This is a genomic window from Enterococcus sp. JM9B (genome assembly GCF_009933265.1).
In the GTDB taxonomy this organism is placed as follows: Bacteria; Bacillota; Bacilli; order Lactobacillales; family Enterococcaceae; genus Enterococcus_C; species Enterococcus_C songbeiensis.
The window spans coordinates 1-57671 of the sequence record NZ_MAEK01000029.1; the positions used below are offsets into that span (position 1 = coordinate 1).

Below are 57671 nucleotides of genomic sequence, written 5' to 3' on the forward strand. Positions count from 1 at the left end.
CCTTTAGCCGGCATCGAGAGCTGCGGAAATAGCTCAGTGGTAGAGCACCACCTTGCCAAGGTGGGGGTCGCGGGTTCGAACCCCGTTTTCCGCTTTCGTGCCACAATATACGCCGGGGTGGCGGAACTGGCAGACGCACAGGACTTAAAATCCTGCGGTGAGTGATCACCGTACCGGTTCGATTCCGGTCCTCGGCATTGCATACATTGCGCCCATAGCTCAACTGGATAGAGTGTTTGACTACGGATCAAAAGGTTAGGGGTTCGACTCCTCTTGGGCGCGTAGTCTTTTTACTGCATTAAGACTAATTTTATTATCGGGAAGTAGCTCAGCTTGGTAGAGCACTTGGTTTGGGACCAAGGGGTCGCAGGTTCGAATCCTGTCTTCCCGATTTTGCTTTATTTATTTTTTACTTTACGGTATACTAAGGATAAGATTGATTAATTAAATATTATGCGCCCATAGCTCAACTGGATAGAGTGTTTGACTACGGATCAAAAGGTTAGGGGTTCGACTCCTCTTGGGCGCGTTAGAACGAAATCATAATGGTTTCGTTTTTTTATTTATCTAAGTTTTGTTTATCTTGAGCACCTGTTTCTTTGATTATTGGCTAAAATTGGGTATAATTAAGGTCAGTATTAGTCAAGGGAGGAATGAAGCATGGCTCATCATAATACTTCCGATTTGATTGAAGCCTATTTGAAAAAAATACTTGAAGATAGTGAAATAATCGAGATCAGAAGAGCTGAAATGGCAGATCTTTTTAATTGTGTTCCCTCTCAGATCAACTATGTCATCAATACCCGCTTTACAATTCAACGAGGATACGCGGTGGAAAGTAAACGTGGTGGTGGCGGTTATATCCGCATCGAAAAAGTAAAGATTTCAGATAAACATCATTTTTTGGAACAGGTCAATCAATTATTTGAAAAAAAACTCAGTGAAAAGGACGCATTCGCAATTATTCAGAAGCTTTATGAAGAAGCAGTTTTAACGAGAAATGAGGGGAATTTGCTTTTAGCAGCGGTGGCAAAGAGTACGCTGGCAGATTTTCCAGATGAAGCCGCGATTCGTGCGGGGATATTGCATGCGGTCTTGGAACGATTAAGCTATGAAGATAGGAAGTGATTTTCCATGGATGAATTATTTACAGAACGGGCAAAAGCGGTTTTGACTATTGCTCAAGAAGAAGCAAAAACATTCAAACATCAATCTGTTGGTTCAGAGCATTTGTTGCTGGCATTGGTCATGGAACAAAATGGGATCGCAGGCAAAACATTGCGGGAGCTACATGCAGATGAAACGGATATTCGTGAAGAAATCGAACATTTGACCGGATATGGAACTGTCAAAAATTATCCGGAAGGGGTTTATCTTCCTTATTCGCCACGGGCAAAACAAATTTTTGCTTATGCGGGGGATGAAGCGAAGCGCTTAGGAGCACCCCAAATTGGTACGGAACATTTGCTGTTGGGCTTATTACGGGATGAAGAGATTTTAGCATCTCGAATCATGTCAAATCTTGGATTAAGTTTGCCTAAAATGCGGCAGCTATTAAAACAAAAATTAGGATTAAATGATGTCAAGATGCAAGCGGGAAATCGTCGTCGGCAAACCAAGGCACCGCAAAGCCAAGGAACACCAACGTTGGATAATTTGGCACGGGATTTAACCAAATTGGCACGGGAAAATCGATTGGATCCAGTGGTTGGCCGCGCTAAGGAAGTGAAGCGACTGATCCAAATTTTGAGTCGGCGGACAAAAAACAATCCGGTCCTTGTTGGGGAGCCGGGAGTTGGTAAGACAGCGATTGCGGAAGGTTTAGCGCAACGAATCATTAAAGGGGAAGTTCCTGAGGATATGCAGGATAAGCGTTTAATGATGTTGGATATGGGTGCGTTGGTCGCCGGTACAAAATACCGTGGAGAATTTGAAGACCGTATGAAAAAAGTGATCGACGAAATCTATCAAGACGGTCAGATTATTTTGTTTATCGATGAATTGCATACGTTGATTGGTGCGGGGGGAGCAGAAGGAGCTATCGATGCTTCTAATATTTTGAAACCTGCATTAGCTCGAGGGGAATTGCAAACGATTGGTGCCACTACTTTGGATGAATACCAAAAATACATTGAAAAAGATTCGGCATTGGAACGGCGTTTTGCCCGGGTTCAAGTTGATGAACCAACACCGGAAGAAGCGGAAGAAATTCTGAAGGGGCTGCGTCCACGCTATGAAAAGCATCACGGTGTAGAAATTTCGGATGATGCGTTGCATGCGGCAGTTCAACTTTCCGTTCGGTATATCAATTCACGGCAGCTGCCGGATAAGGCGATTGACTTGATGGATGAATCTTCGGCAAAAGTGCGTTTGGATAAGGCAGACGAGCCTTCTGAACTGGCAAATTTGCGGGAAGAAATCGCGAAATTGATGCGGGACAAAGAAGCGGCTATTCAAAAGCAGGATTTTGAAACGGCGGCTCGCTTACGGACACGGGAGAAAAAAGTCGGGCAACGGTTGGCTGAACTTTCTTTTGCTGAAACAAAAGGTGCTTCCGGTTTTGCAGATCGAGTGACGGCGGAGGATGTTGCGACAGTAGTTTCCCAATGGACCGGTGTTCCTTTGCAACAGATGGAGAAAAAAGAAAGCGAACGTTTGTTGGAATTGGAAGCTATTCTGCATCAACGGGTAGTTGGTCAGGATGAAGCGGTCAAGGCGGTGGCGCGGGCAATTCGTCGGGCCCGCAGTGGGTTGAAAGATCCGGATCGTCCAATCGGCTCCTTCATGTTCTTAGGCCCAACCGGTGTCGGTAAAACGGAATTGGCGAAAGCGTTGGCTGAAGCGATGTTTGGCAGCGAAGATGCACTGATTCGAGTGGATATGTCCGAGTACATGGAAAAATACAGCACCAGTCGATTGATTGGTTCACCTCCAGGTTATGTGGGCTATGAAGAAGGCGGACAACTGACGGAAAAAATCCGTTCAAAACCTTATTCGGTCATTTTACTGGATGAAGTGGAAAAGGCACATCCAGATGTCTTCAATATTTTGCTGCAGGTTTTGGATGATGGACATTTGACGGATTCAAAAGGACGAAAAGTTGATTTCCGTAATACGATTTTGATTATGACATCGAATATTGGTGCTACACAAATTCGTGAGGAAAAAAGTGTTGGCTTCAATGTGACAGATATCAGCAAAGATTATCGTGCCATGCAAAAGCGGATCTTAGAAGAATTGAAAAAAGCATTTCGTCCGGAATTTCTGAATCGGATCGATGAAACGGTGGTTTTCCGTTCTTTGGGAGAAACAGAGATTCATGAAATCGTGAAAATCATGAGCAAGGCAGTGGTTAAACGATTGGACGAGCAGGAAGTCCATTTGAAAATCACGCCGGCAGCCATTGACGTAATCGGCAAAGCGGGATTTGATCCAGAATATGGTGCTCGACCTATTCGACGAGCATTACAAAAAGAAGTGGAAGACCGTTTGAGTGAAGCGTTATTGTCAGGAGCCATCCATCTAGGGGATCATGTGACAATTGGTGCAAAAAAAGGCAAAATCACGTTGACAGTCAAGGAACCAAAAACAGTCAAAAAACTACAAAACGTTTAATGAAAAAGGTCTATCATTTCGATGGTAGGCTTTTTTTGCTGAAAAAAATCGTTAAACCTTCCTTTCCTATCTTTGTCTATTGGAAAGTGGAAAATCCTGTGATACTATTATTTGAGCTATAGTCCCACTTGTATTTTGTGGAATAAGCAAGGAGGTACATGATGAGTGAATTAATTGCAACTGTCGATTCCCTGGAGCAAGCGCAGGCGTTGTTGGCAGTTGGTGTCGATACGATTGTTTTTGGAGAAGAACAATTCGGGTTGCGGCTGCCCCATTCTTTTAGTCGTGAAGAACAAAAAACGTTGGTTCAATTGGCCCATGAGGCGGGGAAAAAAGCCTCAGTTGCTGTCAATGGAATCATGCATCCGGAAAAAATGACACTGATTCCAGAATATTTGGCTTTTTTAGCAGAGATTCAAGCAGATCAGATTCTGGTGGGAGATCCCGGGGTTGTTTACGTGCTAAAAAAACATCCGGAATGGCAGCTTCCCTATATCTATGACGGAGAAACACTGGTAACCAGTGCCCGTCAAATCAATTTCTGGGGAAAAAAGGGAGCAATCGGTGCGGTATTGGCACGGGAAGTTCCTTTTGGTGAAATGCAGATTATGGGTAAAGAGTTGCAGATTCCGGCGGAGGTTTTGGTGTATGGTCCAACCTGTATCCATCAATCCAAACGACCGTTACTGCAAAATTATTATAACTATACTCAGCAAACAGAAGAAACGGATCGTAGTCGAGGGTTGTTTTTATCTGAACCTAAGAAGCCAGAAACGCATTATTCTATTTATGAAGATAGCCACGGGACCCACGTGTTCGCCACGAATGATGTGGATTTGATGAAGGAATTGGGAGAATTGGCTACCGAGAATTTTTCTACTTGGAAATTGGATGGTCTTTTTTGTCCCGGTGAAGCTTTTGTGGCGATTGCGAAGGCTTTCCAACAAGCTCGGCAAGCGATTGATGCTGGGACATGGTCCTTGGAACTGGCAGAAAAACTGAATCAGCAGGTGATTCAGCAGCATCCGCAGCTGCGGGGCTTGGATACCGGTTTTTACTATATTGATCCAGATGAGATTAAATAAGAAGGTGGATACACATGAAACAACCATTAAAGCGTCCTGAGGTATTAGCACCGGCAGGAACGTTAGAAAAATTAAAAACAGCGATCCGTTACGGAGCCGATGCCGTTTATATTGGCGGAAATGCTTACGGATTGCGCAGTCGGGCAGGGAATTTCAGCTACGAGGAAATGGCAGAAGGCGTGGCATTTGCCAAAGCTCATCAGGCAAAGGTCTATGTAGCAGCAAACATGGTCACTCATGAAGGCAATCAAGAAGGCGCCGGAGATTTTTTCCGAGAATTACGGGACGTCGGCATTTCAGCAGTAATCGTTTCTGATCCGGCATTGATTGAAATTTGTGCCACAGAAGCTCCGGGACTACCGATTCATTTATCCACCCAAGCTTCAGCTACAAATTTTGAAACATTGGAATTTTGGAAAGAAGAAGGTTTGGAACGGGTGGTATTAGCGCGGGAAGTGTCGATGGCAGAAGTTGCTGCGATCCGGGAGAATACGGATATCGAGATTGAAGCGTTTATTCATGGGGCAATGTGCATTTCTTATTCCGGCCGTTGTACGTTATCGAATCACATGTCGATGCGTGACGCCAATCGTGGGGGCTGTTCACAATCCTGCCGCTGGAAATATGATTTATTCGATTTACCATTTGGAACGGAACAACACCAAAGTCTAACGGATAAAGGTGCTGTTAATGAAGAATTTTCCATGAGTGCAGTTGATATGTCCATGATTGAACATATTCCCGATTTAATTCAAAATGGGGTGGATAGTTTTAAAATCGAAGGGCGCATGAAGTCCATCCACTATGTTTCAACCGTAGCGAATGTGTACAAAGCAGCTGTGGATAGCTATATGGAAGATCCGGAAAATTATGTCTGCAAGCAAGAATGGATCGATGAATTGTGGAAAGTGGCACAACGAGAATTAGCCACCGGGTTTTATTATGGGACACCTACCGAAAATGAACAATTATTCGGGGCACGGCGGAAAATTCCGCAATATAAATTTATCGGTGAAGTACTGGCTTATGATGAAGCAACCAAGCTGGCAACGATTCGCCAACGTAATCATTTTTCAGTCGCCGATGAGATTGAATTTTACGGTCCTGGGTTCCAACATTTTGACCAAACCATTACTGAAATGTGGAACGAAGAAGGAGAAATGATTGATCGTGCACCCAATCCAATGATGGTGGTAACGATGCCGGTGGTTCAACCGGTGACGCCTGGGGATATGATTCGAAAACGAAAATAGAACTAAAAGAGGGTGACCCCGAGTGGTGCCCTCTTTCATTAAATGGAGGAAAAACAGATGAAGCACTATGATTATATCGTTGTTGGCGGCGGCAGCGGCGGGATCGCTTCGGCTAATCGTGCCGGGATGTATGGCAAAAAAGTTTTATTGATTGAAGGTAATCAGTTGGGAGGAACCTGTGTCAATGTAGGGTGTGTTCCCAAAAAAGTGATGTGGCAAGCCAGTGAAATGATCGAGATGATTCAACGAGATGCTGGAAGCTATGGTATTGATGCAACAATCACCAACTTTGATTTTGCTGAATTAGTGGCTCGGCGGGAAAAATATATTGCCTTCCTGCACAAAGCCTACCAAAGAGGACTGGACAGCAATCAGGTAGAGGTGATTCGGGGATATGGCAAGTTTATCGATAATCATACGATTGCAGTTGGAGAAGAACAATTCACCGCTCCCCATATTTTGATCGCAACTGGCGGACATCCTGGAGAATTGAGAATTCCTGGTGGTGAGTATGTCAAAAGCTCCAACGATTTTTTTCAATTGACGGAAAAACCAAAAAGAATGATCGTGTTAGGGGCTGGGTACATTGCCGTGGAATTTGCCGGCATGGTGCGACAATTCGGCGTAGAGGTCGCTTGGGCCTATCGAAATGAACGACCATTGCGGGCCTTTGATGACATGCTGAGTGATAATTTGGTGGAGATGTATAAAGAAGCCGGGATTGAAGTGTATCCTCAATACGTCGCCTCTCGGATTGAAAAACAGGGGAACGAGTATACCGTTCATTTTGAAAACGGCTCTTCGCTGACAGCAGATTATGTCTTATTTGCCGGGGGACGCTTGCCGAATACCCAGCAGATTGGTTTGGAAAATACAACGGTGCAAGTAGATGAACGAGGTTTTGTTCAGGTGGATCGCTACCAAAATACGACGGCTGAAGGAGTCTATGCTGTTGGAGATGTTATTGGCAAAATTGATTTGACACCAGTTGCCATCGCTGCCGGACGCCGCTTATCGGAACGTTTATTCAATGGCAAGGATCTTTATTTGGATTATAATCTGATTCCTACGGTGATCTTTACCCATCCGCCGATTGCTACAATCGGACTTTCAGAGGCAAAAGCGATCGCCGAATATGGGGAAGAACAAATCAAGGTATATCGTTCTCGTTTTACACCGATGTATTTTGCACTAAATGACTACCGGCAAAAATGCGAACTGAAACTGGTTTGTTTAGGAAAAGAAGAAAAAATCATTGGGCTGCATGGAATCGGGATCGGGGTGGATGAAATGCTGCAGGGCTTTGCAGTTGCTATCAAAATGGGGGCCACCAAAGCGGATTTCGATAATACCGTTGCCATCCATCCGACCGGTGCAGAAGAATTTGTGACGATGCGATAAATTAGTTTGAGAAATTTTTATGAAAAAACGACACCATATAAAAAAGCCAAAGACTGTCCCTTTTTGACAGACAATCTTTGGCTTTTTTATATTTAGTGAACGCTTATTTTTACTTATCCTCCATCGAAGATACTGAAAAGACTAAATGGGGCATAGTCACTCCGCGATAATGTTTTACAAACGTGTCCTTCACCTTCATGCCATTTCTAATCGCTACTTGTTGGGAAGCGAAATTGGTATCTCTGATTATCGAAAATACTTCATTGGCTTTTAACGTTTGAAAAGCGTACTCTTTGCAGGCTTTTGCTGCTTCTGTTGCATAGCCGTTACCCCAGAATTCTTTTTTCAATAAGTACCCGATCTCAAGAACCTGTCGATCTTTATATTCTTGCAGGGTGAGGCCACATTGCCCAATCATTTCATTGGTATCTTTTAAAACCAGTGCCCATAGTCCAAATCCATTGCGGTGGTACCGTGCCTTCTGATTATCCAGCCACTGTTGTACTTCTTCGTCTGAAAAAGGTCCTTCGTAGGCATACATCACAGCTTTATCCTGTAGTATTTTAGAAAGATCCAGATAGTCATCTTGATTCATTTCTCGTAATAATACTCTTGTGGTTTCGATTTTCATTCTTTTCTCCTAACCTTTTTGACGTTTACTAATCAAGGGCAAATTCATTGTAATAGTGCCTATTCGCTTAACTATAATCAACGTAGACAGTAGGTTGCACCAGTAAAAAAAGCAATCCGCCAGAAAAATCTATCAGATTCTCCCGGTTGGTTGCTTTTTGAATTTAATTGGTTCGTTTCAAGATAATCTTGGTGATTTCTTCAAGGGTTTCTTTGGTTTTTTGTGGCGTATCCGGTAATTGACGAATGCTTTTTAGGGCTTTGTTGGTATATTTTTCAGCTAATTGCTGGGCTTTGGTTACGCCTTGGAAGTGTTGTACGTAGCGATAGACCTCTTGAGTATCCTCGTCGGTCATGTCGGAGCGTTTTTCCAGCAAAGGGGTGAGTTGTTGCCGTCCTTTTTGCAATGCATAGAGCAGCGGTAGGGAGTAAACCCCTTGCCGAACATCTTCAAGAACGGGTTTGCCGATTTGGGCTTCCGGTTGGCTATAATCCAAAATATCATCGATGATTTGAAAAGCTAAACCGATATTCAGACCAATAGCTGCTGCGCTTTTAGCAAATTTTTCACTTGTGCCGCTTTCAAAGGCACCAACTGAACAGCTTAATGCGAACAATTCAGCTGTTTTACCGGAAATATTTTCAATGTACTGGTCAATGGTCATATCCAAAGAATAGCGATCGTCCATTTGTCCTAATTCGCCAGTTAAAATTTTATCCATACTGCGGGAATTAATTTGCAGACTGCGCATAGAACCGGCATAATCAGCCATTAATTTAAAACAGCAGACGAAGAGATAATCGCCGGCATAGACTGCCACATCGTTACCGAAGCTAGCTGCAATCGTTGGCAGGTTGCGGCGAAGGTCTGCTTGATCGACGATATCATCATGGATCAAGGTGGCGTTGTGGAGCATCTCGATTGATGCTGCTAATGCGATGGCTTTTTTTCGATCCTGTTCAGGACCAAATTGGGCAAAAAGCAGTTGATACGCCGGTCGCAACAATTTGCCACCAGAGTGGATCATGGCTAAAATCGCTTGTTCCACGGGTTTATTTTTTAATTTGACCGCAGTTTCCATCAATTGCAGCGTGTCGGTCAATTCGTTTCGTAAAGTTGGGTAATCGTTCCAAATGGGATGAAGTTTCATGGTGACTCCTTTTCAAAAGCTACTGCCAATATTGCTTGGTTTCACGTTCACGTTCTGTTTGAAATTTGCGCAGGGTTTGCACACGATGCAGTAAAAAGTTGGCGGCGATCCCGATGGCGATTCCGGATAAAATCCCGAAAAAAGACAGGATCGGCAGATAAAGCAGCACGCTCCAGGATTGCGCAATCCAAGAAGCGGTCACTAGTTGTCCTACGTTGTGCATAAAACCGCCAGTGGCACTGATGCCGATAATGCTGACACGTTTGGGTCCTAAAGCCTTAACCAAAAGCATGCCAAAATAACTCAGCAAAGCACCGCTCATACTATAAAGAAAGGTTGAAATCGTGCCGCCTAACAGGGTTGTCAAAATCAACCGCAACCAGACCAGCAAAAAGCTGTCTTTTTTCGGCAGGGTAAACAGGGCGATGATGGTGATTAGATTTGCCAGTCCCAATTTTGCTCCCGGCGCAAAGGCGAAGGGGTATGGAATCATGTTTTCCACCAGACCGATGACTACTCCTTGTGCAACCAGCAAGGAGATAAAAATAAGTTTTTGCAAACGACTCATACTTGGTGACGATTTGCTCAATAGATCAGATCGTCAGCGTCACCTCCTGCGGCTTTGATTTCAATCACTAATTTATGAGGGAGACAAACGATGGTTTCCCCGTTTTCTGATGCCCAGCCTCGGCGAACACAGATTTGATCGCCGCAATTGGCATCTTTGATTCGAATCTGTTTGCCTTTGACTTCGATCAGATTGTAATCTCCATCGGCATCTTCATAGCGATACGTATAATTTTTTCCTTCTGTAAGGCGAAATGTTTTCTTTTCTACCCCGTCGATCCGTAGCACGGCTTCAGTCGTTGCACTGGGCTGTCGTTGATTGCCAAAAATCAGAAGGGGTGTAAATGAGGCGATGATCAAAAGGAGGATGATAATGATATCCCAAGGTTTCAAACGGCTGTTTTGAATAAATTCTTTTGCTTTCACAAGGCCGCTCCTTTCTACATTGACCTTCTTATTTTAGCATAGGTCAAAAGAAAGTCCTAGGTTCTTCAACCTAGGACACGTTATTGGTTTTATTTTTCTCCATATAAGGATCGCGGCGTTCCGTACCACCACTTGCCTAAGGTACGTTGCAACCATGGAATTACCCAACGGTCTAAACCGACTGCACGGCCTGAACCGTTCATCAAGGCAAAGGCTACTGGGATAAACCAGATATTAATCCAATAGAACATCCCTGACATACAGAAGGTAGCCACTAAAATGATTGTTGTTGCACTGGACAACCAAGTGAATAAACCAGCCATCAATGCTAATGCTAATGCAATTTCAAAGAAGACCATGAATTTTTGGAAGAACATTGCCACATCATTGTTCGGCATGATGAATTGCATGATTTTTGTGAACCAGCCTGGTGATTTTTCAATCACGACCATTGGATCTTCTCCATAGGCATAGCTCAAACCAAAGTGGGCAGCATGGGCTGCGGCTTCACCGCCACTTGCTGCTGCGCCAGAAGCAGCGTCAGCTGAACTTGAAACAGTAGCAGAAGCACCACCGACCGCATCAGCGACAGTAGAAGCAACGGTACTAGAACCGGTAGCGGAAGCACCACCGACTGCATCAGCACTGGAAGCAGTGGTTGCGGCAGCTTCTTTGGCATATTCCCACGTCCAAGGGAACACACTGTTGCCGGTGAACCATGAACCTTCACCAAACCAAGTGCTAGGTTTCAAAACTTCGCCGTTACCGACGATTTTTTTGAAGGCTTCAATGAACCAAACTAATCCGTAGAAAATTCGTAAAGGTACACTCCAAAGAACATTGCCGTAGCGAGAAGAATGTCCCCGTGCCACATTGCGGTCGTCTTTGATGTGGAAAAATTCGTGCATCAAGTATTGGAACATATAGTAACCGGAACGAATGTCAAAGAAATATTTCAAATTGACGATGTGTTTCATGATGATCGCCATAAAACCGCTCAAATGAATTTTACCGAATAATTCGGCAACGCCCCATTTTGATCCGACAGAAACCATAAAGCCTTGATAATTACTCTTGAATTTATGTTTTTCATTGTCGCCTTTTACTTGCGAAACAACATTGGCTGCGGCACAGTGTCCAGTTTGTTCTGCCGCTTGTACGATTTGTGGTGTTGGTGTATTTGGGTGTTCTTCATAATAAACCAAGTCACCGATGATGTAGATATTTTTGTCTTCATAGCCTTTTGCCTGCATGTATTCGTTGGCTACCAGGCGGTTACCGCGGGCAGCTTCCAAACCAAAATCGGCTGCGTCGGTGGTTCCTTTGACGCCGGCGGTCCAAATCAAGGTGTAGGTTGGGATCGTGGACCCATCTTTTAACTTGATATGGTCGTGGTCAACTTCCACGATTGGTGAGTTAAGTACCAATTCGACATTTTTTTTCTTCATAAAGCGTTCTGCTTTTGCCGCATCGTTACGGTTCAGCATATTTAAGATCGTCGGCATTGCTTCCACGACTTTCAACGTGAATTCGCTTGGATCTAATTTGTAGTCTGCTGCTAAGCGGTCTTTCCAATCAACTAGTTCGCCGATCATTTCGATTCCGGTAAAACCAGAACCGCAGACAACAAAGGTCAGCATCGCTTTGCGTTTGGCTGCATCAGGTTCCAATGCGGCTTTGGCAACGGTTGTTTCGATGTGTTCACGAATCCGAATCGAATCTTCAAAAGACCACAATGTGAAACCATGCTCTTTTACCCCAGGTGTTCCGAAATCGTTTGGTTCGCCACCCATACCAATTACTAAATAATCAAATGGATAAGCGCCTGTTTTTGTTTGAACAACTTTTTGTTCCTTGTCGATTCCCGTTACAGTGTCTGTAACCAGCTTCACGTTTTTCTTCCGTGAGAAGAGATGTTGCAAATCGTATTGGATCGCAGTTGGTTCAACACGTCCTCCTGCAACTTCGTGAAGCTCTGTCATCATCGTATGATAAGAATGCCGATCAATTAACGTAATTTCGACATCATTGTCTTTTTTCAGCTTTTTCGCCATAAATTTGGTAGCTGAAACCCCAGCATAACCAGCACCGACAACGACAATATTTTTCTTTGCCATTGGTAATCCGCTCCTTAAAAATAAATAAGATTTGATAATTATTACACAATCTATTACATTATATAGACATTTTTCCCATTTGTCTAACTCATTTCAGAAAAAAGGCCAGTATTTTCAAGCATTTCTGCTGAACATCAACTAGACCATTTTTCCTATAAAGAAAACGGTTGACTTATTATTTTTATAATTTAAAATAAAAGGTGTAGCACAACACAGGAATTTGTGAAAAAAAGTATAAAGGAAAAGGGGAACAAAAAATGAAGTCAAGAAAGTTTATGGCAGGGGTTACAGTATTAGCATTTTCTGCACTATTATTGGGGGCATGCGGTGCAGACAACGCAAGTGATGATTCTTCCGCATCATCAACGACATCACAAGCAGCAAGCTCAACGACTGAAGCATCATCTGCAACTGCTGAATCCGAAGCACCAAAAGTAATTGCCGGAGAAGCAATGCAAGATGGTACTTATACTCTGAAAGAAAAAAATGACAAAAACGGCTACCACGTAGAATTTTCTATTACTGTAGCAGACGGCAAAATTACTGAATCAAACTACGATAACGTAAACGCTGACGGCAAATCAAAGACAGAGGATGCCGAATACAATAAATCCATGAAAGAAAAAGCTGGGATTGCTCCAGAAGAATTTATTCCTAAATTCAACGAAGAATTAGTTGCAGCTCAAAGCCCATCTTCAATGGAAGTTGTTTCAGGCGCAACACATTCTTTTGATTCTTTCCAAAACTATGCGCAACAATTGATCCAAGCTGCACAAGCTGGTAAAACCGATGTGATCGAAATCGATAACGGTGCCGACTTGAAAGACGGTACGTACACATTGAAAGAAAAGAATGACAAAAATGGTTACCACGTAGAATTTGCCATTACTGTTGCCGGTGGTAAAGTAACTGAATCAAATTACGACAATGTGAATGCAGACGGCAAATCTAAAAAAGATGACGCAGAATACGAAGCAAACATGAAAGATAAAAGCGGCATCGGACCAAAAGAATATATCGAACAATTCAACAAAGACTTTGTAGCAGCAATGAACGAAGAAGAAGCATCACCAGCAAACATGGATGTAGTAACTGGGGCAACCCACAGCTTCCATTCTTTCGTTATCTACGCACAACAATTGTTGAACGCAGCTGAAAAAGGCGACACAGCAGTTATCGAAGTAGACAATTTTGTAACGGAATAAACCGTTGCTTGAAACGAGTCCCGGTCCTTGTGATTGGGCTCTTTTTTTTGCTGTTTCTTAGGAAACAATCAGTATTTTTCTCATTTTGAATGGAAAGCTTTCGCAACTATGAGGATTTTTTCACAGAATGAGGGAATATTTTGGCGAGAGACTTTTCAATTTCCTAAAAAGAAGCTATCATAAGGAAGTTAAAAACACAGAGTCGAAAAGGGGAAAGACATGAAGAAACAGCTTGGTTTATTTGCAGCCGTTTTGCTGATGCTGCTGGTGGTTTTAGGTGCCTGTGGCAAAAAAGAAGAACCGAAACTATTGGAAGAACCTTACTATCAGGAAAAATTTTTACTAGGAACTTATACACGTATCCGAATTTACGATGAAGGCAAAGAAGAGGCGTTGAAACCCGCTTTTGCTCGAATCAAAGAATTAGGAGATAAGATTACCATCAATCAAAAAGGCTCAGAGATTGACGAGTTGAATGCTCAGGCCGGAATCAAACCCGTTAAAGTTTCCAAAGATATTTATTACCTATTAAAGGAAGCCTACGATTATACGGAGGAAACAGATGAGGCCTTCAACATGGCGATTGGTGCTGTTACGCAATTGTGGCGAATCGGTTTTGATGATGCCCGCAAACCAGCCCAATCAGAAATCGATGAAGCCTTGAAACACATTGATTATCGAAAAATCCAATTTGATGATCAGAAACAAACGGTCTTTTTGGAAGAAAAAGGCGTGATCGTGGACCTTGGTGCGATCGCCAAAGGCTACATCACCGATGAGGTCGTTAAGGTGTTGGAAAAAAATGGCGTGACTTCGGCTATCGTGGACTTAGGTGGAAATGTGTTTGTTATGGGCCATAGCCCACGTGGGGACAACACTCCTTGGAATATCGGTATCCAAGATCCGAACCAAGCGCGAGGGTCAATTGTCGGCAGCATCAAAGAAAAAGATAAAACGGTCGTGACTTCCGGTATTTATGAACGCTATTTGGAAGTAGACGGCAAGACCTACCATCATATTTTCAACTCCAAAACCGGTTATCCCTATGACAATGATATTGCCGGGGTCTCCATCATTACCGACAAGTCGATTGACGGAGACGGGTTGTCAACCTCCGTCTTTGCGATGGGTGTAAAAAAAGGATTGGAATTCATCGAAGCAATGGAAGATGGAACCAATGCCGTGTTCATTACAAAAGACGATCAGGTATACGTGACCAAAGGCATCCAGAATAATTTTGTGTTAGACAAAGATTCGGGATACACCATGGGAAACCGTAGTGACTTGAAGTAGGAGGCGAAACAATGTCGCTAAAAGTATTTTTAGAGGTCGTTGAAATCAAAACCAAAATCGCCAGCGTATTTCCCTTTCTGATGGGGGTATTGTTCTCCATCAGTTATTTTCATGGGTTTCATTTTCTCAATACACTGCTCTTTTTTATCGGAATGCTGATTTTTGATTTGACGACCACTGCTATCAATAATTATATGGATTTTGAAAAAGCCAAATCAGAAGAATACAAGTACCAGCAAAATGTGATTGGACGGGAAAATGTCGCGCCTAAACTGGTACAGCGGATGATTTTAGGTATGTTGGTCTTCGTGCTGCTGATTGGGATTATTTTAACGATTCGTACCGGCTGGCTGTTGCTGGTCATGGGCTTTGTCTGCTGCTTTATCGGCGTCTTCTACACCTTTGGTCCGATTCCCTTATCGCGGATGCCGCTGGGGGAAGTTTTCAGTGGTGTAACGATGGGATTGGGCATTTTTGCAATGGTGGTCTACGTCAATACGGTCAGTCCGCAGGTTTTTTATCTTGATCTGCAACTAAAGGCGGGAACGTTTGCTTTGACCGGGAACTTTTGGCAAGTTGCCGCTTTGGTGTGGGCTTCTCTGCCATTGATCTTTACCATTGCCAATATCATGTTGGCAAACAATCTGCGGGATTTGGAAACAGACATCAAAAACCACCGCTACACGCTGGTTTACTATATCGGACGGGAACACGGTATTAAGTTGTTTTCTTTGCTGATGTTGAGCTGTTACGCCGTTTTAATTGTCGGCGTTTTCTTGCGAGTATTTGAATGGCCAGTTCTGATTGCGTTGGGAACCTTTCCCAAAGTGCGTCAGCATCTACGGGCACACCGAAAAGAGCTGCCCCAGCCCCACAGCTTTGTTTATTCTTTGAAAAATATGGTACTGTTCAACAGTGCGTATGCCATCGGACTTTTATTGACGATTCTTTGGCAACAGTTGAGCTAAATGAAAAGACCCCTATTTCGTGAAGATGACGAAATAGGGGGCTTTTTCAGTTTTAGTCAATTTTTTGCAGGCTGATCTCGCCGGAAGAAAGAACAAACTGTTTTTCTGGTGTGGAAACCACGAGTTCCCCCTGATCGGTGATGGCTTCGGCAACACCATGATAGGTGATGCCTTGTTGGGTGAAGGTCACATTTTTCCCAAGTACCAATGACTTTTCTCGATAAACCGCCAAATAATCAGTAGCGGGTAAGTGAGCAATCAGCTGGAAAAAGTTGCGCCAAATTTCATGGATCAGTTGATTTCGCAAAACAGCAGGTACCTCATTAGGAAATAACGAGCCGGCTTTTTCCTGTAATTCTTCGGGGAAATCTGCTTGCGGAATCGAAAAATTGATCCCCATGCCGATAATTACATGGGAGATTGTGCCGCTTTCAAAGTCGCTGATGGCTTCAGATAAAATACCGCAAACTTTCTTGCCCTCCAGATAGATATCGTTGACCCATTTAATTTGACTCTTTTTTTCTGTCAGCCGATCGATGGCTTGGCTGGCAGCAACGGCCGCTAGTAACGTGTACTGAGGCAATTCCGCAAATGCTTTGTTGGGACTAAGGAGCAGGCTCATGTAAATTTGACCGGTTGGGGCAAAAAAAGGACGACCAAAGCGACCGTGAGCACCGGTTTGGGTATCGGCGACAAATAAGCGGGGGGCCGCCTCTTTTTGCATGGCGGCCAGTTTTGCATCCTTCATGGTGGATTCCGAAGCACTCAAAATCTCGACAGCTAAAAAATCCAATTCCTCTTTTTTGATTTCCTCGGCAGCTAAAACATCTGAGGGCAAATAGCGATAGCCGCTGGCAGCATGTTCAAAGCGATAGCCTTCTTTTTCCAGTTCCCGAACAGCCTTCCAAATCGCTGTACGGGAAACCGCCAGCGATTGAGCCAGTTTTTCACCGGAAAGAATCTCGTCGCTTTGTTTTAATAGGTGCAGTAATTTTTTTTTGGTCGTCATTCAGTCCGCCTCGTCTGTCGTTTTTCTTTAGTGTACCAAATTATTTCTTCGTTGGCACTGACCGGATAAAAACGATAGAGAATTTTTTAAAAAAGGAGATAGCCGTTTGAAAATAATTTTCAGAAATTTTCTTGACAGAATAACTTTTCTATCATATAATAATTAATTGCAAAAACTATCTGACAAACAAGAAAGTAGAAACGAAATATTGTCCGTTTCGGCTTACATACACAAAGCAAAAGTAGAAGGTCCCACAAAAATGAACGTTCTATTTTTGGTTTTTTTTATGCCCAAAAGCCGCAAAAAATACTTTTTGTTACGAAAAATTAATATTTGTCATCTTTTTGTAACGAAAATCGGATAGCCTTTTTGAAAAGAATTTTAGAGGGGTGAAGAGCTTGGCTGGACACGTAGTAAAATACGGAAAGCATCGCGAACGTAGAAGCTTCGCACGAATCAGTGAAGTATTGGAATTACCGAATTTGATTGAAATTCAAACAGACTCTTACCAATGGTTCTTAGACGAAGGTTTGAGAGAAATGTTTGAAGACATCTTGCCAATTGACGACTTTAACGGCAATTTATCATTGGAATTTGTGGATTATGAACTGAAAGAACCAAAGTACACGGTGGAAGAAGCCCGCGCCCATGACGCGAACTACTCCGCACCATTGCATGTAACCCTGCGCTTGACCAACCGCGAAACCGGTGAAATCAAAGCTCAAGAAGTTTTCTTCGGTGATTTTCCATTAATGACGGAGCAAGGAACCTTCATTATCAACGGGGCAGAACGGGTTATCGTTTCCCAATTGGTCCGTTCACCAGGTGTTTATTTCCATGGCAAAGTCGATAAAAACGGTAAAGAAGGATTTGGCTCTACTGTCATCCCGAACCGCGGGGCTTGGTTGGAAATGGAAACCGACGCCAAAGACATCTCATATGTACGAATTGACCGTACCCGGAAAATTCCGTTGACCGTCTTAGTACGGGCACTAGGTTTTGGGTCTGATGATACAATTTTTGAGATTTTCGGCGAAAGCGAATCTTTACGAAACACGATTGAAAAAGATTTACACAAAAATGCCAGCGATTCTCGAACAGAAGAAGGCTTGAAGGATGTTTACGAACGGCTGCGTCCCGGCGAACCAAAAACCGCCGACAGCTCAAGAAACTTGCTGAATGCCCGCTTCTTTGATCCAAAACGGTATGACTTGGCAAATGTAGGTCGCTACAAAGTAAATAAAAAACTAGATTTACGTACCCGTTTATTGAATCTGACTTTAGCAGAAACGTTGGTTGATCCAGAAACCGGCGAAATCATCGTTGAAAAAGGAACCGTCTTGTCTCATCAAGTAATGGAAACATTAGGGGACTACTTAGTAAACGGCTTGAATTCAGTAACCTATTACCCATCAGAAGATGGCGTAGTGACGGATCCAATGACGGTTCAAGTTATTAAAGTCTTTTCACCAAAAGACCCTGAACGAGAAATCAATGTTATCGGTAACGGCTACCCAGATCCCGCAGTGAAAACTGTTCGTCCTGCTGATATTATTGCTTCTATGAGTTATTTCTTTAACTTGATGGAAAGCATCGGTAATGTGGACGACATCGATCACTTAGGTAATCGTCGAATCCGTTCCGTTGGGGAATTGCTGCAAAATCAATTCCGGATCGGTTTAGCGCGGATGGAACGTGTTGTTCGTGAACGGATGTCAATCCAAGATACGGAAACATTGACACCGCAACAATTGATTAATATTCGTCCAGTTGTCGCAAGTATCAAAGAATTCTTTGGTTCTTCCCAGTTGTCACAGTTCATGGATCAAACCAATCCACTTGGAGAATTGACCCACAAACGCCGCTTGTCTGCCTTAGGACCTGGTGGATTGACACGGGATCGTGCTGGATATGAAGTCCGAGACGTTCACTATTCCCACTATGGCCGGATGTGTCCGATTGAAACGCCTGAAGGACCAAACATCGGTTTGATTAACAGTTTGGCTTCTTATGCGAAAGTCAACAAATACGGCTTTATTGAAACACCATACCGTCGTGTAGATCGGGAAACTGGTCGTGTGACGGATCAAATCGATTATCTGACTGCTGATATCGAAGACCATTATGTGGTTGCCCAAGCAAACAGCTTGTTAAATGAAGATGGTTCGTTTGCAGAAAACGTCGTAATGGCTCGTGCAACCTCAGAAAACTTGGAAGTATCCATTGATAAAGTGGACTATATGGACGTTTCACCAAAACAGGTTGTTGCTGTCGCTACAGCATGTATTCCTTTCTTGGAAAACGATGACTCCAACCGTGCCTTGATGGGTGCCAACATGCAGCGTCAAGCAGTACCGTTGATCAATCCTAAATCACCTTGGGTCGGAACCGGAATGGAATACAAATCCGCCCATGACTCAGGTGCCGCTCTATTATGTAAACATGACGGAATCGTTGAATACGTCGATGCGTCAGAAATTCGCGTTCGCCGCGACAATGGTGCATTAGATGTTTACTCTGTAACAAAATTCCGCCGTTCCAACTCCGGAACCAGCTACAACCAACGTCCACTAGTCGCTCATGGCGAAAAAGTGGAAAAAGGCGATACTCTAGCTGACGGACCATCCATGGAAAATGGCGAAATGGCTCTTGGACAAAACGTTTTGGTAGCCTTCATGACTTGGGAAGGATACAACTACGAAGATGCCATCATCATGAGCCGTCGTTTAGTCAAAGATGATGTCTACACTTCTGTCCATATTGAAGAATATGAATCAGAAGCCCGTGACACTAAATTAGGACCTGAAGAAATCACTCGTGAAATCCCTAACGTTGGGGAAGATGCCCTGAAAGATCTTGATGAAATGGGGATCATCCGCATCGGTGCCGAAGTTCACGACGGCGATCTTTTAGTCGGAAAAGTAACACCAAAAGGGGTCACTGAATTGTCTGCAGAAGAACGTTTGCTGCATGCAATCTTCGGTGAAAAAGCCCGCGAAGTCCGTGATACTTCCCTACGCGTGCCTCATGGCGGCGGCGGAATCGTCCACGATGTTAAAATCTTTACCCGCGAAGCCGGCGATGAATTATCTCCTGGCGTGAACATGCTGGTTCGGGTATACATCGTGCAAAAACGGAAAATCCATGAAGGCGATAAAATGGCTGGACGTCACGGAAACAAAGGGGTTGTTTCCCGCATTATGCCGGAAGAAGACATGCCTTTCTTGCCAGACGGTACACCAGTTGATATCATGCTGAATCCATTAGGGGTTCCTTCACGGATGAACATTGGACAAGTATTGGAATTGCATTTAGGAATGGCTGCTCGTCAATTAGGTATTCATGTTGCGACACCAGTTTTCGATGGCGCATCGGATGATGATGTATGGGAAACCGTAAGAGAAGCTGGCATGGCCAGTGACGCAAAGACTGTTTTATATGATGGTCGGACCGGTGAACCATTTGACGGACGAATTTCTGTCGGTGTTATGTACATGATCAAATTGGCCCACATGGTTGATGACAAACTGCATGCCCGTTCGATTGGACCTTACTCGCTAGTTACCCAACAACCATTGGGTGGTAAAGCACAGTTTGGTGGACAACGTTTCGGGGAAATGGAAGTTTGGGCATTGGAAGCTTACGGTGCCGCTTATACGCTGCAAGAAATCTTGACTTACAAATCCGATGACGTGGTTGGTCGGGTGAAAACCTACGAAGCAATCGTCAAAGGGGAACCAATTCCAAAACCAGGCGTACCGGAATCCTTCCGCGTGTTGGTGAAAGAATTACAATCTCTAGGATTGGATATGCGGGTGCTGGATATCGATGATGCTGAAATCGAATTGCGGGACATGGATGATGACGATGATGATTTGATCACCGTTGACGCCTTGACAAAATTTGCTGAACAACAATCCGCAAAAGAATTAGAACAACAAGCTGCCGACAAAGCAAAGGCTGATAAAGCAGCGCTGGATCAAGAAATTGAAACAGCAGAGGATCTAAAAGACTAGAAGGAACTGACAAAATTTTTGCCAGCTCATAACGAACGTGCCACCCATCGTTTTTCCAGCGGAGCCATCCATGGAAAAACGATGATGCGCACGATGCTTGCCATGAAATGAAATGGAGGGAACCCCTTTTGATCGATGTAAATAAATTCGAAAGTATGCAAATAGGCTTGGCTTCTCCCGAAAAAATCAGAAGCTGGTCTTACGGGGAAGTAAAAAAACCTGAGACCATTAACTATCGTACGTTAAAACCTGAACGGGAAGGCCTATTCGACGAGCGTATTTTCGGTCCAACGAAAGACTGGGAATGTGCCTGCGGAAAATACAAACGGATTCGTTATAAAGGAATCGTTTGTGACCGTTGTGGCGTGGAAGTCACTCGTTCGAAAGTCCGTCGTGAACGGATGGGTCATATTGAATTAGCAGCACCAGTTTCACATATCTGGTACTTTAAAGGTATTCCTTCACGAATGGGTCTTGTTTTAGACATGAGCCCACGGGCGTTGGAAGAAATCATTTATTTTGCGTCGTATGTCGTGATTGAACCCGGCGATACGAACTTAGAGAAAAAACAACTATTGACTGAACGGGAATACCGTGAAAAACGGGACCAATACGGTCAAGGATTCAGTGCAGCAATGGGTGCTGAAGCAATCAAACAATTGTTGGATGCCGTTGATTTGGACGGAGAAGTTGCTGAACTGAAGGAAGAATTAAAAACTGCTTCAGGTCAAAAACGGACCCGTGCAATCCGTCGTTTGGATATTTTAGAAGCATTTCGGGCTTCCGGCAACAAACCAAGCTGGATGGTCATGGATGTTATTCCAGTTATTCCGCCAGATTTGCGTCCAATGGTGCAATTAGAAGGTGGACGGTTTGCCACTTCTGACTTGAATGATTTGTACCGTCGGGTAATCAACCGGAACAACCGTTTGAAACGTTTGTTAGACTTGAACGCTCCAAATATCATCGTACAAAATGAAAAACGGATGCTGCAAGAAGCGGTAGACGCGTTGATCGATAACGGTCGTCGTGGTCGTCCCGTGACTGGACCAGGTAATCGTCCGTTGAAATCTCTTTCTCATATGTTGAAAGGGAAACAAGGTCGTTTCCGTCAAAACTTACTAGGAAAACGGGTAGACTATTCTGGTCGTTCCGTTATCGTTGTTGGTCCGTTCTTAAAAATGTATCAATGTGGTCTGCCAAAAGAAATGGCGATCGAATTGTTCAAACCATTTGTTATGCGGGAATTGGTTTCTCGTGAACTTGCTTCAAACATTAAAAATGCCAAACGCAAGATTGAACGTCAAGAAGACGAAGTATGGGACGTTTTAGAAGATGTTATCAGAGAACATCCAGTTCTGTTGAACCGGGCACCTACGCTTCACAGACTTGGTATCCAAGCCTTTGAACCAGTCTTGGTTGAAGGTCGTGCGATCCGTTTGCACCCATTGGTATGTGAAGCCTACAATGCCGATTTCGATGGGGACCAAATGGCGGTTCACGTACCGTTGAACGAAGAAGCACAAGCAGAAGCACGGATGCTGATGCTGGCTGCGCAAAACATTTTGAATCCAAAAGATGGAAAACCCGTTGTTACACCTTCTCAAGATATGGTTCTAGGGAACTATTACTTGACGATGGAAGAAGACGGTCGTGAAGGGGAAGGCATGCTCTTCCGGGACATGGACGAAGCCGTGACTGCATGGCGCAATGGTTATGTCCATCTGCATTCTCGAATCGCTGTTGACCCAAGAACCTTGGGTGAAAAACCATTTACAGAAGAACAAAAAACACGCTTGATGGTAACGACTGTCGGTAAAGTCATCTTTAACTCGATTATGCCGCCGGAATTTCCTTACCTAAATGAACCAACTGATTTCAACTTGACGGTACAAACACCGGACAAATACTTTGTTGATGCTGGAACAGACATTCCTGCTTTTATCAAGGAACAAGAATTAGTTGGACCATTCAAGAAGAAAAATCTGGGAAATATCATCGCTGAAGTCTTCAAACGTTTCAAAGTAACTGAAACATCAATGATGCTTGACCGGATGAAAGATTTAGGATACAAACATTCTACCCATGCCGGGATTACTGTAGGGATTGCCGATATTATGGTTCTTGCTGAAAAGCATGATATTATCGATACTTCCCACAAACAAGTTGAAACCATCACGAAACAATTCCGTCGTGGATTGATTACAGATGATGAACGCTATGAACGGGTAATCGGTGTTTGGAATGCTGCCAAAGACGAAATTCAACAAAAATTGATGGAATCTTTGGATGCGAAAAACCCAATCTTCATGATGTCTGACTCTGGTGCCCGTGGGAATATCTCCAACTTTACTCAGCTTGCTGGGATGCGTGGATTGATGGCGGCTCCTAATGGTCAAATCATGGAATTGCCAATCATTTCTAACTTCCGTGAAGGACTTTCTGTCTTGGAAATGTTTATCTCTACTCACGGAGCTCGTAAAGGAATGACCGATACTGCGTTGAAAACTGCCGATTCCGGTTACTTGACTCGTCGTTTGGTTGACGTTGCCCAAGATGTAATTATTCGGGAAGAAGACTGTGGCACAGACCGCGGGTTGGATATCCGAGCAATTCGTGAAGGCAATGAAATCATCGAATCATTAGGCGAACGTCTAGTGGGTCGTTACACACGGAAATCAGTGATTCATCCAGAAACCGGTGAAGTTATTGTTGGCAATGATCAACTTATCACTGAAGATTTAGCAAAACAAATCGTGGAAGCTGGAATTGAAACTGTTTCAATTCGTTCCGTCTTCACATGTAATACTAAACATGGCGTATGTAAACATTGTTATGGTCGAAACTTGGCTACTGGGAATGAAGTCGAAGTTGGTGAAGCAGTCGGAACAATCGCTGCCCAATCAATCGGTGAACCAGGGACTCAGTTGACCATGCGTACCTTCCATACCGGCGGGGTTGCCGGGGACGATATCACACAAGGTCTGCCTCGTGTTCAAGAAATCTTTGAAGCACGTAATCCGAAAGGGCAAGCGGTGATCACTGAAGTTACTGGTGAAGTCATCGACATCTCTGAAGATGCGGCTACACGGAGCAAAGAGGTAACCATCAAAGGAACCACTGATACTCGTACCTACACAGTGCCTTATACAGCTCGTATGAAAGTTGCTGAAGGTGATTACATTCATCGTGGTGCTCCATTGACAGAAGGATCAATCGATCCAAAACAATTGCTGCAAGTTCGTGATGTTCTGTCTGTTGAAAACTATCTGTTGCGAGAAGTCCAACGTGTTTACCGGATGCAAGGGGTAGAAATCGGCGACAAGCATATCGAAGTAATGGTTCGTCAAATGTTGCGTAAAATCCGGGTAATGGACCCAGGTGATACAGATATCTTGCCAGGTACTTTGTTAGATATTGCGGACTTCAAAGACCGTAACTATCAAACCTTGATTGCCGGCGGTGTTCCTGCCACCTCTCGTCCAGTCTTGTTAGGAATCACAAAAGCTTCCTTGGAAACAAACAGCTTCTTATCTGCTGCTTCCTTCCAAGAAACGACCCGTGTCCTGACTGACGCTGCGATTCGCGGCAAGAAAGATCCACTGCTTGGCTTGAAGGAAAATGTTATCATCGGTAAGATCATCCCAGCCGGAACTGGTATGGCTCGCTACCGGAACATGGAACCAAAAGAAGTAGCTGTTGCAAGTGAAAATGTTTATAGTATTTCAGACATTGAAGCTCAAATGGCTGCGGAAGATGCCTTGCGTAATCAAGACTAAATAAGAAGCGTCGCTGATCGAAAGATCAACGGCGCTTTTTTTGTGGAGGAAAGAATTTCTGCAGATTAATGGAGTGGAATAGCTAAAAAGGGTAACGCAGAAAAATCACTAGCAAGCCTCCCAGCAGGCAGGGGACGAAGGGCAGCTCCTTTAGCGGACGTTTCAAAAGTGAGGAACAACTAAACAGCACTAAACCAAAGAGACTTGCTAAAAGCAACAAGAGACAAAAGTGATACAAAGGCAGCCACGGGCTCCAGGACAACAACAGTAACAGATCGCCACCGCCAAATTTTTGCGAGTAAAACAGCCAGATGAAGCCGCTGAGAAATAGACAATACCCTATCGTCAACCACTGAAAAGAAGTTTGCTGCCACTGAAAAAACCAGAGAATCAGCGTACAAGGATAAAAAAATTTTGGTTCCACGATTTGATAGAAAAGATCTGCCAATGCCAGCAAAAAGGTCGCCAGTAACCAGAAAAAACGTAGCCAGCTCAGAACACCTGCAGTCAAAGGAGAAAACAAAAAGAATACCCCGCAAAAAATCTCGGCACCAAAATACCAAAAGGACAGCTGGATGTGGCAGTGACGGCAACGAAACCGTAAAAATAAAATCGAAAGTAGTGGAATCAATTCATACCACAGTAAGGGAGTTCCGCATGCTTCACAGTGGGAGGCAGGAAAAATAGCGGAACGATTTGCAGGAATCCGTTGTGCCAGCAAACAGAAAAACGAACCGACACAACAGCCAATCCAAAAAAATAGAAAAATTCTCATCAAAAAAGAGACTCCTTTCCTTTACTACTAACAAGTACGCAAGAGCCAGCCCTTTGCTAGACAAAAAGAACTTTTTTCTTGATAATAGAGAAGAAAGGAGAGCAAAACGATGAAAAAAATTTGGCTGATATTTCCCATCCTTTGTTTTACGTTCCTGTTGAGCGGCTGTGCCCGCGCAATCCCAGAGAAAGAGGCCGCTGCTTTGTTGGTGGATCATCTCGTTTATCAAAAATCTGAAAAGAAATTTACTGAGAATTTCCAAGACGGCGAAGACCTAAGCAATGCCTTTCAAACGAATGAGCAAGCTTTTCAAAAAAGTTTTACGGAAGGGTTGTTGGCTGACAGCGAGATCCCTCAAGCCGAGGCAGAAGAAATCGCAGAACTATTGCTGAACCAAATGCAGAAAGAAGCCACCTACGAAATAAAAGAAATTGATGACAGTGATACGATTCGTCATGTGACTTATGGGGTAAAAGGCTTGGACTTCACGGGAATGATGGCAGCGACGTCTGAAAAATTAGTCACTGAATTATTGGCTGACGAAACCATTAGTAAAGACCAAGACAAAGTCGTCAGCGAAACCGTCCGCTTTTTAAAGGAAACGATTCCCCAAACCAAGGCAAAAACCAAAGCCATCAATGTGATGTTAGAAATGAAACCGGAAAAGGGCAAATGGCAGATTGTTGCCGGACAGACCGAACAACTGAATAACTTGTACTTGGCTTTCATTGCCGGTGTCTCCGACCAAGAAGCGTTATTGGCGGAAATGACCACCGTAATGGAGGAAACGGCAAAAGAAGTACAGGAACAATTAGATTAGATTGAAAAGGTTTCTCACTTAGTTCGCTTTGTTGTACTTTTTCTGTTATTCATACTATGATTTTAATGGAAACAATTGAAGGAGGAAGATAGATATGAAATTTGAACAAACAAAAGAAGTCTTGAACCAATTGGTCGCTGACCTGAGTCAAATGTCGATGGTCATTCATCAAACCCATTGGTACATGCGAGGACCTGGTTTCTTAACCCTACATCCAATGATGGATGATTTCATGGATGATGTGAACGATCAGTTAGACGAAATTTCTGAACGTTTGATTACCTTAGATGGTTCTCCTTATTCGACCTTAAAAGAAATGGCTGAACATACGAAGATCCCTGATGAAACAGGACGTTGGGATCGGACGATGGAAGAACGCTTAGCAACATTAGTGAAAGGCTATCGCTATTTGGCAGATCTTTACCAAAAAGGAATCGAAGTTTCCGGTGAAGAAGGCGACGATCCAACCCAAGATATCTTTATCGGTTTTAAAACGGCAATTGAAAAACGAATTTGGATGATCCAAGCACACCTTGGCAAAGCACCCGAAATCGACGCTTAAACAAAAAAATCCCGCCAGTCTGGTTACAGATTGACGGGATTTTTTTTAAGCGAATGTTTTTTTTGCTGCGGCAATTTGCGCCACTACTTGATCAAAGCCGGTGCCGCCCAGTGAATGACGGTTTTTGACCGCATTGTAGGAGGATAATTTATCATAGACGTCTTCTTCGATTACCGGGGTGATTGCTTGATAATCTTCCAACGAAATATCTTGTAGGTAGATGCCTTTGTGGATGCAATCCAAGACTAATTTTCCAACGATTTCATGGGCTTCACGAAACGGAATTCCTTTTCCTGCCAGATAGTCGGCTAATTCGGTCGCATTGGAGAAATCTTTTTCAGTAGATGCCAACATGTGGGCTTCGTTGACCTTCATGGTATGGATCATCCCTGCCATGATTTCCAGACTGGTCAAAATTGTTTCTGCCGTGTCAAACATGCCTTCCTTATCTTCTTGAAAATCTTTATTGTAGGCAAGAGGCAACCCTTTCATTACGGTCAAAAGACCAAACAGATTGCCGTAAACGCGGCCGGTTTTACCACGAATCAATTCTGCCATATCAGGATTTTTTTTCTGAGGCATGATGGAGCTGCCGGTAGAAAAGGTATCTGTCAACTCAACAAATTTAAATTCATGACTGCACCAAAGAATCAATTCTTCACAAAAACGGGACAGGTGCATCATCAAAAGGGAACCATTGCTTAAAAATTCCAGAATAAAATCTCGATCACTGACGGCGTCCAAGCTGTTGCTGTAATTAGTGGCAAAGCCCAACTCTTTTGCGGTAAATGTCCGATCGATAGGAAAAGTCGTGCCGGCTAAAGCAGCACTACCTAAGGGAAGCAGATCGACCCGTGCCAAGCTTTCCAGCATCCGTTGTTGGTCGCGGGTCAGCATGGAGTAATAGGCCATCAAATGGTGCCCGAAGGAAATCGGTTGTGCATGCTGCATGTGGGTATAACCTGGCATGATTGTATAAACATGTTCCTCTGCTTTTGCCACCAATACTTCACGAAATTGCTCGATTTTTTCCAAGACTTCATGAATCGTGTCTTTTAGATACAAGTGCATATCTGTTGCCACTTGATCATTTCGACTGCGGGCAGTGTGTAATTTGCCGGCAACTGCACCGATTTCCTGATGAAGATAAGATTCAATATTCAAATGGATGTCTTCATTTTCAATGGTGAAGGTCAATTCACCGTTGGCAAGTTTTTCCTGCAATGTTTCTAAACCGTCAATGATGATTTGTGCTTCCTCTTGAGCAATAATCCCGGTATGAGCCAACATTTTAACATGAGCCAAGCTGCCGGTGATATCTTGTTTTGCTAATTTTTGATCGAAGGGGATGGATGCGCCGAACGCGTCGATCCATGCTTCATTTTTGCCGTCGAAACGACCGCCCCATAATTTTGCCATTCTGCCACCTCATATGATTTTTATTTTCCTTAAAAACGGCAAAACAGAAGCTGCCGCAAATCACGGATGACTTCTGTTGCCAGGTAGAAACGTTCCTGTTTAGTTAATCAACGTTTCTTCTTTTAGTTTTGATTGTACTTCGGAATGAACTTTACTTGGCAGACCCCATAGCTTGATGAAGCCAACTGCGGCTGCTTGATCGAAGGTATCGGCAGAAGTATAAGTTGCTAATTCTTCGCTGTACAAGCTGTTTTCTGATTTCCGACCTTCAACGATCACATTACCTTTGAATAATTTGACCCGCACTACACCGTTAACGTATTGCTGTGTGTCTTTCAAAAAGGCGATTAACGCATCTGTCAATGGGTTGAACCACAAGCCATCATAAATGATTTGGCTCAATTGTTGTTCGATAACTGGTTTGAAATGAGCAACTTCCCGAACAAATGTTAGATCTTCCAATTCTTTGTGGGCTTTCATCAAAGTGATGGCCCCCGGACATTCATAAACTTCCCGAGATTTAATTCCCACCAAACGATTTTCCACGTGATCGATCCGACCAATGCCGTGTTTGCCGGCAATCAGATTTAATTCCATAATCAATTCGGCAAGGGTATAGGTTTCGCCATTTAAAGCAACCGGCACACCTTGTTCGAAGGTGATTTCTAAAATATCCGGAACATCTGGTGTATCTTCTAATTCAGCGGTTAATTCATACGCTCCTTTTGGCGGCGTTGCCCAAGGATTTTCCAAGATGCCGCATTCGCAAGCCCGACCCCAAATGTTTTGGTCGATAGAATAAGGATTATCCAAATTTGCAGGAATCGGCACGCCTTTTGCTTCCGCATAGGCGATTTCTTCTTCCCGAGACCAATGCCATTCACGTACAGGTGCAATTACTTTCAATTCAGGTGCCAATGCATTGATGGCTACTTCAAAACGAACTTGGTCGTTTCCTTTACCGGTACAACCGTGGGCAACAGTAGTAGCGCCTGTCGTATGTGCTAATTCGACTAATTTTTTTGCAATCAGTGGACGAGAAAGTGCTGAAACCAAGGGATAGGATTGTTCATAGAAGGTGTGTCCTTGCAGAGCAATCAAAGCATATTCCTGTGCAAATTTTTCTTTCGCATCGATAGCATAAGAGGCAACTGCACCGACTTGCAGTGCTTTTTCTTTAATAAATTCAGTATCCTTGCCTTCGCCGATGTCTAAGCAGCAAGCCACTACATCGTAGCCTTCATCTGTTAACCATTTAATTGAAACAGAGGTATCAAGTCCTCCAGAGTATGCCAAAATCACTTTTTCTTTCATTCTTAATCGCCCTTTCTGCGTGTAAATCAAGTTGATGACAATATAGTAACAAAATGAAAATGAAAAATCAACTGTTTTTTAAATAAATATACAAAAAAATGTAGAAATTAGCTATAATATACAAAATATAGCGATATATACAATAAAATTGCATGATTTTGATTAAGAAAGTTTAAAGGGGTTTGAAAATATTTCTGAAAACTATCAATTTATTATAGAAGAAAAAAGAAATACGAAAAATTTAGTGGAGAGAAACTGGATAAAATCCAAAAACGCGGAGAAATCCGTTGACTTTACCGCGTGTAGAAGGTATTATGTTAAATGGTATTGTTTGCCCCACAAGAGCCCCGGAAACTCACGTGTTTGTCAAACATTCGAAATTGAAATTGGAGGAAAAAATCTTGCGTACAACATATATGGCCAAACCAGGCGAAGTAGAACGTAAATGGTATGTAGTAGACGCAACGGATATTCCGTTGGGACGTCTTTCAGCTGTTGTAGCTTCTGTGCTACGCGGCAAAAATAAACCAACTTTCACACCTCATGTGGATACTGGTGATTTCGTGATCGTTATCAATGCAGATCAAATTAAATTAACAGGTAACAAAGCAAGCGATAAAATTTATTACCGCCACTCAAATTTCCCTGGAGGCTTGAAATCAGTCTCTGCCGGTGAATTACGTGCGAAGAATTCTCGTCGTTTGATCGAAACTTCTGTTAAAGGCATGCTTCCTAAAAATACTTTAGGTCGTCAACAAGGAATGAAGCTACATGTCTATGGTGGCGCTGAACATCCACATGCTGCACAACAACCAGAAGTCTTGGATATCACAAACTTAATCTAATAGGAGGGAATTTCATTGGCACAAGCTCAATATATCGGCACTGGCCGTCGTAAAAATGCAGTTGCTCGTGTACGTCTAGTACCTGGCGCTGGTAAAATTACTGTAAACAACAAAGATGTTGAAGAATACATCCCACACGCTGACTTGCGTGAAGTTATCAACCAACCATTTGGCGTTACTGAAACAAAAGGCGCTTATGATGTGTTTGTAAACGTAAATGGCGGAGGATACGCAGGACAATCCGGCGCTATCCGTCACGGCATCGCCCGTGCATTACTACAAGTAGACCCAGACTTCCGTTTAGCTCTTAAACGCGCTGGCTTGCTTACTCGTGACGCACGTATGGTCGAACGTAAAAAACCAGGTCTTAAGAAAGCACGTAAAGCTTCTCAATTCTCTAAGCGTTAATATCCTTTATATATCAACGTTTCAGGCACTTTCCAATTTTTGGGAAGTGTCTTTTTTTGTACGCTTAGGTACGAAAAAATGTACGAGATTTTGAATTGGCTGTTTTTAAGACCTAGGTCAGATACTATTTAATCGTTCTTTTTATCTTGTTTGATTGTTATTTTAATCTGTTATTTATTTCGCTTGCCGGGCTTCATCTAGACGTTTCTCGAATTTTTCATAAGTGGAAAGATCGACAACATTTGGAGTATTAACATATATTTCTGTCGTTTTGATATCCGAGTGGGTTAAGGCTTGAGAAATTTGCGCCATTGTTGCACCACCTTCACGAGCCAACGTACTAAACGTATGACGCAGCTTGTGTGGATTTGTCTGGGTTAGTTCCTCATGTCTTCGGCGAATGGATTTTAACCGATAATTTAAGTAATCCACATGAACCGGAATATTTACTTCGCCACTTCGATTGGCATAAGTGAAAAGAAATTGCTCCTTAGTCTGTTTAATCCCAAGTTGTAACAGTTCTTCCTTTTGCTTTTGCTTCCATTCTTTCAATAGTTTAATAAGGAATGTCGGAATCTTGAACTTCGTGGCTTTTCGACCTTTTGTGGATTTTAAATTACCAAATTTATCCTTACTTTGAATCAAACTGACATAACCATTTTCAAAATCAATATGCTTCCACTGAAGGGCATAGGATTCGCTCTTGCGGTCACCTAGGTTCAACGTTAGCATCAAGAGAACATAGTCTTGCATGATTAGTAAACCTTTGCTGTAATCCTCATTGACTGCGTCTAACCAAGCAATCAATTCTTCGGCTGTCAGTGCTTCACCGTTTAGCTGACGCTCCGCCTTTAGTTGTTGTTTCTTGGGATCACCCACGTACCGAATCACTTTTTCAATCCGATTGTATTCGATATACTCTAATAGCTCCGCAATATCAAAAATCTGATTGACGTAACTTTTGATGATTTTGATATTGGCGTAAGTTTGGGATTTTTTCATCAAAGCGCGAAGCACAAAGTCTTTATTGTCGTTTAAGAACTTGATGGAATATTCACCAAACATCGGTAGAATATGAAGACGGAAGACATCTTTCGTATTGCTAACGGTTGTGGCAGTTGGTATTTGCCTAGATCGTCCAGTAGAACCAGCAATATACATATCCAACCAAACTGTCTCATAAAACTCTTTGAATTTGATATGACCGCTTAATTCAAATGAACGAGCACTCTTTTCATTAAGCACACGTTGAATTTTTTGAGACAGGTCTTTTTCAGCCTGTTCCGCTTCTTTTTTCGTCCTAAATGTTTTGCGGTAGCGCTCGGTAGTGACACCGAGAATTTGTCGCACCTCCTTGGGGTAAAACACCTCCAATTTGTAGTGGTTGTTTTTCAGTTTAGTAATTGCCATGTTATTTCCTACTTTCTTATACGCAAACCAGAACGTAGGAATGACTACGTTCTGATTATAAACCGCTTCTAGCGAGTATAGCAATGGAGCCATTCGTCTATAGCTTGCCGATCAAACCGCACAACACCTTGAATCGTAATTTTTGGCAGGCCTTGTTCGACCCATTTGTCCAAAGTGTTGTTCGCAATATGGAGATACTGGCAAGTTTCTTTCTTGGTTAAATAGCGTTTGTCAATCGCAGTATCTTGTCGTACTTGATTCACATTGTTTAGAAGAAGTGTGTACACACTATTTCCTAGCTGTTTCATCTGCTCATCGTTCAGTAAAAATTGAACTTCGTGCATAGGCAACCTCCTTTCTCTAGTAAGAATCTTCATTTTCCAATTCCAGTATTTTTTGTTCGATAAAGGTCTGATCTGTTTCCGTGAATTTTTCTTTTCCTGTGGCTAGTAATTCTCTCAAATAAACTTCTGCTTGTTCTGGGCCATAGGCTTGTAGAAAAGCTTCGTAAATCATGGCGAGCGATTTCGAAGTGGCATTTTCTAACCAAGCTTTCTTCTTGGAAAAGGTTGGTTTTTCACGAATTACACGTAAGGGGATTTTGGGCATGTCCCCCACAAATTTATCCCACCATTTCATGTTCGGCCAACGAGCTTTGTTATGATAGTTGACGGGGCCTTTGGGTTTGGTCTTGAAGCTGTAGTGGGAAGCTAAAATGCCACGAATTACCGTATTGAGTGGTATTCCTTTCGCAAGCTTTTCTACGGCTTGCCGAGCTTTCTGATCGGTTAATTCCAGCTCCCAGCGAACCCACTCGTTGACTTGGGCAATTTCCCCCGTTTTATCGCGGATTTCTTGCTTTTTGTCATAAATCCGCAGTAGTTGCGGCTGAGCGCCAATATAAAGCGTATGGCCAGTTAGAATGCCTTTCTGTAGTTGCCCACTGTTTACTTCCCGAAAGTGGCGACTTTGAGAGCTGAGTTGGCCGTTCTTCACGTATTTTTGCAAGGTAGACACAGGAGGAGAGGAGCCGTCAAATAAATCCATTGCCAAGTCGGCACGAGTAATGGTTCCTTTGGCTTTTAGAATGGTGGCTAAGAATTTCTGCCAATGCCACCCCTCCACGCTAGACATATATTCTTCATATTGGCGACACCCTTGACCCGATAAGTTTACTAACAGATTATTGTGGTGATCACTCTGGTGAATGATAATATCTGCAAAGGAATAGTGAGAATCGTAAGTGGGAAAAGGACTCCCTTTCTTTTCCGAAGTGAAGTCAGAAAGGGCAATTCCCAATAAGTCCGCAACTTTTTCCATTGAAGAATCTGGTAATGAAAAACGTAGAAAATCGATTAGACATTCGTTACTTTGCCGGTGTGTTTGGTTCATTCACTTCTCCTAGTTGATAGGAGGTGGCACTGATTTTCAATGCTGCAAATTGCCAGGTATCAATCATTGGTTGACCTTCTCCCACAAATGATTTTTTCTGAATTTTTCGGGGATAGACATTTAAACCAGTAAAACGAATGGGAATCAACTCGCCGTCTTCATAGTTATCTAAAATGGGCAGTTCTTCTTGATGCTCGACCACAATGGTGATAGGGGAGCCGAGTTCTGTTCCGCCGTTATTCAGAACCAGTTCGACAAAAGCCCGATCATAGACTTTGAAGGTGAGGATCATTAGCCCGGTCTCTACACGTTCGCCAACATGATTCTGTTCACGTTCCATGCGCATTTGAATATCACTTTTGGCTACAACAAAACGTTGCGGGAGTTTGAATTGTTTGAGATCGAAACGTAGGCTGGCTAGATTGACAGTTTCTGAATCGTTTAGTGAGATGCTGGTTCCTTTTTGGATCATTAATTTATTTGACATGTGTATTTCTCCTTTGATTTTGAATTTAGTCTTTGTTTTAATTGGTTGAAACAAAGTAGAGTGGGTGCACGAATCAGTTGCATAAAATTTCCTCCTTTCACTAACAAGAACAATTTGGAACTCCCTATTTTCCAAAAAATGTGGAATTTCTCATAATTTTCTTTATGGATGATTTCCCTTCCATTACTACTACAATCTGAGTAGGGTAATTTTTCGAAACAACAGACAATTGAATTGACTTGTAAGAGATTCTTAAACTATTTGCTTCTTAATCGCCTCATTTCGAAAAAGTTTCTTTTTTGAGAAAACACAAAAAAGACGTGTAAACGAACTCGGCTCTGCCGCTGGCAGCCGGTCCGTTCACACGTCTTTTGCTTTTCTATTTAGCTAATTTTGACAAAAATCGAATCTTTGAAGAATGCTCATGAGGCCTTTTGTAGCAACCTTCAGAGAGATTTCTAATGAGTTCGGTACCCCCGTGTTACCACCGGGCATAAAGATTTTCTTCTGCCAATCGATCAATCTTACGAATAGTAAACGTTTTTCTCGTATAGGCAAAAAGAACCAACTTCATCATTGCACCCAAATCATATTCTCTTGGTCTTCCAAAAAGGTAAGGTTGTTTGATTTGAAGAGATGCCACTAACTCGTTGATAAAAAGGGCTACGTGATTTTCTTTTGGCTCGAATGAGGTACTGATGTCCAATGTAAGTTGATTCATGTTATAATTAGGATACATTTGTTTAGTCCTTTCAGGATTAAAGTGGAAGTATGGGTGGCTACCTATACTTCTTTTATTTTACCCAAAAAAAGCCCGTGAAATGAACGGAATTTCGTCATTTCATGGGCTTTTGTAAGGGACTTTTTTCACAGCCCCTACTGATTAAAAAAACGGATTGAACTTGAAAAAAAGAGTTAGATTTTTTGAACAATATTAGTAACGCTCACATTAGACTTCAGTAATCTTTTCAAGTTTTCTAGGAGCAATATTTGTTGCTACTCTTTACTTTCGAAAAGAATCTCTAAATAAATTTCATCGATTTACACAACTTCTTCAGACCAAAGAGTCTATGACGTACTTTATCACCTACAATAAAGCCATTTTGCTCTGTATCTCCAGTCGATTTTCTTATGTTACGAGGTAGTGGTTGCTGTCGTCATGTGTGAAACCTTCAGAATCAATCAAGAGCAAGTACATTTCAGTCCAAATGAAAGATATGTAGGATAACCGACATTCCTCTTCGGCTTCATTGTCGTTGCAATTCAAGCCGCTAGCCATATTCAAAGTAGACTTAGGGTAAAGATGGCGAAGGAACAAAACAAGTTTCGTTTTTAACGGCTTTTTATCCACTCTGATTGTAACAAGAGGTCATTCGTGCCCTAGGAGAAAATAGGAACCTAGCTTCAATTTCGATTCCTGAAAAGAGACTTACATATTTTCTAGTCTTGATTGAGCGGTTCAAACTATGATATTAAGTGGTATAATTTTTGGTTAGATTGAAGCAGTCAACTGATACTGATCAGTTAAGTATTGGTAAAAAAATTCTTTTACCAATCAAAAAAACCTCGACTATTAGCCGAGGCTATGACTTTTTATGTCATTGGGGAAGAACTTACAATACAGTTTAATTACTCGTCCTACGACTGAAGAAGAATGACACCACGGCAACGAGAATCACCGCTCCGATAATCGATGGTACCAATGCCATCCCGGCTAATGACGGTCCCCAAGAACCAAAGAGTGATTGTCCGATAGCGGAACCGACTAAACCGGCCACGATATTCGCAATCCAGCCCATCCCTTTTCCAGTGATGGCACCTGCCACCGCTCCGATAATCGCTCCGACAATTAATGACCAAATAAGACCCATAATAAATTCCTCCTCTATTAATTAGATTGCTTCTTTCCTAGCTTCACGACAACTTGTTCGTTTTTTCCTGTTTGCGATAGTCATCGTGTATTTCTTTGACCTTCAGCAACACCGGCAGCAAAGTCGCCACCAACGAGACAATCATCATGACTTTTCCTTGCTTTTTCATGTGCTTTCAAGTCCTTTCTATAAGTTGATTGCTTCGCCACCGGTTACCCCGTAAATTTGGGCGGTTACGTAGCTTGCTTCGTTGGAGGCTAAGAAAACATAGACTGGCGCTAATTCTACCGGCTGTCCTGCCCGCTCCATTAAAGAGTCTTGCCCGAAGACCGGTAATTTTTCTTCCGGTTGGCCTTCGTCTAGTTGCAAGGCTGTCCAAATCGGTCCCGGTGCGACACCGTTGACCCGAATGCCTTTTTTGCTCAACTGTTTGGCTAATCCCACCGTGAAGCTGGCAATCGCGGCCTTCGTTACCGCGTAGTCCAAGAGATGACCACTTGGACTGAACGCTTGCACCGAGGTGGTCGTGATAATGCTGGACCCTGCCGGCAAGTGTGGTAAGGCGGCTTTCACCGTGGCAAACATGGAAATAATATTCACATCAAAAGTATCCCGGACTTGCTCCATGGTCAACTCTGCTAAAGAAGGCTGAGTAATCTGTTGCGCCGCGTTTAACACCAGCGTGTCTAATCCGCCTAGTTCTTTCATTGCTTGAGCCACCATTTTTTCAGGTGCCGCAGCGTCGCGCAAGTCAAATGGTAGTAAGACGGCTTTGCGCCCCGCTTCTTCCACATACTTGGCCACTTGCTTGGCATCCGGTTCTTCTCCCGGATAAAACTGCAAAGCAATATCGGCGCCTTCTCGCGCATACGCAATCGCCGCCGCTCGGCCAATCCCCGAATCGCCCCCGGTAATCAAAACCCGACGATTAAGTAAGCGCTCATGACCAACATAGCTCTCTTCCCCACAGTCCGGCACAGGTTTCATCTTCTTCTGTAGGGGCGGGGTTTCTTGATCCTGTTTCGGAAATTCTGATTCATAATATAACTCCCGTGGATCCTTTAACACTGGATCTGTCATATCCTCACTCCTAACATAATGTCGATGTTACAATTCTATGTTAATATAAATTTCATTTTTTGAAAAGAATTACGCCTTTTTATGCAAAAACAGCACATCATTTGACGAAAAAAAGCAAATGCTCTATTCTGAGATTCGAGGATGAAATGTTGTTATTTACTAAAAGTAAGCGTTTTCTTATCGTTACTTATTTTATTTATTGCTTGTGGTCCATTGGTTAGAAATATTATAGGGGGATTAAGATGATTTCAACTTTTAAGATAACAGATTCTGGCATAGAAAAAGCGACCCAAGACGTAAGTAACTGGATTGTCTTGCAAAAAGCCACCAAAGTCGAACTCACCGAAATCGTGGAGAAATACGAATTGCCAAAAGACATCTTTCTCGGCGGTGACGATGCAGAAGAAATCAACCACTATGAAAAAATGAATAACGACCGCCTAGGGGAGTTGACGATTCTTTCTTTAATGAACCTAAGCGACAATCGCGAGCTCCCCATTGAAAAACGCTTAGAACCGTTAATCTTGATTTTTGCTAAAGAAATGACCTTGACTTTTGTGGGAGATAATTCAGATTTTCTGACTTCTTTTTTGACCCGTTCCGCTCATAAAGTCACGAATAAAGAGCAACTCTGCGCCTATATCATCAAACGAGCCTATGCGCATTTTCTAAAGGAATTAAAAACCATCAAAAAAATCATCGATGAGCTAGACGCAGCGGCTCGCATCACTACGAAAAACGAAGAACTCTTTCGCTTGGCAGACACGCAGCGGGATGTCGTGTATCTGGACAACACGCTGCAAGGCCAAAAAGAAACCTTGAATTACCTCTGGGAAGAAACCGATTTCGCCCAGCAACTAGGCGACGAAAATCTCGTGTACAACATCCGCTTGCGCCAAGCCCATGCAGAGGAACGAATCCTGATTTATCGTGATTTGCTTGAGACCATCGGCGGGTTGTTTTCCGATATGATGAGCAATCATTTAAACCACTTGATGAAATTCTTGGACTCCGCTACTTTAGTCGTCTCCATACCTGCTCTCGTTGCCGGCATCTGGGGCATGAATACCGGGGGACTCCCAGGCAAAGAGACAAAAAACGGCTTTTTCTTCGTGATGATCCTCGCGGTCATTGTCAGTATCTTGACCACCATTTATTTAAAACGCAAAGACTTTACCAAATAAATCACCAAACAAGTCACTGACAAAAAAGAGGTGAGGATTCGTGAAAGAAAGTGGGCGCACAAAAAATAAGCAAACCGCGGTTACACCTAGGGCTTCTCCTAGGTTTTGACTAGCACAAGTGCTGATTTTTTACAAAAGGAGGAATCCAGATGAAGAAATTTCTAAAAATTGCGGCGGTCATTTTGGGCATTCCCTTACTATATGTGTTAATGGCCCGCAAGCAAAACCAACAAAAAACTGGTAGCTAGGGCTAGTCGCCTTCACTCTCAGTTTGTGAAAGGAGGTGCACTATGAATCGTGGGCTTAAAGCACTCGGAATCGTTCTTTCGTTACTGTTGATGTCGGTTTTACTCATGGTAATGCTCGTTACTTCATCTAGTGTTGCGTTACCTTTTCCGCTTTTCAACCGGAATCGCCTCTTGTTCAACACTTTCACCAACCAGCTTTTGCAACAATATCTTTTCTGGGTGGCGCTCGTCTTTTTCATCGCGCTTTTACTCTTGATTTTCTTCTTTCTCTTTTATCCCCGGGTTAAGCAGACCTTTGTGCTCAATAACGACAAAGGCCAACTCTCGTTGGATAAAAAGGCCATCGAAGGTTTCGTCCGCTCCAAGCTAATAGGTGTCGGTTTTGTGGGCAATCCCAAAGTGCGGGTACACGCCACCAAACGTAAAATCAACGTCAATGTGAAGGGCCAATTGACCAGAACTTCTGCTCATATCGGCAAAACTGAATTATTAATGGAAGAAATCAGAAGCGAACTCCAAGAAATACTCGGTACCACCGAGCAAGTCAAAGTCAATGTGGCGTACACGGAATTTGAGCAAGAAGATTGGCGTGCCACGAGTCATTCCAGAGTCATTTAAGGAGGGAGTACCATGAAATACTTGTTTTACCAATACAAACTCCCCATTGTCTGTGGGAGCATCGGCTTAGTTCTCGCCATCTTACTTGTCACAATCGGTTTTTTCAAGACGCTTTTGATTCTTTTACTGACCCTGTTAGGCATTTATTTGGGCTTTTACTTGGAACAAAATGAACGTTTAACCCAGCTGTTTCAACGAAATAAGCGCTACTAAACTTCGGGGCAATCATCCCCACAAACTAACTAGGAGGAATAAAAATGGTAGACAAACACAAAATGAATCGTCCTGACGACAAACTGGCAACACCGGGAGCGGTCCCTCCCCCTGCTGAAGGGATTAACGACTACGAACAAGAAGTACATGAAACAGTAAAACAATTCGAAAAAAACCGGCAACCCGCCCATGAAACCCATCCAGGCGTGAAAAAAGACGGGCCTACTTCCGACTCCGGTGACATTCGTGGCGAGTTGACCTATGACGACAAAGTTATCCAAAAAATCGTCGGCACCGCCGTGGATCAAATCGATGGCTTGTTAACCGTGGATGGCGGCTTTTTCTCGAACATTGCCGAAAAATTAGTCAATACGGACAATGTGACTTCCGGCATCGAAACCGAAGTGGGCAAAGAACAAGTTGCCGTGGACATGGACGTGGTCATCGAATACGGCCGGGATATCCCCGAGATTGCCAATCAGATTAAACAAGTGATTCATGACGAAGTGAACAACATGACCCACTTAGATGTTATCGAAGTCAATGTGCATGTGGTCGACATCAAAACCAAAAATGAATACGAAGCCGACAGCGAGACCGTGCAAGACAAAGTAACCAGTGCCGCGAAAACCACCGGCCGCTTTGCCGCAAAACAGACGGATAAAGCCAAACAAGTGGTCAATCGGGGAACCAACAAAGCCCAAGAAAAAATCGATAAAAATAATGAACCTAGGGTCTATTAAGTAAAGACAATGGTCGAATGAAACGCTCCATACGTTCTTCAATAGAATTCACTTTTTCAGAATCTTACTACGTAAAACCAGCCAGCAATCGTTTTAATAGATTGTAAATAAGCTTATGAGAAGTTCCTAAACCTGCTACTGATAAGAAATCTGGATTAAAGAAGAAAGCAAGGATGTAACTCTACTTGTGCCTGACAGTTATCACAGATTGATGCAAGAAACCTAAAGGGGATTAGTATAACGATTATTTGATACATTGATCAATGGGACCATTATCAGCGGTGTGATTACCGGAGAAGTAATGGGATGACTTGCCAGTATCGTAGCTGGCTTAGTCGACTCTGTTCTCGGGCAGTTGATTTTTAGTTCTTGTGGCCAGCCTCTAGCAGGTATCAAGCTGGCACCATCGATGCGTTTCTACGCGTGGATGAAGTAGCTTTAGCGATAAAAAACTCCTTTCGATGGACTAGTGAGTGGCTACCAACCGCTCATCGTATGGAAAGGAGTTTTTTTATGTCAAATGACGATAAAAGTTTAGCACATACTCGTTGGAATTGTAAGTATCACATTGTCTTTACACCAAAGTATAGACGGAAAGTCATTTATGGATAATTACGAAAAGACATTGAAAAAATACTAGGGAAGTTATGTGAAATGAAAGATATGGAAATCATCGAAGCACATGCAATGCCAGACCATATTCATATGCTAGTTCGGGTCCCTCCTAAAATGAGTATATCCAGTTTCATGGGATATCTGAAAGGTCGGAGTGCCATGCTAACCCATGAACAATATGCAAATCTCAAGTACAAATATGGAAACAAATCTTTATGATCAAAGGGATACTATGTGAGCACAGTAGGATTGAATCCAAAGACAATTGAGAAATATATTCGTGAACAAGAAGCGGATAATCGTATTCGGGATAGTATAAGTAAAAGAGAGTACGTAGACCCATTTAAAAAGTGAAGAGAAGTAAATGAGCGAAGGTGAGCGAGTGGCAGTCTGTTAAAAAGCCCTTTTAAGGGGCCACGAGTGTTGCCCCCTTCTAGGGGTATTAAAAATCCATCCGTTTTCACGGGTGGATGAGTTACTCTAGCGTAAATTGATTACAAAACAGATGCTTGTATAACATTTTTTAAATGTTTATTGTGTTCCTCTGACCTGTAATTCCACCTATCCAATTAAGTGATATTCAGATTCCACTTGAACCATCCCAATTAGTAATTGTGATGGTAAGAGCAGCACCAGTAGCTATTGTAATAGCACCAAATAGGATCGCAACAGCAACACTTCCAGCGTCCTTAGCCCACTTTGCTGTACTAGAGCTTAAATAAATCTTAAAGCCAGATACACTAAATGTGATACGATTACTACCTGCTCTAAGCATATCTTCTCTCAAAAGAAAGTTAATATCATCTTGTGATAACGTGTTATAACCTTGTGGATCATTCTCTTTGATGTAATTCAAAATATCGGAATTATTAAAGTACACTTCTCCCGTGGTGGGTAAAGCTTGATTTGTCATGTCATGCAGAGATAGAGATGAAGAGTCAGCTTTGACAGTATTATTGATTTCGCTAGCATATACACTTGTACCTGTACTGACGAATAATCCTAAAGCTACTACAGAGGTCATTCCTAAACAAATAAAGTTAGACTTATTCAACACTTGTACTTTCATTTTTCTTCCAACTTTCTATAATTTGTTTGGAACAACTTGGGGTTTTAACCAGGTTGATCACATCGATATGAAACAACAATAATTCAAAAAATGTAAATGTATAAAAAATAGAAGGTTAATTATTGCCATCTTCGTTAGTACTGAGGAAAATATAGCATCGATATGGGATATTAAATTATGATAAAAGGTATTTCGCCATAAATTGTGTATTCTTGAAATATAGGCAGTTAAAATAATCTATAATGGACGAGTAAAAGTCATTAAGTGGAAATAATTGTTCAATACTAGCTACTATGATATTGAGATTTAGTCTACTTTAAAGAATATTATCAAAAGAATTACAATATATAAAAGCAGCATAATTATCATATTTTTGCGAATTATCATGTTATATGATAAAGTTTGATTCAAATAGACGGAAATATAATACGGTTCAGATAAAAAGAAACAAACAAAAAGCACACTCTTAATTGACTGTGCTTTTTATTTGCTTAAAAGAATGTTGAAATAAGTGTTAAAATAGCTAAACCACCTTGGGTTAGAATAATTTTTTTATCACTTGTAATACTGCCATATAATGCCACTAAAATAATATAAATTAATAGTAATCTACTAATTTCGATTGGATTACTTGAAAGAAAAACACTATATAATAACCCAACACCAATCAAACCATTATAAATACCCTGATTTTTAAAAAGTGTGTTTAAAGCTTTGCTTTTTAACTCTTCTTTTGTCATGTTAAATACTCCACTTGTAGCGTCTGAAGTTGTAGCAAATGTTTCTAAATATAGGATATAGAAAAATTCCAAAGCTACTAAAACAATCAATACTGTTGATAATATTGACATTCTTTCTCCTTTCTTAACTATTTATTTTGATTACTATCCAACTATACGTTATTTTAAGTGAGTTGTAAAATATCTTGTAACCACCAATTTAATCTAAGGGATTGAACTTATCCAAGCTAGCTCGTATTTCTTCTTCTAATCCGATGTATCGGATAGTCACTGCTTGACTAGAATGATTCAAAATTTTCATCAATGTGGGAATATCCCTGAATTGTCGATAATACTTATATCCGAATGTTTTTCTCATGGTATGTGTGATGTCAGGATGATTTCATGGACACGATTTGGTAGAATCTAACTACTAAGAAAAGGACGTGTCCACGATGGCAAAAGCCAAGAAAAAATTTGATGAAGACTTTAAGAAGACGATCTTAGATTTAAACCAGTCTGGCCAATCGGTCGAGGAACTGGCAGAGCAATATTTCTTGATGTGTTAATTCAAATAAAGAATCAACTAGAGATTGTTCATTTTTAGCTACTTCATCTAAATGGGCAGGTAAAATTTCTTTGATACAGGTAAGATTTAAATCTGATAATTGATTTAATAACTGATGGTAATTTGACATATGAGCCTCCTTATAATTCATCGTAAGCATTTAAATTTTCTTCTACAAAGCGCTCCAACTCTTCGTCTTCTAAGTATTGGAAGACATCAGATCGAAGAATCTCAAGAGAGTCATCACGTTGATAATTTAAGGTTTTTTTGCTTAATGGGTGCGAGCGAATACATTGATGGCCATACCAAAGGAATAGACTGTCCTTACGGACATCTAAAGTTACCTCTTTACCAATATATTTCACGGGAACAGAATACTTTGAGTTTTGATATTGGACCATGGATTCAATGGAAACTTTTCTAATTACGTGTTGGGTTCTAGAAACATATCTGACTAATTCTAAACGATTGAAAGGACGCAACACCGATTGTTCATCTATAAGAAGCTTAGAGGGATGATTATTCACTGCTTGAGAACGTTCATTATTTAAGTCATTCATAAACTCATAGACGATTCGTTTTAGCTCCTGCTCATTTTCAAACTCGTAGTTAAAGACCATTAAGCGGTTAACAGTACGAGCTAAAGCTTCAACTTTGCCTTTGGTTTGTGGACGAAAAGGGCGACAAGCAATCGGATTGAATCCAGCATCTTTAGCAAATTGACGAAATTTTTCGTTAAAAACGGTTTGACTAAATTGGCTTTTACTTCTGTCAACAACTGTTTTCATATTGTCAAACCAAATTTCTTGAGGAATACCATTCCCGCAGTACTCAAACGCATTGACCAAACAATTGAAGACATTCGCTTGGGTTCGATCAAAGGTTACCTCTAAGTATTTCATGCGAGAATAGCCTAGAATATATAGAAAAAGATTGAAGTAAAAGACTTCACCATGTTTACTCACCATCTTAATATTTTCTTTCCAATCGACTTGAGCAGAAAGACCTGGCGTCGTTTCAATTCGAATGGTTGCTTTTTTTACACGCTTTTCTCGATAGTTCCGACAATATCGTTTGACGGTGGTATAGCCACCTTGATATCCTTTTTTCTTAATAAAATAATAAATTGAAGAAGCGGAACAGCTTAACTCCATTTTATCTTTAATAATTTCTTCAAAACTGCTTAATAAAAGGGGAGCAGAAGATTGTCTCTTTTTGATCTGTTCTACTTCCCCTTTAGTTCCAGCTTCATAGTAACGCTTGACTGTTCGGTAATCACAATTATATTGCTTGGCCATGGCTGCATAGTTAGGTTGAATATCGTTCATAATGTGTCGTAAGACTCCTTCTAAGACATCTTTTCGCATGAGTCACTCTCCTTGAATGTTTCATGAAAAAGAATATCAGATTTTAAATCTAACCTACATTTTCGATGGCCCTTTTCCTACATTTTATCATGGCCCTTTACAAAATTAACAAATAAAGTCAAGTATTAAAGTTCTTTTCTTAGTATAATGAAAAGTATTAGAAAGAGGTGATGATGAGTGTATGAGTGGGAAAAATCATTTCAAATGATTATTAATGAGATTGATAAATCTATTTCAAATTATAGCAATGAATCTTTAACACTTCGATTTCTTTCCAAAAAATTAGGGTATTCTGAATTTTACACAACCAAAAAGTTTAAAGAGATTCTAGGGATGACATTTCGGGACTATCTTAGACAGAGAAAATTAGCTTTTGCTTTTAAGGAAGTTAGAGATAACAATAAATCTATTATAGAAATTGCTTTTGACTATGGTTTTTCGTCGCATGAAGCTTTTACTAGGGCTTTTAAATCAACTTTTGGAATAACTCCTAGCGATTATCGAAAAGACCCCATACCTATTGTACTTCGAACAAAGCTAACGCCATATGATCGTTATTTCTTAGGCTTAGAGGAAATTGGTAAAATTAAAAAATCAGATAACGTAAAGACTTATTTTGTTACAATTTCCGCACATAAATTTTTATACATTGAGAATAAAGAAAGTAATGGGTATTGGGATTTTTGGGATAAGCAAAAAGATATTAAAGGACAAGATTATGAAACTATTTGTGGATTGTTAGATAGTGTAAAGGGAAAGCTCGACGATTATAGTGGTGAAGAAGCAAATAGTGGAAGTGGACAACTCATGGCTTATATCAGTAATCCTGAGGGACGGTTGTGTGATTGGGGATTTTCTAGAACAGAGTGTTATGGTGCTCGACTCCCTTCTAATTATCAAAAGGCTATCCCTTCACAAATGAAATTAATGGATATTCCTGAATCAGAATATTTAGTCTTTGAACATGGTGAATTTGATTATGAACAAGAAAATAGAAGTGTTGAAGAAAAAATGGAAATAGCTATGGAGACATTTGATTTTAATGAAACAGGCTATACTTATGACACTTCTGTCGGACGAATTATGTATTTTTACTTTGACCCGAGTAAATACTGGAAATATATTCGTCCCGTAAAAAAAATAAAATGAGATTTCTAAAGGAGATAATAATGAAAAAATGGTACGAAGAAGAATATGAATTTAACATTGAAGTGACTGGATTTTTAAGAGGAAATCAAACGGAACGATATTGTAGAAATGGAGAAGAAATTGGAGATACCTATTCTTGCACATATGGATGTCCTGTTAATCAAGATGGCTATGGTATCTGTTCTAAAATGATGATGATTATGTTTCCAACTATGGAAGCTGTTAGAAGTGGCGGGAATTTAATAAATATTGGCGGTCAAGATGAGTTCTCTAAAGACCTTGTATGCCCTGATGGTTGTGTTATGTTTAAACTGACCGTTAAAAAACTAGGTAATGAAAATTTTTATACAGGTGATTTCTTTGATTGATATTCCATTATTAAATTTTTCAACTTATAAAAAAAATAGTTCTAAGTGAAATTTAGAATAAGCAAGGAGAAGGTATGAAGTGGATTTGAGTCAATACCTCGGACACGATTTGTGAGAATTTTTTCGAGATTCCAGCGGGTGAGTATCTCATCGTTTCGACCAGCCGTCAAACCAAAACCGTTTGACCGCTGATCGAAGCGATGAAGTTGAAGCCCTGTGGAAATCTCGCCAAAAAAATGTAGGTGGTAGCTAGGAACTAAGCTTGCAATGCCATCTTGCATGTCGCAAATAGTAACTGTGCATTTCTAGAAGCCTTTAAAGATTATTCGGATCGTTATGTGATAATTGGTGGTACTGCTACATCACTTGTTTTACATCAAAACGGATTGAACAGTCGTTCAACAAAAGATTATGACTTAGTGATTATCGAAGAAAAGAAAGATCGGTTGTTTTATCAGGCATTTGTTGACTTTATTCATGTAGGTGGGTACACACCAAATAAAATGGATTAAAAGGGAAAACTATATCGCTCTAAAACAGATAATCCAGATTATCCAGCAATTATAGAGCTATTTTGTGTAACACCAAATTGGTTTAGTAGTACATTAAGAACAGCCCCAGTACATTTTGATGAGGATACGAGTTTATCTGCGTTATTACTGGATGAAGACTATTATGATCTTCTCGTAAAAGGAAAAATTATTGTAGATGGCTATTCAGTGCTGGACAGTAAATATCTTATTGTGTTTAAAGCAAAAGCCTGGTTGGATTTAACTAAAAAACGTGAACAGGGAACCATGCGCGTGGATAGTAGAAACATCAAGAAGCATTTAAACGATATAGCAAGACTATTAGGTTCTTTGAAAAATCTCGATCCGTTGTCCGTTAATGAACATGTACAAGAAGACATGCTGGAGTTCTTAGATGAATTACAGACACGAATAAATGAAATTCCTCAAAATGAGGATATTCCTTTTGATAAAACGCAGACATACGAGATGCTAACAGTATTGCTGCAATCTAAATAATAATTCCATCCCTCAAAGGATCTGTCATGGTTTTAATGATTTTAAACTATTATGTAATCAAAAAGGAGTAGTTTAATACAGAAAAAATGTGTCAGCATTTTATTAGTAAGCAACCCATAAGGAGTCGTAGGGTATGACTGATGACGAACATAATGTAAGATACACCACGAAAATTGAGCGGCAAAAACTTCGAGATACTGCTTTGGCATACTCAGCATTAGATGCAGTAATGCCTTCCGAAGAGACGATGAAATTAGTAGAAGAATATGTAGATGGAAATATTGAAATTGTTGAGATTTTAAAAATAGTCATTGAGAAATATCACTCGTCTGAGTTAGAAAGCTGATGAGATATAATGTTGTTTAAGGCGGCTGTAGAGAATTAATCTTGAATATTTCTAGGTATGATATGTCAAACATAAATAATTATTAGTTCGTTATTTATGTTGAGTAGTCGTGTTCTGGTTTGCGTATTTTTTTGATGTACGTTGTGATGTACGAGTTGCTTGAAATCAGTTGAAACTGATTGATGTAAAGACTTTTAAAAATTTATAAAACCCTTGAAATTAAACAATAAACAATCTGTTTGCGTTATTTATAAGCGAAACCAGGTCTTAAGAAAGCCCGTAAAGCTTCTCAATTCTCTAAACGTTAATCGTTGTTATACCAACGATTTCAAGCACTTTCCATTCAGTTGGAAGGTGCTTTTTTTATTTTGGTTACGAGTTTGGTTACGACTATTTTTTTCAACTTGTTTTTTGCCGGTAATCCTCCAAGTGCTTGACGGTTTCTTTCTGAACTTCTGGATTTACATGCCCGTAAACATTTCGTGTAATCTCTGACGTTTCCGCATGACCGACTAGAGATTTTACGATTAAATCATCCACACCATTGTTTAAAAGGTCACTGACAAAAGTATGTCGTAAGCCGTGGGGTGTTATTTTTGGAAGGTCAAATTTCTTTGAAAGGGCATCAAGTTTATTGTTAAGGTAGTCTGGATGCAAAGGTTGATTCAGTTCTCCCTTTTGAGTTGTATAAGTGAAGATAAATTGATCATCGGTTGGAAAAATATTGACTTGTTGAAGTTCATTAAATTGAACCTTTTTCCATTTTGCCAATAGATTAATAACGGAATCTGCTACTGGAATCGTTCGAAATCGATAGGAGTTTTTCATCCCTTTTACACGTTCGTATTTTCCGGTAGCTTTATTTTTCACCAATTTATGCATGAGGGAAATCGTCTTGTTTTTGAAATCAATATCTGACCAGACCAAGGGATAAATTTCTCCTTTGGCTGCCCCTAATTGATAAATCAAAGAAAGTAACGTATAGTCTCGCACCCCATATTCTTGCTTCATCAAAGTTAACACTTGTTGGATGAGTTCCTTAGAATAGTACTTTTGCTGACGTTTTTTTTCCTTTTTGTTCTTTAGGTCTGCATTTACAGGCATCTCCAACAAATCATAGGGATTCTTTTGGATATAACCTTTCACTAGGGCATAGCGTAATACTTGTTTGGTGTAGGAGACACAGTGTTTATAGTTAGCATAATGTTTAATGCCTTTTTCCTCATTGCCAAATGCCCACAAAATTTGGGTATCTTCTAATAGGTCATAGGTAATCTTATTAATCGGAACATCCCCTAAGTAAGGAAGAATTCTCTTCTCAAAGCAAGTCTTAGTTCGATCCAAAGTAGACTGCTCATGATGTTGTGTAACGGTGTATTTCTTATCCCACCACATTTGGTAAACCTCTTTGAATGTATAAGAACCTTTCTTCTTTTTCACTTCTCCTTTCAATTTTTTTAGTTTTGCTTCTGTTTCTAAAATCTCTGCTTCATGTTTGCTGTCCGCATAAGCCACATATCGAGAAGCATCCGCCCCCATATAAACATTGACTTTATACGAGCCATTTTCCATTAGACTAATTGCCATTTCTATCTTCCTTTCAAAAATGGCATATCAGTATCACTACACACTCATCATACAGCGCCTTGCTGTGCTTTGGAATACTCCCTTAGCCATTTATCTATCTCTTCTCGCTGGAATCGTACAACACCCCAAAGATGTATCATGGGAAGTCCTGCATCAATCCATTTATCAAGCGTGTTGTTGGCGATACCTAAATACTCACAAGTCTCTTTTTTTGATAAATAGCGATTCTCTAAATGTACGGCTATTCGTGCGTTTCTCACTTCATCTACCATTAAGGTATACATATATTCTCTTAAACTCGTCTCTTGATCAGGCGAAAGTGTAATTTCAACTGCCATTGATTGATCTACCTCCGATCTAGAAGTGAAAAGAAGAAAGGTGCTATTCAGTTTTCAAAGGGCATTTCAAAAGTACTTATAAAAGTACTTTTGTTTATCGTACACCCAATTCGATAGAATGTCAATAAAATAAAGTTCGAAAATAAGTACTTTTGTATTTCGATTATTAAGAAAGTTTGATATGATTAAACTAGAAAAATATCGGAGTGATGAGGACTATGAAAGTTGATCAACAAAGAGTAGCAAAAAAAATCCGTGAAATAAGGACGGATTTAGGCTACAGTATGGCTCAGTTTGGTGAGCTAATCAGTAATTCTCCCAAAACCACAGTTAATAATTGGGAGCGAGGAATTAATCTGCCCAAAGAAGATAAACTAAAAAAAATCGCCTTATTGGGTAAGACGACGGTAGAAGAGCTATTGTATGGGACGCCAGAGGAAGTACTAACAAATTTATTGAAGGACCATTTTCAGTTACAAGTGAATCCAGCATTTCTACAACAAATGTTGGTATTCTTGAAACAGCAAAAAGTGGATGTCTATGATGAAATGACGATTATGGAGTTTCTGCAAGGAATTATGGATTCCGGTATGTTAGTGGAGAGAAATGATCCGTATCTAACGTATTCCAAAGTTGAAGGAACAGATTCTCTTTATACGGCGGCCGCGGCTAATGACCCATTGGATCCATCACCACGTTATTATGCCTATGTAGACGTTAAGAACAACCGAGTTCATTTGTTGCCTTATACATTTGCGAAGCGACAAAAATATCTATACCATAATTTTCCGGATTTAAGGAATCAAATTGAAATTGATTATTTTACACGAGCTTTTCCAATGCTAGGTGTAGACTTAACTAAGTCTAGAATTATTTACTATGGCTTTGAACGTGCGCAGGAAAAATTGAATATTGTTGAGTATAGTTATAACAGCCAGTCAAAACGATTTGAAGTTAAGAACGAAGATACTACGAATTTTATATACAAGGCTTTTAAATCTGAGGCAAGTAGAATGCAAATTTATTTTTTAAAATTGAAATAGTGCGGTTGATACGTATAATTACTTGATAAATACCATCTATTACTTTTTGAGTGATAGGTAGTATTTACATTTTTGCAGTAAAGGTTTCAAAGTAAAGTAAGAAATAAAAAGACAGAAGCGATTGACAATATATAGATGTTCATCTATATTATTCATAGACATCCATCTATGTAAAGGAGTAGAAGATATGAATTATGATGAAATATCGATAATGCTTAAGGCTCTTGCTGATCCAAAACGTTTAAAAATCATTGATATATTGTCTTGCGGTAGTTTGTGTGCCTGCGATATCTTAGATCACTTTGACTTCACTCAGCCAACTCTTTCACATCATATGAAAGTATTAGAAAAGGCTGGGATTGTCACAGTGACTAAGGATAAAATATGGCATCATTATCAATTAACGGAAAGCTTCGCCGATCAATTTATGGGTTCAATGATGCAATTGTTTTCTGATAAAGATGATTGCATTTGTAATAAACTAAATTGTAATTGTAAAGGGGAAAAAAATGATGAAAAAATTGGAGCTATTTGAACCAGCAATGTGTTGTTCAACAGGAGTCTGCGGTCCATCAGTTGATGAAGAATTACTAATGGTAACCTCAGTATTTGAAAATTTCGAAGGACTGGATTCAATTGACGCTTCTCGTCACAATTTAACCAGTGATCCAGATGCTTTTGTCAAAAATCCAACAATCTTGAAGTTGCTTCAAGAAAATGGTAATGATATTTTGCCGATAACCTTATTAGATGGAAAAATTGTCAAAGAAGGTTCTTATCCAACCTTAGAGGAATTCGGAAAGTATGGAGAGGTTCGCTTTGTAGTTCAATCAGCTAGTTCTGGTAGCTGCTGTGGAGGGAATAATGGGAGCGAAGGCTGTTGTTAATAGACCTCTTTAAAAGGGAAAGGGAGGAGATACAATGCTTCAATATATACCAAAAAAGATAGAATTAACTAAATATCTGTTTTTCACAGGTAAAGGTGGGGTTGGGAAAACGACTACGGCTTGTGCCACGGCGACATCTTTAGCGGAAGACGGCAACCAGGTTATGCTAGTCAGCACAGACCCGGCTTCAAACCTGCAAGATGTTTTCCAAACAAAATTAACAAATAAACCGACTACGGTTGACGGAATTAGCCATTTGAAAGTTGCAAATTTTGATCCAATCACAGCGGCAGAAGAATACAAAGAGAGTATTGTCGGTCCTTATCGGGGAATCTTACCAGATAGTGCACTAGTTAATATGGAAGAACAATTATCAGGCTCTTGTACAGTAGAGATTGCTGCTTTTAACGAGTTTGCGAACTTTTTAACTGATAAAGAAGTTGCAGAGCAATTTGATTATGTAATTTTTGACACCGCCCCCACTGGGCATACGCTAAGAATGCTACAATTACCTTCTGCTTGGAATAATTATCTGGATGAAAATACAACTGGAGTTTCTTGCTTGGGACAATTATCCGGATTGGGTGATAAAAAAGAGATATATGAAAAAGCAGTGGAGACACTTACAGATGCAACCCAAACATCTTTAATTTTAGTGACCAGACCGCAAAAAGCACCACTAATTGAAGCTGAACGTGCTTCCGAGGAACTATTGAAATTAGGGATTAAGAATCAATTACTAGTGGTTAACGGATTATTGAATAATCCTGATGATGTGATTTCTCAGGTAATCTACGGTGAACAACAAAGTGATCTAGAAGAAATGCCAAAGCCTTTGAGCAAATTAGAAAAGTACTATATTCCACTTCGCCCATATAACGTTGCAGGAATAGATAAGCTTCAAATTTTATTGAGTAATCAACAGCCAGCTGTTCACCAACATGAACAGGAACCGATTGAGTTTCCAACGTTAGATTTTATTGTGAGTGAGTTTATTCGAACGAATAAAAAGATTATTTTTACGATGGGAAAAGGTGGCGTTGGCAAGACAACTGTTGCTATTCAAATCGCAGAAAAATTGGCACAATCAGGTAAAAAAGTTCGTTTAGCGACAACGGATCCTGCCGATCATCTAAATCTTTTTATTTCGAATGAGTTGCCAATTTCAATCAGCCATATCGATGAAGAACAGGAACTAGAATCTTACAAAAAAGAGGTTCTTTCAAAAGCTCGTCTGACGATGAATGCGGATGATGTCGCTTATGTCGAAGAAGACCTTCGTTCACCTTGCACGCAAGAAATTGCAGTATTTAGAGCATTTGCGGAAATTGTAGATAAGTCAGAAAATGAAATTGTGGTAATAGATACCGCTCCAACAGGACACACATTGCTTCTTTTGGATTCCACGCAAAGCTATGCCAAAGAAGTTGAAAGAAGTTCTGGCGAAGTGCCATTGTCGATTCAAAAGCTATTACCAAGATTACAAAATAGCAATGAAACGGAAGTATTGATGGTTACTCTGCCTGAAACAACGCCAGTGTACGAATCGATGCGTTTAGATGAAGATTTGAATCGTGCAAAGATTGCTCATACTTGGTGGCTAGTCAATCAAAGTATGTATGCTACCGATACGTCCAATGAAGTATTAAAGGCGCGCGCTACAAATGAAATTGAGTGGATCAATAAAGTAAAAGATCTTTCAGATGGGCATTTTGCGGTAACAGAGTGGGTTCCTAACTTTGACGCAAAATTAGTTCATTAATTTTTTGACCTATATATAGATAACAATCTATATATAGGTTCATCTATTCGTTTGAGGAAAATAAATTTTTTATTCTGCTGGAGATGGAAAAATGAATCAAGTAACTAAGAAATTGTCTTTACTAGATCGATATTTGACATTATGGATTTTTATTGCAATGGCAATTGGTATAGGAATGGGGTATTTTTTTCCCAATATTCCTAAAGTAATAAATCATTTAGAAGTTGGGACGACTTCGATTCCAATTGCAATAGGTTTAATTTTGATGATGTACCCACCACTTACAAAAGTAAAATATGAAGAAATGTGGCGTGTTTTTAAGGATTGGAAGGTACTCTTACTTTCACTAGTTCAAAATTGGATTGTCGGTCCAATTATTATGTTTGTTTTAGCAGTAGTCTTTTTGCACAACTATCCAAGTTATATGGTTGGGTTAATTATGATTGGGCTTGCTCGATGTATTGCTATGGTAATCGTCTGGAGTGAGCTTGCCCAAGGAGACAACGAGTATACAGCTGGATTAGTAGCATTTAATTCTATTTTTCAAATTGTATTTTACTCATTATTTGCATATATCTTTGTCACAGTATTACCGAACTGGCTTGGTTTAGAGACACATACGATTAATATTACAATGGGAGAAATTGCCAAAAGCGTTTTTATTTATCTGGGAATCCCATTTGTTGCAGGTTTTAGTTCAAGATTTATTTTGATCAAAATGAAAGGGAAAAAATGGTTTGAAACTAAGTTTATCCCTAAAATAAGCCCAATAACTTTGGTTGCATTACTATTTACAATTATCGTAATGTTTTCCGTAAAGGGTGAAAAAGTGATTGAGTTGCCATTAGATGTAGTTCGAATTGCTATCCCACTACTATTCTATTTTGTAATTATGTTTTTTGTATCATTTTTACTCTCAAAAAAAATGGGCACAAGTTATCCAATCGCGGCGTCGTTATCTTTTACGGCTGCAAGTAATAATTTTGAACTAGCGATAGCCGTAGCAGTAGGTGTATTTGGGATCAATTCGGGTGAAGCATTTGCGGCGGTTATTGGCCCCTTGGTCGAAGTTCCAGTTTTAATTGCTTTAGTGAATGTTGCTTTAAAATTTAAACAAAAATATTTTTCGAAAGAAGGCGCAAGCCATTAGGAGGAAATAAATGAGTTCAGAGAATGAAAAACAAGGATTAGGTATTTTTGAAAAATATCTGACGTTATGGGTAATTGTGTGTATGGTTATTGGGGTGCTAATTGGAAAATTTTTGCCGAGCGTTCCTGACACCTTAAGTAAGTTTGAATATTATCAGGTATCAATACCTACAGCAATTTTGATATGGTTAATGATTTATCCAATGATGTTGAAGATTGATTTCACTAGTATTGTTAGTGCAGCCAAAAAGCCTAAAGGATTAGTTGTTACCTGCGTGACAAACTGGTTAATCAAACCTTTTACAATGTATGCTATATCCGCTTTTTTCTTCTATGTGATTTTTAAGAATCTTATACCTATAGAATTAGCAAAAGAGTACGTTGCTGGTGCTGTTATATTAGGTGCTGCACCTTGTACAGCTATGGTATTTGTATGGAGTTATCTAACGAAAGGTGACGCAGCATACACTCTGGTACAAGTAGCGATCAATGATTTAATTATTTTGATTCTATTCGCACCCATTGTAGCGTTTCTACTTGGTGTGGACAATGTTGTTGTTCCAATGGGAACATTGCTATTATCTACAGTTCTTTTTGTAGTAGTGCCACTACTTCTAGGTTTCGTTACTAGAGTAATGATAATAAAAAATAAAGGTAAGTACTATTTCGAAGATGTCTTTTTAAAGAAATTTGACTCTGTTACAATCATTGGATTATTGCTAACGTTGATTATTATTTTTTCTTTTCAAGGTGAAAAAATATTAGCCAATCCAATTCATATTTTATTAATTGCAATTCCACTAACCATTCAAACGCTACTAATTTTTACTATTGCCTATGGGTGGTCAAGGTTTTGGAAGTTGCCTCATGAGATTGCCTCACCAGCTGGAATGATTGGTGCGAGCAATTTCTTTGAACTAGCGGTTGCTGTTGCGATTTCACTTTTCGGCCTACAGTCTGGCGCGACTTTAGCAACAGTTGTAGGAGTGTTAGTTGAGGTACCGATCATGTTGCTATTAGTAAAGATTTCCAACAATACTAAGTCATGGTTTGTTAAGTCAGGTGATACTAACCAAATTGAAAATCTATATGAGTAGTTGGGGTGCATAGTATGAAAATAATAATCATCGGGTCTGTTGCAGCAGGAACAAGTGTTGCTGCAAAAGCGAGAAGGAACACAGAAGAAGCGGAAATCATTCTATATGATAAAGATATCGACATCTCATATTCTGTTTGTGGAATTCCATATGCTGTTGGAGGAGAAGTTGAAAAATTCGATGAATTGACTCCACGGAATGCTGAGTGGTTCAAAAAGAGATACAACGTAGATATTCATACTTCGCATGAAGTACAACGTATTGACCATAAAAAGAAACGTATTTACGGACTAAATTTGATTACTAGAAAGTCGTTTTCAGATGATTATGATGCATTAGTATTTGCAACAGGTTCAATTTACAATACACCGGCTATATTCTCTAATAGACAATTTGAAAATGTATTTCAAATCAAAAATGTTTCCAGTGGTAAAAATATTCACAACTTTATTAAGACTAATAAAGTAGAAAAAGCTGTTATTGTAGGTGCTGGATATATTGGGTTAGAGATGGCTGAACAATTACAGAGACAAGGAATAGCTGTTTCGTTACTGCAACGAGGCAACCATCCAATGTCTCATTTAGATTGGGATATGGCTATAAGAATAGAGAACGAAGTAGCAAAACAACAGATTGATTTTAGGCCAAAAGAAACGGTTGTTGAATTAGTAGGTGAAGAACAACTAACTGCTGTTAAGACTTCAAAAGGGAATGAATTATCAGCCGATTTATTTGTATTGGCAACAGGAGTAAGGCCAAATACAGAATTGGCTCAAACCATAGGAATAGAGTTGGGCAAAACGGGAGCAATTAAAGTAGACAATAGAATGGAAACCAATTTGAAAAATGTCTATGCAGTAGGGGATGTAGCAGAAAGCTACAATCGCATTACTCAACAACCAATCTATCGTCCCTTGGCTTCGACTGCGAACAAGATGGGTAGAATTGCTGGTGACACAATTACTGGTGGCTCTTTACGATTTAAAGGAATATTAGGAACCGGTATTTTGCGCTTTTTTGATTTAGCCATTGCACAAACGGGTCTTACTGAAAAGGAAGCTCTTAAAGAAGGATTAGAAGTTGCCGTTTTATACAATATAAAACCAAATAAACCTGATTACATGGATGGCAAAGAAATGGTCATCAAAGCAATAGCAGATAAAAGCAGCGGTAGAGTTCTGGGTGCCCAAATTATCGGTTATGACGGAGTAGATAAAAGAATCGACGTGCTTGCTACGGCTATTTCCTTTGGAGCATTGGCGGAAGAACTGTTTGATTTAGATTTAGCTTATGCACCACCATTTTCAACAACCAAGGATCCCGTTCATTATACTGGAATGGCCTTAGATAACGCGGTGAAGAGAAGAGCGCCTTTGATGTCCCCGATTGAGTTAATTGAACGACAACACAGAAAAGAAAAGTTACAGATAATTGATACAAGATCCAAAAAGCAATTCGAAAAATCAAAGGTTAAAGGAGCTATTCATATTCCATTATCTGATTTGAGGACACGCTACGATGAGTTAGACAAGAATGTTTTGACAATTACGTACTGTAATAAAGGTGTTACCGGGAATGCTGCACAAAATATACTGTTAAACGAAGGATTCAAACACGTGTACAATCTTTCCGGAGGAAACAAAAATTATCAAGAAATTTATGAGAATATTGATTAAATAGTAAATTGCTGAGGTAATATAATTTATGTCTGAAGAAAAGAGAGCCGTTGCTAGATTATTTGGGATGTCACTGGCATTTATTCTAGCTAAATTACTAAATTATCCAATTAGTATTGGAATATTTATCAACTTTATTACGCTAATTTTGGTATTCTATTTATTGGCTAAAAGGAAAGAAAGACAAAGTAAGAAAAAATAAGGTCATGTGGTCAATTGACCACATGCCTTTTTACAGTATAAAAGTTAGAGCGACTTCTAATTTAAGAATTGTTTTACGAAAGGAAAAAGTATATGGAATATGCACTTGAAATAACGAATTTAAAAAAAATCTATGGAACAGGTGTTGAGGCATTACGTGGAATTGATCTCCAGGTTGAAGAGGGTGATTTCTATGCCCTTTTAGGGCCCAATGGTGCTGGGAAGTCGACAACCATTGGTATTATTACTTCTCTTGTCAATAAAACATCTGGAATGGTAAAAGTTTTCGACTACGATCTTGATAAAGACTTAGAAAGAGCAAAGCAGCAAATTGGTCTTGTACCACAAGAATTCAACTTCAATCCATTTGAGACTGTTCAACAAATTGTAGTGAATCAGGCAGGTTATTATGGTGTTCCGAGAAAAGAAGCATTGAAGCGCAGTGAGAAGTATTTGAAGCAATCAAATTTATGGGAAAAACGTAACGAACGTGCTCGGATGCTCTCTGGCGGGATGAAGCGCCGGCTGATGATCGCTCGAGCACTAATGCACGAACCAAAGCTATTAATTTTGGATGAACCAACCGCTGGGGTGGATATTGAACTGAGACGTGAAATGTGGTCCTTCTTAAAAGAATTAAACGAAAATGGAACCACTATTATCTTGACCACTCATTATTTGGAAGAAGCTGAAATGCTTTGTCGACACATAGGGATCATTCAATCAGGAGAATTGATTGAAAATACTAGTATGAAAGAACTTCTATCCAAATTACAATTTGAAACATTTATTTTAGAT

The 57671-nt window shown here is 40.6% G+C and carries 53 protein-coding genes, 5 tRNA genes and 3 pseudogenes (1 of these 61 running past the window's edge); 37 read left to right on the forward strand and 24 right to left on the reverse strand.

Features of this window, described 5'->3' with window-relative positions:
• The first annotated feature begins 22 nt into the window (after nt 1-22).
• The 10 genes from BAU16_RS08410 (at nt 23) to gor (ending at nt 7354) form a co-directional block, all read left to right on the forward strand.
• Nucleotides 23-94: transfer RNA gene (locus tag BAU16_RS08410), tRNA-Gly, on the forward strand.
• Between the two features lie 17 nt (nt 95-111).
• Nucleotides 112-197, forward strand: a tRNA-Leu gene (locus BAU16_RS08415).
• A gap of 11 nt (nt 198-208) precedes the next feature.
• Nucleotides 209-282, forward strand: a tRNA-Arg gene (locus BAU16_RS08420).
• A 35-nt stretch (nt 283-317) separates the two neighbouring features.
• A tRNA-Pro gene (locus BAU16_RS08425) sits at nt 318-391 on the forward strand.
• A gap of 64 nt (nt 392-455) precedes the next feature.
• A tRNA-Arg gene (locus BAU16_RS08430) sits at nt 456-529 on the forward strand.
• A 131-nt stretch (nt 530-660) separates the two neighbouring features.
• Nucleotides 661-1128, forward strand: a complete 468-nt coding sequence (locus tag BAU16_RS08435) for a CtsR family transcriptional regulator (protein ID WP_048603164.1) — start codon at nt 661-663, stop codon at nt 1126-1128.
• Between the two features lie 6 nt (nt 1129-1134).
• The gene (locus BAU16_RS08440) at nt 1135-3615 is read left to right on the forward strand and encodes an ATP-dependent Clp protease ATP-binding subunit (protein ID WP_048603165.1); all 2481 of its coding nucleotides are present in this window, start codon (nt 1135-1137) and stop codon (nt 3613-3615) included.
• A 161-nt stretch (nt 3616-3776) separates the two neighbouring features.
• Nucleotides 3777-4700 (forward strand): peptidase U32 family protein, encoded by a 924-nt coding sequence (locus tag BAU16_RS08445; RefSeq protein ID WP_048603166.1) that lies wholly within the window; start codon nt 3777-3779, stop codon nt 4698-4700.
• 14 nt (nt 4701-4714) lie between these two features.
• Nucleotides 4715-5953, forward strand: coding sequence for a peptidase U32 family protein (locus BAU16_RS08450; protein WP_048603167.1), 1239 nt, complete (start codon nt 4715-4717; stop codon nt 5951-5953).
• 57 nt (nt 5954-6010) lie between these two features.
• Complete coding sequence (gene gor / locus BAU16_RS08455; protein WP_161526940.1) at nt 6011-7354, forward strand: glutathione-disulfide reductase; 1344 nt, start codon at nt 6011-6013, stop codon at nt 7352-7354.
• Nucleotides 7355-7463: 109 nt separating this feature from the next.
• Here the strand turns inward: gor and BAU16_RS08460 are convergent, their stop codons facing one another.
• The 5 genes from BAU16_RS08460 to BAU16_RS08480 form a co-directional block, all read right to left on the reverse strand.
• Nucleotides 7464-7985 carry a GNAT family N-acetyltransferase gene (locus BAU16_RS08460; protein WP_161526941.1) on the reverse strand — a complete coding sequence of 174 codons (522 nt, stop codon included), beginning with the start codon at nt 7983-7985 and terminating at the stop codon, nt 7464-7466.
• A gap of 163 nt (nt 7986-8148) precedes the next feature.
• Nucleotides 8149-9135: a polyprenyl synthetase family protein gene (locus BAU16_RS08465; RefSeq protein WP_048603170.1), complete on the reverse strand. Its 987-nt coding sequence runs from the start codon at nt 9133-9135 to the stop codon at nt 8149-8151.
• 19 nt (nt 9136-9154) lie between these two features.
• A complete protein-coding gene (locus tag BAU16_RS08470; RefSeq protein ID WP_048603386.1) occupies nt 9155-9703 on the reverse strand; it encodes a Gx transporter family protein in 549 nt (182 codons plus the stop codon).
• A 17-nt stretch (nt 9704-9720) separates the two neighbouring features.
• Complete coding sequence (locus BAU16_RS08475; protein WP_048603171.1) at nt 9721-10128, reverse strand: NusG domain II-containing protein; 408 nt, start codon at nt 10126-10128, stop codon at nt 9721-9723.
• Between the two features lie 89 nt (nt 10129-10217).
• Nucleotides 10218-12245, reverse strand: coding sequence for an NAD(P)/FAD-dependent oxidoreductase (locus BAU16_RS08480; protein WP_048603172.1), 2028 nt, complete (start codon nt 12243-12245; stop codon nt 10218-10220).
• Between the two features lie 257 nt (nt 12246-12502).
• Between BAU16_RS08480 and pplA the strand changes: the two genes are divergently transcribed.
• The 3 genes from pplA to menA all read left to right on the forward strand — a co-directional run bounded on the left by pplA (nt 12503) and on the right by menA (nt 15711).
• Entirely contained in the window at nt 12503-13450 is a 948-nt protein-coding gene (gene pplA, locus BAU16_RS08485) for an extracellular electron transfer flavoprotein PplA (protein ID WP_137604965.1), read from the forward strand.
• A gap of 219 nt (nt 13451-13669) precedes the next feature.
• A complete protein-coding gene (locus tag BAU16_RS08490) occupies nt 13670-14743 on the forward strand; it encodes an FAD:protein FMN transferase (RefSeq protein ID WP_161526942.1) in 1074 nt (357 codons plus the stop codon).
• 11 nt (nt 14744-14754) lie between these two features.
• Nucleotides 14755-15711: a 1,4-dihydroxy-2-naphthoate polyprenyltransferase gene (menA, locus tag BAU16_RS08495; RefSeq protein ID WP_161526943.1), complete on the forward strand. Its 957-nt coding sequence runs from the start codon at nt 14755-14757 to the stop codon at nt 15709-15711.
• Nucleotides 15712-15763: 52 nt separating this feature from the next.
• On the opposite strand, the gene BAU16_RS08500 is transcribed toward menA, so the two are convergent.
• Complete coding sequence (locus BAU16_RS08500; protein ID WP_161526944.1) at nt 15764-16720, reverse strand: biotin--[acetyl-CoA-carboxylase] ligase; 957 nt, start codon at nt 16718-16720, stop codon at nt 15764-15766.
• A gap of 398 nt (nt 16721-17118) precedes the next feature.
• On the opposite strand from BAU16_RS08500, the gene rpoB reads away from it, so the two are divergent.
• Nucleotides 17119-20736, forward strand: coding sequence for a DNA-directed RNA polymerase subunit beta (rpoB, locus tag BAU16_RS08505; protein WP_048603177.1), 3618 nt, complete (start codon nt 17119-17121; stop codon nt 20734-20736).
• Nucleotides 20737-20864: 128 nt separating this feature from the next.
• Nucleotides 20865-24515, forward strand: a complete 3651-nt coding sequence (gene rpoC, locus BAU16_RS08510) for a DNA-directed RNA polymerase subunit beta' (RefSeq protein WP_048603178.1) — start codon at nt 20865-20867, stop codon at nt 24513-24515.
• 82 nt (nt 24516-24597) lie between these two features.
• Here rpoC and BAU16_RS08515 read toward each other — a convergent pair whose 3' ends face one another.
• Complete coding sequence (locus tag BAU16_RS08515; RefSeq protein WP_161526945.1) at nt 24598-25290, reverse strand: A24 family peptidase; 693 nt, start codon at nt 25288-25290, stop codon at nt 24598-24600.
• A gap of 109 nt (nt 25291-25399) precedes the next feature.
• Between BAU16_RS08515 and BAU16_RS08520 the strand changes: the two genes are divergently transcribed.
• Together BAU16_RS08520 and BAU16_RS08525 are read left to right on the forward strand one after the other, a co-directional pair.
• Nucleotides 25400-26110, forward strand: coding sequence for a DUF5105 domain-containing protein (locus BAU16_RS08520; RefSeq protein WP_161526946.1), 711 nt, complete (start codon nt 25400-25402; stop codon nt 26108-26110).
• Nucleotides 26111-26204: 94 nt separating this feature from the next.
• Nucleotides 26205-26672 carry a Dps family protein gene (locus tag BAU16_RS08525; RefSeq protein WP_048603181.1) on the forward strand — a complete coding sequence of 156 codons (468 nt, stop codon included), beginning with the start codon at nt 26205-26207 and terminating at the stop codon, nt 26670-26672.
• A gap of 45 nt (nt 26673-26717) precedes the next feature.
• Here BAU16_RS08525 and argH read toward each other — a convergent pair whose 3' ends face one another.
• Nucleotides 26718-28091: an argininosuccinate lyase gene (argH, locus tag BAU16_RS08530; RefSeq protein ID WP_137604958.1), complete on the reverse strand. Its 1374-nt coding sequence runs from the start codon at nt 28089-28091 to the stop codon at nt 26718-26720.
• Between the two features lie 99 nt (nt 28092-28190).
• On the reverse strand, nt 28191-29405 hold the full coding sequence (locus tag BAU16_RS08535; RefSeq protein ID WP_161526947.1) for an argininosuccinate synthase: 1215 nt from the start codon (nt 29403-29405) through the stop codon (nt 28191-28193).
• A gap of 398 nt (nt 29406-29803) precedes the next feature.
• Between BAU16_RS08535 and rplM the strand changes: the two genes are divergently transcribed.
• Together rplM and rpsI are read left to right on the forward strand one after the other, a co-directional pair.
• Nucleotides 29804-30250, forward strand: a complete 447-nt coding sequence (gene rplM / locus BAU16_RS08540) for a 50S ribosomal protein L13 (protein ID WP_053082145.1) — start codon at nt 29804-29806, stop codon at nt 30248-30250.
• A 15-nt stretch (nt 30251-30265) separates the two neighbouring features.
• Nucleotides 30266-30658, forward strand: coding sequence for a 30S ribosomal protein S9 (gene rpsI / locus BAU16_RS08545; protein WP_048603184.1), 393 nt, complete (start codon nt 30266-30268; stop codon nt 30656-30658).
• Nucleotides 30659-30832: 174 nt separating this feature from the next.
• Here the strand turns inward: rpsI and BAU16_RS08550 are convergent, their stop codons facing one another.
• The 8 genes and pseudogenes from BAU16_RS08550 to BAU16_RS08580 all read right to left on the reverse strand — a co-directional run bounded on the left by BAU16_RS08550 (nt 30833) and on the right by BAU16_RS08580 (nt 36898).
• Nucleotides 30833-32068, reverse strand: a complete 1236-nt coding sequence (locus tag BAU16_RS08550; protein WP_048603185.1) for a tyrosine-type recombinase/integrase — start codon at nt 32066-32068, stop codon at nt 30833-30835.
• 68 nt (nt 32069-32136) lie between these two features.
• A complete protein-coding gene (locus BAU16_RS08555) occupies nt 32137-32412 on the reverse strand; it encodes a helix-turn-helix domain-containing protein (RefSeq protein ID WP_048603186.1) in 276 nt (91 codons plus the stop codon).
• Between the two features lie 16 nt (nt 32413-32428).
• Entirely contained in the window at nt 32429-33460 is a 1032-nt protein-coding gene (locus BAU16_RS08560; RefSeq protein WP_048603187.1) for a replication initiation factor domain-containing protein, read from the reverse strand.
• A complete protein-coding gene (locus BAU16_RS08565; RefSeq protein ID WP_048603188.1) occupies nt 33435-33947 on the reverse strand; it encodes a hypothetical protein in 513 nt (170 codons plus the stop codon). Before BAU16_RS08565 ends, BAU16_RS08560 begins: the two co-directional genes overlap by 26 nt.
• A 484-nt stretch (nt 33948-34431) precedes the next feature.
• Nucleotides 34432-34686, reverse strand: a pseudogene (locus BAU16_RS08570) (hypothetical protein); the annotation flags it as partial.
• An 886-nt stretch (nt 34687-35572) separates the two neighbouring features.
• Nucleotides 35573-35818: a GlsB/YeaQ/YmgE family stress response membrane protein gene (locus BAU16_RS08575; RefSeq protein WP_007207901.1), complete on the reverse strand. Its 246-nt coding sequence runs from the start codon at nt 35816-35818 to the stop codon at nt 35573-35575.
• A gap of 43 nt (nt 35819-35861) precedes the next feature.
• Nucleotides 35862-35987: a hypothetical protein gene (locus BAU16_RS13745; protein WP_007207902.1), complete on the reverse strand. Its 126-nt coding sequence runs from the start codon at nt 35985-35987 to the stop codon at nt 35862-35864.
• Between the two features lie 17 nt (nt 35988-36004).
• The gene (locus BAU16_RS08580) at nt 36005-36898 is read right to left on the reverse strand and encodes an SDR family oxidoreductase (RefSeq protein WP_048603190.1); all 894 of its coding nucleotides are present in this window, start codon (nt 36896-36898) and stop codon (nt 36005-36007) included.
• Between the two features lie 242 nt (nt 36899-37140).
• On the opposite strand from BAU16_RS08580, the gene BAU16_RS08585 reads away from it, so the two are divergent.
• The 5 genes and pseudogenes from BAU16_RS08585 to tnpA all read left to right on the forward strand — a co-directional run bounded on the left by BAU16_RS08585 (nt 37141) and on the right by tnpA (nt 40873).
• Entirely contained in the window at nt 37141-38082 is a 942-nt protein-coding gene (locus BAU16_RS08585) for a magnesium transporter CorA family protein (protein ID WP_161526948.1), read from the forward strand.
• A 290-nt stretch (nt 38083-38372) separates the two neighbouring features.
• Nucleotides 38373-38948, forward strand: coding sequence for an alkaline shock response membrane anchor protein AmaP (gene amaP, locus BAU16_RS08590; protein ID WP_048603192.1), 576 nt, complete (start codon nt 38373-38375; stop codon nt 38946-38948).
• Nucleotides 38949-38960: 12 nt separating this feature from the next.
• Complete coding sequence (locus BAU16_RS08595) at nt 38961-39161, forward strand: DUF2273 domain-containing protein (protein WP_048603193.1); 201 nt, start codon at nt 38961-38963, stop codon at nt 39159-39161.
• A gap of 44 nt (nt 39162-39205) precedes the next feature.
• Nucleotides 39206-39904, forward strand: a complete 699-nt coding sequence (locus BAU16_RS08600) for an Asp23/Gls24 family envelope stress response protein (RefSeq protein WP_231586060.1) — start codon at nt 39206-39208, stop codon at nt 39902-39904.
• A 513-nt stretch (nt 39905-40417) separates the two neighbouring features.
• Nucleotides 40418-40873 (forward strand): annotated as a pseudogene (gene tnpA / locus BAU16_RS08605) (IS200/IS605 family transposase).
• A gap of 226 nt (nt 40874-41099) precedes the next feature.
• Here tnpA and BAU16_RS13600 read toward each other — a convergent pair.
• The 5 genes and pseudogenes from BAU16_RS13600 to istA all read right to left on the reverse strand — a co-directional run bounded on the left by BAU16_RS13600 (nt 41100) and on the right by istA (nt 44242).
• A complete protein-coding gene (locus BAU16_RS13600; protein ID WP_048603195.1) occupies nt 41100-41588 on the reverse strand; it encodes a hypothetical protein in 489 nt (162 codons plus the stop codon).
• Between the two features lie 491 nt (nt 41589-42079).
• Nucleotides 42080-42439: a DUF1304 domain-containing protein gene (locus tag BAU16_RS08610; protein ID WP_161526949.1), complete on the reverse strand. Its 360-nt coding sequence runs from the start codon at nt 42437-42439 to the stop codon at nt 42080-42082.
• Nucleotides 42440-42527: 88 nt separating this feature from the next.
• Nucleotides 42528-42695: pseudogene (locus BAU16_RS13710) on the reverse strand (site-specific integrase); the annotation flags it as partial.
• Nucleotides 42696-42816: 121 nt separating this feature from the next.
• Nucleotides 42817-43005 (reverse strand): hypothetical protein, encoded by a 189-nt coding sequence (locus tag BAU16_RS08615; RefSeq protein WP_048603197.1) that lies wholly within the window; start codon nt 43003-43005, stop codon nt 42817-42819.
• Between the two features lie 10 nt (nt 43006-43015).
• Nucleotides 43016-44242 (reverse strand): IS21 family transposase, encoded by a 1227-nt coding sequence (gene istA / locus BAU16_RS08620; protein WP_161526950.1) that lies wholly within the window; start codon nt 44240-44242, stop codon nt 43016-43018.
• Nucleotides 44243-44419: 177 nt separating this feature from the next.
• Between istA and BAU16_RS08625 the strand changes: the two genes are divergently transcribed.
• The 5 genes from BAU16_RS08625 (at nt 44420) to BAU16_RS08645 (ending at nt 47133) form a co-directional block, all read left to right on the forward strand.
• The gene (locus BAU16_RS08625) at nt 44420-45391 is read left to right on the forward strand and encodes a helix-turn-helix domain-containing protein (RefSeq protein ID WP_048603199.1); all 972 of its coding nucleotides are present in this window, start codon (nt 44420-44422) and stop codon (nt 45389-45391) included.
• A 20-nt stretch (nt 45392-45411) separates the two neighbouring features.
• The gene (locus tag BAU16_RS08630; protein WP_048603200.1) at nt 45412-45759 is read left to right on the forward strand and encodes a TIGR04076 family protein; all 348 of its coding nucleotides are present in this window, start codon (nt 45412-45414) and stop codon (nt 45757-45759) included.
• Nucleotides 45760-46034: 275 nt separating this feature from the next.
• Nucleotides 46035-46271, forward strand: coding sequence for a hypothetical protein (locus BAU16_RS08635; RefSeq protein ID WP_053082140.1), 237 nt, complete (start codon nt 46035-46037; stop codon nt 46269-46271).
• A 207-nt stretch (nt 46272-46478) separates the two neighbouring features.
• Nucleotides 46479-46787, forward strand: coding sequence for a hypothetical protein (locus tag BAU16_RS08640; protein ID WP_053082141.1), 309 nt, complete (start codon nt 46479-46481; stop codon nt 46785-46787).
• Nucleotides 46788-46920: 133 nt separating this feature from the next.
• The gene (locus tag BAU16_RS08645; RefSeq protein ID WP_048603201.1) at nt 46921-47133 is read left to right on the forward strand and encodes a hypothetical protein; all 213 of its coding nucleotides are present in this window, start codon (nt 46921-46923) and stop codon (nt 47131-47133) included.
• Between the two features lie 399 nt (nt 47134-47532).
• On the opposite strand, the gene BAU16_RS08650 is transcribed toward BAU16_RS08645, so the two are convergent.
• Together BAU16_RS08650 and BAU16_RS08655 are read right to left on the reverse strand one after the other, a co-directional pair.
• Nucleotides 47533-48720, reverse strand: a complete 1188-nt coding sequence (locus BAU16_RS08650) for a tyrosine-type recombinase/integrase (RefSeq protein WP_161526951.1) — start codon at nt 48718-48720, stop codon at nt 47533-47535.
• A 47-nt stretch (nt 48721-48767) separates the two neighbouring features.
• Nucleotides 48768-49058 carry a helix-turn-helix domain-containing protein gene (locus BAU16_RS08655; protein WP_003128904.1) on the reverse strand — a complete coding sequence of 97 codons (291 nt, stop codon included), beginning with the start codon at nt 49056-49058 and terminating at the stop codon, nt 48768-48770.
• A 218-nt stretch (nt 49059-49276) separates the two neighbouring features.
• Between BAU16_RS08655 and BAU16_RS08660 the strand changes: the two genes are divergently transcribed.
• The 8 genes from BAU16_RS08660 to BAU16_RS08695 all read left to right on the forward strand — a co-directional run.
• Nucleotides 49277-50101 (forward strand): helix-turn-helix domain-containing protein, encoded by an 825-nt coding sequence (locus BAU16_RS08660; protein ID WP_029487384.1) that lies wholly within the window; start codon nt 49277-49279, stop codon nt 50099-50101.
• 187 nt (nt 50102-50288) lie between these two features.
• Nucleotides 50289-50636, forward strand: a complete 348-nt coding sequence (locus tag BAU16_RS08665; protein WP_016173357.1) for an ArsR/SmtB family transcription factor — start codon at nt 50289-50291, stop codon at nt 50634-50636.
• Complete coding sequence (arsD, locus tag BAU16_RS08670) at nt 50614-50988, forward strand: arsenite efflux transporter metallochaperone ArsD (RefSeq protein WP_029487385.1); 375 nt, start codon at nt 50614-50616, stop codon at nt 50986-50988. The genes BAU16_RS08665 and arsD overlap by 23 nt, the downstream gene beginning before the upstream one ends.
• Nucleotides 50989-51022: 34 nt before the next feature.
• Nucleotides 51023-52750 (forward strand): arsenical pump-driving ATPase, encoded by a 1728-nt coding sequence (gene arsA / locus BAU16_RS08675; protein ID WP_029487386.1) that lies wholly within the window; start codon nt 51023-51025, stop codon nt 52748-52750.
• A gap of 91 nt (nt 52751-52841) precedes the next feature.
• Nucleotides 52842-53900: an ACR3 family arsenite efflux transporter gene (arsB, locus tag BAU16_RS08680; RefSeq protein ID WP_161526952.1), complete on the forward strand. Its 1059-nt coding sequence runs from the start codon at nt 52842-52844 to the stop codon at nt 53898-53900.
• Nucleotides 53901-53910: 10 nt separating this feature from the next.
• The gene (gene arsB / locus BAU16_RS08685; protein WP_016173361.1) at nt 53911-54996 is read left to right on the forward strand and encodes an ACR3 family arsenite efflux transporter; all 1086 of its coding nucleotides are present in this window, start codon (nt 53911-53913) and stop codon (nt 54994-54996) included.
• 14 nt (nt 54997-55010) lie between these two features.
• Nucleotides 55011-56672, forward strand: a complete 1662-nt coding sequence (locus BAU16_RS08690; RefSeq protein WP_029487387.1) for an FAD-dependent oxidoreductase — start codon at nt 55011-55013, stop codon at nt 56670-56672.
• Between the two features lie 294 nt (nt 56673-56966).
• Nucleotides 56967-57671, forward strand: the 5' portion of a protein-coding gene (locus tag BAU16_RS08695; protein ID WP_016173364.1) for an ABC transporter ATP-binding protein. 231 nt of this gene lie beyond the right edge of the window; the window shows 705 of its 936 coding nt (coding positions 1-705); its start codon is at nt 56967-56969; its stop codon lies beyond the right edge, outside the window.

Coding starts and splice junctions, on each gene's coding strand:
- menA (WP_161526943.1), top strand. CDS start 14,755: ATGTCGCTAAAAGTATTTTTAGAGGTCGTTGAAATCAAAACCAAAATC.
- BAU16_RS08690 (WP_029487387.1), top strand. CDS start 55,011: ATGAAAATAATAATCATCGGGTCTGTTGCAGCAGGAACAAGTGTTGCT.
- BAU16_RS08610 (WP_161526949.1), bottom strand. CDS start 42,439: ATGTCAATATTATCAACAGTATTGATTGTTTTAGTAGCTTTGGAATTT.
- arsB (WP_161526952.1), top strand. CDS start 52,842: ATGAATCAAGTAACTAAGAAATTGTCTTTACTAGATCGATATTTGACA.
- BAU16_RS08535 (WP_161526947.1), bottom strand. CDS start 29,405: ATGAAAGAAAAAGTGATTTTGGCATACTCTGGAGGACTTGATACCTCT.
- BAU16_RS08515 (WP_161526945.1), bottom strand. CDS start 25,290: ATGAGAATTTTTCTATTTTTTTGGATTGGCTGTTGTGTCGGTTCGTTT.
- BAU16_RS08560 (WP_048603187.1), bottom strand. CDS start 33,460: ATGAACCAAACACACCGGCAAAGTAACGAATGTCTAATCGATTTTCTA.
- BAU16_RS08650 (WP_161526951.1), bottom strand. CDS start 48,720: ATGGCAATTAGTCTAATGGAAAATGGCTCGTATAAAGTCAATGTTTAT.
- BAU16_RS08470 (WP_048603386.1), bottom strand. CDS start 9,703: ATGAGTCGTTTGCAAAAACTTATTTTTATCTCCTTGCTGGTTGCACAA.
- BAU16_RS08555 (WP_048603186.1), bottom strand. CDS start 32,412: ATGCACGAAGTTCAATTTTTACTGAACGATGAGCAGATGAAACAGCTA.
- BAU16_RS08630 (WP_048603200.1), top strand. CDS start 45,412: ATGAAAAAATGGTACGAAGAAGAATATGAATTTAACATTGAAGTGACT.
- BAU16_RS08665 (WP_016173357.1), top strand. CDS start 50,289: ATGAATTATGATGAAATATCGATAATGCTTAAGGCTCTTGCTGATCCA.
- BAU16_RS08460 (WP_161526941.1), bottom strand. CDS start 7,985: ATGAAAATCGAAACCACAAGAGTATTATTACGAGAAATGAATCAAGAT.
- BAU16_RS08520 (WP_161526946.1), top strand. CDS start 25,400: ATGAAAAAAATTTGGCTGATATTTCCCATCCTTTGTTTTACGTTCCTG.
- BAU16_RS08525 (WP_048603181.1), top strand. CDS start 26,205: ATGAAATTTGAACAAACAAAAGAAGTCTTGAACCAATTGGTCGCTGAC.
- BAU16_RS08450 (WP_048603167.1), top strand. CDS start 4,715: ATGAAACAACCATTAAAGCGTCCTGAGGTATTAGCACCGGCAGGAACG.
- amaP (WP_048603192.1), top strand. CDS start 38,373: ATGAATCGTGGGCTTAAAGCACTCGGAATCGTTCTTTCGTTACTGTTG.
- BAU16_RS08595 (WP_048603193.1), top strand. CDS start 38,961: ATGAAATACTTGTTTTACCAATACAAACTCCCCATTGTCTGTGGGAGC.
- BAU16_RS08500 (WP_161526944.1), bottom strand. CDS start 16,720: ATGACGACCAAAAAAAAATTACTGCACCTATTAAAACAAAGCGACGAG.
- BAU16_RS08565 (WP_048603188.1), bottom strand. CDS start 33,947: ATGTCAAATAAATTAATGATCCAAAAAGGAACCAGCATCTCACTAAAC.
- BAU16_RS08440 (WP_048603165.1), top strand. CDS start 1,135: ATGGATGAATTATTTACAGAACGGGCAAAAGCGGTTTTGACTATTGCT.
- gor (WP_161526940.1), top strand. CDS start 6,011: ATGAAGCACTATGATTATATCGTTGTTGGCGGCGGCAGCGGCGGGATC.
- argH (WP_137604958.1), bottom strand. CDS start 28,091: ATGGCAAAATTATGGGGCGGTCGTTTCGACGGCAAAAATGAAGCATGG.
- arsB (WP_016173361.1), top strand. CDS start 53,911: ATGAGTTCAGAGAATGAAAAACAAGGATTAGGTATTTTTGAAAAATAT.
- BAU16_RS13745 (WP_007207902.1), bottom strand. CDS start 35,987: ATGAAAAAGCAAGGAAAAGTCATGATGATTGTCTCGTTGGTGGCGACT.
- BAU16_RS08655 (WP_003128904.1), bottom strand. CDS start 49,058: ATGGCAGTTGAAATTACACTTTCGCCTGATCAAGAGACGAGTTTAAGA.
- BAU16_RS08480 (WP_048603172.1), bottom strand. CDS start 12,245: ATGGCAAAGAAAAATATTGTCGTTGTCGGTGCTGGTTATGCTGGGGTT.
- arsD (WP_029487385.1), top strand. CDS start 50,614: ATGAAAAAATTGGAGCTATTTGAACCAGCAATGTGTTGTTCAACAGGA.
- BAU16_RS08445 (WP_048603166.1), top strand. CDS start 3,777: ATGAGTGAATTAATTGCAACTGTCGATTCCCTGGAGCAAGCGCAGGCG.
- BAU16_RS08600 (WP_231586060.1), top strand. CDS start 39,206: ATGGTAGACAAACACAAAATGAATCGTCCTGACGACAAACTGGCAACA.
- pplA (WP_137604965.1), top strand. CDS start 12,503: ATGAAGTCAAGAAAGTTTATGGCAGGGGTTACAGTATTAGCATTTTCT.
- BAU16_RS13600 (WP_048603195.1), bottom strand. CDS start 41,588: ATGAAAGTACAAGTGTTGAATAAGTCTAACTTTATTTGTTTAGGAATG.
- arsA (WP_029487386.1), top strand. CDS start 51,023: ATGCTTCAATATATACCAAAAAAGATAGAATTAACTAAATATCTGTTT.
- BAU16_RS08660 (WP_029487384.1), top strand. CDS start 49,277: ATGAAAGTTGATCAACAAAGAGTAGCAAAAAAAATCCGTGAAATAAGG.
- BAU16_RS08580 (WP_048603190.1), bottom strand. CDS start 36,898: ATGACAGATCCAGTGTTAAAGGATCCACGGGAGTTATATTATGAATCA.
- BAU16_RS08585 (WP_161526948.1), top strand. CDS start 37,141: ATGATTTCAACTTTTAAGATAACAGATTCTGGCATAGAAAAAGCGACC.
- BAU16_RS08615 (WP_048603197.1), bottom strand. CDS start 43,005: ATGTCAAATTACCATCAGTTATTAAATCAATTATCAGATTTAAATCTT.
- BAU16_RS08465 (WP_048603170.1), bottom strand. CDS start 9,135: ATGAAACTTCATCCCATTTGGAACGATTACCCAACTTTACGAAACGAA.
- BAU16_RS08550 (WP_048603185.1), bottom strand. CDS start 32,068: ATGGCAATTACTAAACTGAAAAACAACCACTACAAATTGGAGGTGTTT.
- istA (WP_161526950.1), bottom strand. CDS start 44,242: ATGCGAAAAGATGTCTTAGAAGGAGTCTTACGACACATTATGAACGAT.
- BAU16_RS08435 (WP_048603164.1), top strand. CDS start 661: ATGGCTCATCATAATACTTCCGATTTGATTGAAGCCTATTTGAAAAAA.
- BAU16_RS08490 (WP_161526942.1), top strand. CDS start 13,670: ATGAAGAAACAGCTTGGTTTATTTGCAGCCGTTTTGCTGATGCTGCTG.
- BAU16_RS08645 (WP_048603201.1), top strand. CDS start 46,921: ATGACTGATGACGAACATAATGTAAGATACACCACGAAAATTGAGCGG.
- BAU16_RS08575 (WP_007207901.1), bottom strand. CDS start 35,818: ATGGGTCTTATTTGGTCATTAATTGTCGGAGCGATTATCGGAGCGGTG.